The organism is Shewanella sp. 2_MG-2023, from assembly GCF_030548905.1.
GTDB lineage: Bacteria > Pseudomonadota > Gammaproteobacteria > Enterobacterales > Shewanellaceae > Shewanella > Shewanella electrodiphila.
The window spans coordinates 1-57,671 of record NZ_JAUOSO010000003.1 but is presented as its reverse complement, the minus strand read 5'-3'; the positions used below and the strand labels follow the sequence as shown (position 1 = coordinate 57,671).

General features: G+C 40.5%; 42 protein-coding genes and 2 tRNA genes (1 of these 44 running past the window's edge). 31 read left to right on the top strand and 13 right to left on the bottom strand.

The genetic code is table 11. The features are described from left to right. Positions 1-995, bottom strand: the 5' portion of a protein-coding gene (yegQ, locus tag Q4600_RS04190) for a tRNA 5-hydroxyuridine modification protein YegQ (protein WP_303513057.1). Its footprint begins 406 nt before the window's first position; 995 of the gene's 1,401 nt are visible here — the first part of the coding sequence; it begins with the start codon at positions 993-995; the stop codon falls past the left edge of the window. 231 nt (positions 996-1,226) lie between these two features. Here yegQ and Q4600_RS04185 point away from each other — a divergent pair, with 231 nt between their 5' ends. After that, complete coding sequence (locus Q4600_RS04185) at positions 1,227-2,069, top strand: HDOD domain-containing protein (RefSeq protein WP_102526929.1); 843 nt, start codon at positions 1,227-1,229, stop codon at positions 2,067-2,069. Positions 2,070-2,144: 75 nt separating this feature from the next. Then, positions 2,145-3,653: a bifunctional diguanylate cyclase/phosphodiesterase gene (locus Q4600_RS04180; protein WP_303513055.1), complete on the top strand. Its 1,509-nt coding sequence runs from the start codon at positions 2,145-2,147 to the stop codon at positions 3,651-3,653. A gap of 62 nt (positions 3,654-3,715) precedes the next feature. On the opposite strand, the gene Q4600_RS04175 is transcribed toward Q4600_RS04180, so the two are convergent. The 7 genes from Q4600_RS04175 to ettA form a co-directional block, all read right to left on the bottom strand. After that, positions 3,716-4,144 (bottom strand): thioesterase family protein, encoded by a 429-nt coding sequence (locus Q4600_RS04175; RefSeq protein WP_303513053.1) that lies wholly within the window; start codon positions 4,142-4,144, stop codon positions 3,716-3,718. Positions 4,145-4,282: 138 nt separating this feature from the next. Further along, positions 4,283-8,035 (bottom strand): EAL domain-containing protein, encoded by a 3,753-nt coding sequence (locus tag Q4600_RS04170; RefSeq protein WP_303513050.1) that lies wholly within the window; start codon positions 8,033-8,035, stop codon positions 4,283-4,285. 254 nt (positions 8,036-8,289) lie between these two features. Continuing rightward, positions 8,290-8,763 carry an NYN domain-containing protein gene (locus Q4600_RS04165; RefSeq protein WP_303513047.1) on the bottom strand — a complete coding sequence of 158 codons (474 nt, stop codon included), beginning with the start codon at positions 8,761-8,763 and terminating at the stop codon, positions 8,290-8,292. Positions 8,764-8,842: 79 nt separating this feature from the next. Next, entirely contained in the window at positions 8,843-11,947 is a 3,105-nt protein-coding gene (locus Q4600_RS04160; RefSeq protein ID WP_303513044.1) for a multidrug efflux RND transporter permease subunit, read from the bottom strand. After that, complete coding sequence (locus Q4600_RS04155) at positions 11,947-13,131, bottom strand: efflux RND transporter periplasmic adaptor subunit (RefSeq protein ID WP_303513041.1); 1,185 nt, start codon at positions 13,129-13,131, stop codon at positions 11,947-11,949. Before Q4600_RS04155 ends, Q4600_RS04160 begins: the two co-directional genes overlap by 1 nt. A gap of 306 nt (positions 13,132-13,437) precedes the next feature. After that, the gene (locus Q4600_RS04150; RefSeq protein ID WP_102526935.1) at positions 13,438-14,625 is read right to left on the bottom strand and encodes a hypothetical protein; all 1,188 of its coding nucleotides are present in this window, start codon (positions 14,623-14,625) and stop codon (positions 13,438-13,440) included. Between the two features lie 554 nt (positions 14,626-15,179). Next, a complete protein-coding gene (gene ettA / locus Q4600_RS04145) occupies positions 15,180-16,847 on the bottom strand; it encodes an energy-dependent translational throttle protein EttA (RefSeq protein WP_102526936.1) in 1,668 nt (555 codons plus the stop codon). A 262-nt stretch (positions 16,848-17,109) separates the two neighbouring features. On the opposite strand from ettA, the gene Q4600_RS04140 reads away from it, so the two are divergent. From Q4600_RS04140 to Q4600_RS04095, 10 genes are all read left to right on the top strand, one after another. Beyond that, a complete protein-coding gene (locus tag Q4600_RS04140) occupies positions 17,110-18,870 on the top strand; it encodes a DUF3943 domain-containing protein (protein WP_303524353.1) in 1,761 nt (586 codons plus the stop codon). 322 nt (positions 18,871-19,192) lie between these two features. Beyond that, positions 19,193-20,449, top strand: a complete 1,257-nt coding sequence (gene glyA / locus Q4600_RS04135; RefSeq protein ID WP_102526938.1) for a serine hydroxymethyltransferase — start codon at positions 19,193-19,195, stop codon at positions 20,447-20,449. Positions 20,450-20,689: 240 nt separating this feature from the next. Further along, positions 20,690-21,139, top strand: a complete 450-nt coding sequence (gene nrdR, locus Q4600_RS04130) for a transcriptional regulator NrdR (RefSeq protein WP_102526939.1) — start codon at positions 20,690-20,692, stop codon at positions 21,137-21,139. Between the two features lie 56 nt (positions 21,140-21,195). Beyond that, complete coding sequence (gene ribD, locus Q4600_RS04125; protein WP_248954941.1) at positions 21,196-22,341, top strand: bifunctional diaminohydroxyphosphoribosylaminopyrimidine deaminase/5-amino-6-(5-phosphoribosylamino)uracil reductase RibD; 1,146 nt, start codon at positions 21,196-21,198, stop codon at positions 22,339-22,341. Between the two features lie 96 nt (positions 22,342-22,437). Further along, entirely contained in the window at positions 22,438-23,094 is a 657-nt protein-coding gene (locus Q4600_RS04120; RefSeq protein WP_102526941.1) for a riboflavin synthase, read from the top strand. Between the two features lie 55 nt (positions 23,095-23,149). Further along, positions 23,150-24,253: a bifunctional 3,4-dihydroxy-2-butanone-4-phosphate synthase/GTP cyclohydrolase II gene (ribBA, locus tag Q4600_RS04115; protein ID WP_248954942.1), complete on the top strand. Its 1,104-nt coding sequence runs from the start codon at positions 23,150-23,152 to the stop codon at positions 24,251-24,253. Between the two features lie 121 nt (positions 24,254-24,374). Next, positions 24,375-24,854 (top strand): 6,7-dimethyl-8-ribityllumazine synthase, encoded by a 480-nt coding sequence (gene ribE, locus Q4600_RS04110; RefSeq protein WP_055023789.1) that lies wholly within the window; start codon positions 24,375-24,377, stop codon positions 24,852-24,854. A gap of 14 nt (positions 24,855-24,868) precedes the next feature. After that, a complete protein-coding gene (gene nusB, locus Q4600_RS04105) occupies positions 24,869-25,273 on the top strand; it encodes a transcription antitermination factor NusB (RefSeq protein WP_076543020.1) in 405 nt (134 codons plus the stop codon). 93 nt (positions 25,274-25,366) lie between these two features. After that, positions 25,367-26,323: a thiamine-phosphate kinase gene (gene thiL / locus Q4600_RS04100; RefSeq protein WP_303513027.1), complete on the top strand. Its 957-nt coding sequence runs from the start codon at positions 25,367-25,369 to the stop codon at positions 26,321-26,323. After that, positions 26,323-26,814 (top strand): phosphatidylglycerophosphatase A, encoded by a 492-nt coding sequence (locus Q4600_RS04095; protein ID WP_303513025.1) that lies wholly within the window; start codon positions 26,323-26,325, stop codon positions 26,812-26,814. Before thiL ends, Q4600_RS04095 begins: the two co-directional genes overlap by 1 nt. A gap of 152 nt (positions 26,815-26,966) precedes the next feature. Here Q4600_RS04095 and recN read toward each other — a convergent pair whose 3' ends face one another. The 4 genes from recN to barA form a co-directional block, all read right to left on the bottom strand. Next, the gene (recN, locus tag Q4600_RS04090; RefSeq protein WP_102526945.1) at positions 26,967-28,625 is read right to left on the bottom strand and encodes a DNA repair protein RecN; all 1,659 of its coding nucleotides are present in this window, start codon (positions 28,623-28,625) and stop codon (positions 26,967-26,969) included. A gap of 138 nt (positions 28,626-28,763) precedes the next feature. Continuing rightward, a complete protein-coding gene (locus tag Q4600_RS04085) occupies positions 28,764-29,729 on the bottom strand; it encodes an AEC family transporter (RefSeq protein WP_303513020.1) in 966 nt (321 codons plus the stop codon). Positions 29,730-30,074: 345 nt separating this feature from the next. Beyond that, entirely contained in the window at positions 30,075-30,686 is a 612-nt protein-coding gene (locus Q4600_RS04080; RefSeq protein WP_102526947.1) for a YjaG family protein, read from the bottom strand. Continuing rightward, positions 30,679-33,507: a two-component sensor histidine kinase BarA gene (barA, locus tag Q4600_RS04075; RefSeq protein WP_303513018.1), complete on the bottom strand. Its 2,829-nt coding sequence runs from the start codon at positions 33,505-33,507 to the stop codon at positions 30,679-30,681. The genes Q4600_RS04080 and barA overlap by 8 nt, the downstream gene beginning before the upstream one ends. A gap of 101 nt (positions 33,508-33,608) precedes the next feature. On the opposite strand from barA, the gene rlmD reads away from it, so the two are divergent. The 14 genes from rlmD (at position 33,609) to Q4600_RS04005 (ending at position 48,682) form a co-directional block, all read left to right on the top strand. After that, a complete protein-coding gene (gene rlmD, locus Q4600_RS04070; protein WP_229368921.1) occupies positions 33,609-34,991 on the top strand; it encodes a 23S rRNA (uracil(1939)-C(5))-methyltransferase RlmD in 1,383 nt (460 codons plus the stop codon). 302 nt (positions 34,992-35,293) lie between these two features. Further along, the gene (gene relA, locus Q4600_RS04065; RefSeq protein ID WP_229368920.1) at positions 35,294-37,501 is read left to right on the top strand and encodes a GTP diphosphokinase; all 2,208 of its coding nucleotides are present in this window, start codon (positions 35,294-35,296) and stop codon (positions 37,499-37,501) included. Positions 37,502-37,600: 99 nt separating this feature from the next. Next, positions 37,601-38,440, top strand: a complete 840-nt coding sequence (gene mazG / locus Q4600_RS04060; protein ID WP_303513014.1) for a nucleoside triphosphate pyrophosphohydrolase — start codon at positions 37,601-37,603, stop codon at positions 38,438-38,440. A gap of 251 nt (positions 38,441-38,691) precedes the next feature. Further along, a complete protein-coding gene (locus tag Q4600_RS04055) occupies positions 38,692-40,329 on the top strand; it encodes a CTP synthase (RefSeq protein ID WP_102526952.1) in 1,638 nt (545 codons plus the stop codon). Positions 40,330-40,562: 233 nt separating this feature from the next. Continuing rightward, on the top strand, positions 40,563-41,864 hold the full coding sequence (eno, locus tag Q4600_RS04050) for a phosphopyruvate hydratase (RefSeq protein ID WP_303513010.1): 1,302 nt from the start codon (positions 40,563-40,565) through the stop codon (positions 41,862-41,864). Between the two features lie 94 nt (positions 41,865-41,958). Continuing rightward, a complete protein-coding gene (gene ftsB / locus Q4600_RS04045) occupies positions 41,959-42,261 on the top strand; it encodes a cell division protein FtsB (RefSeq protein ID WP_102526954.1) in 303 nt (100 codons plus the stop codon). A gap of 5 nt (positions 42,262-42,266) precedes the next feature. Continuing rightward, positions 42,267-43,001 carry a 2-C-methyl-D-erythritol 4-phosphate cytidylyltransferase gene (gene ispD / locus Q4600_RS04040; protein ID WP_248954950.1) on the top strand — a complete coding sequence of 245 codons (735 nt, stop codon included), beginning with the start codon at positions 42,267-42,269 and terminating at the stop codon, positions 42,999-43,001. Between the two features lie 81 nt (positions 43,002-43,082). Next, positions 43,083-43,565, top strand: a complete 483-nt coding sequence (gene ispF, locus Q4600_RS04035; protein WP_102526956.1) for a 2-C-methyl-D-erythritol 2,4-cyclodiphosphate synthase — start codon at positions 43,083-43,085, stop codon at positions 43,563-43,565. Between the two features lie 108 nt (positions 43,566-43,673). Beyond that, positions 43,674-44,837, top strand: a complete 1,164-nt coding sequence (gene truD / locus Q4600_RS04030) for a tRNA pseudouridine(13) synthase TruD (RefSeq protein ID WP_102526957.1) — start codon at positions 43,674-43,676, stop codon at positions 44,835-44,837. Further along, positions 44,834-45,583, top strand: coding sequence for a 5'/3'-nucleotidase SurE (surE, locus tag Q4600_RS04025; RefSeq protein WP_229368915.1), 750 nt, complete (start codon positions 44,834-44,836; stop codon positions 45,581-45,583). Before truD ends, surE begins: the two co-directional genes overlap by 4 nt. Further along, the gene (locus Q4600_RS04020) at positions 45,580-46,215 is read left to right on the top strand and encodes a protein-L-isoaspartate(D-aspartate) O-methyltransferase (protein WP_102526959.1); all 636 of its coding nucleotides are present in this window, start codon (positions 45,580-45,582) and stop codon (positions 46,213-46,215) included. The genes surE and Q4600_RS04020 overlap by 4 nt, the downstream gene beginning before the upstream one ends. A 37-nt stretch (positions 46,216-46,252) precedes the next feature. After that, positions 46,253-47,143 (top strand): peptidoglycan DD-metalloendopeptidase family protein, encoded by an 891-nt coding sequence (locus Q4600_RS04015; protein ID WP_303513002.1) that lies wholly within the window; start codon positions 46,253-46,255, stop codon positions 47,141-47,143. Between the two features lie 77 nt (positions 47,144-47,220). After that, positions 47,221-48,198 (top strand): RNA polymerase sigma factor RpoS, encoded by a 978-nt coding sequence (rpoS, locus tag Q4600_RS04010; protein WP_102526961.1) that lies wholly within the window; start codon positions 47,221-47,223, stop codon positions 48,196-48,198. Between the two features lie 76 nt (positions 48,199-48,274). Continuing rightward, a complete protein-coding gene (locus tag Q4600_RS04005; RefSeq protein ID WP_248954954.1) occupies positions 48,275-48,682 on the top strand; it encodes a hypothetical protein in 408 nt (135 codons plus the stop codon). An 81-nt stretch (positions 48,683-48,763) separates the two neighbouring features. On the opposite strand, the gene mutS is transcribed toward Q4600_RS04005, so the two are convergent. Next, a complete protein-coding gene (gene mutS / locus Q4600_RS04000; protein ID WP_303512999.1) occupies positions 48,764-51,343 on the bottom strand; it encodes a DNA mismatch repair protein MutS in 2,580 nt (859 codons plus the stop codon). Positions 51,344-51,755: 412 nt separating this feature from the next. Here mutS and recA point away from each other — a divergent pair, with 412 nt between their 5' ends. The 5 genes from recA to Q4600_RS03975 all read left to right on the top strand — a co-directional run bounded on the left by recA (position 51,756) and on the right by Q4600_RS03975 (position 57,670). Further along, positions 51,756-52,814: a recombinase RecA gene (recA, locus tag Q4600_RS03995; protein WP_102526964.1), complete on the top strand. Its 1,059-nt coding sequence runs from the start codon at positions 51,756-51,758 to the stop codon at positions 52,812-52,814. A gap of 578 nt (positions 52,815-53,392) precedes the next feature. Continuing rightward, positions 53,393-56,017 (top strand): alanine--tRNA ligase, encoded by a 2,625-nt coding sequence (alaS, locus tag Q4600_RS03990; RefSeq protein WP_303512995.1) that lies wholly within the window; start codon positions 53,393-53,395, stop codon positions 56,015-56,017. 485 nt (positions 56,018-56,502) lie between these two features. Continuing rightward, positions 56,503-56,703 carry a carbon storage regulator CsrA gene (gene csrA / locus Q4600_RS03985; protein WP_102526966.1) on the top strand — a complete coding sequence of 67 codons (201 nt, stop codon included), beginning with the start codon at positions 56,503-56,505 and terminating at the stop codon, positions 56,701-56,703. Between the two features lie 778 nt (positions 56,704-57,481). Next, positions 57,482-57,573, top strand: a tRNA-Ser gene (locus Q4600_RS03980). A 23-nt stretch (positions 57,574-57,596) separates the two neighbouring features. Then, positions 57,597-57,670 (top strand) — tRNA-Arg (locus tag Q4600_RS03975). The last annotated feature ends 1 nt before the right edge of the window (position 57,671 follow it).

The window sequence follows — 57,671 nt, the reverse complement described above, 5'->3', positions numbered from 1 at the left end:
AGGTTATGCATTAGCGTGCGGTCAAAATCTTTACCTGCCACAGCATCCTCAATGGCTTGACGATATAACTGTGCGGTTCTCGCTACGTAATAAAAAGATTTAGTACGGCCTTCAATTTTTAATGAGTCGACACCCATTTTGGTTAAACGCTCAACGTGTTGAATGGCACGTAAATCTTTTGAGTTCATAATATAAGTACCATGCTCATCTTCATAAGCAGGCATATATTCGCCTGGGCGTCCTGGTTCTTGCAATAACACCACTTCACTTGATGGCTGACCTGCGCCCAATGTTGGCGGCGTCTCTAACTGCACACCATGTTGGTCAACAAGCCCTTGTGGGTTTACCGCAATAATGTCACCGGTTTCAGTTTGCTTGGCTTCATGGACATCGTACTTCCAACGACAAGCATTGGTGCAAGTGCCTTGGTTAGGGTCGCGCTTATTGATGTAACCAGAGAGTAAGCAACGGCCTGAGTAAGCCATACATAAGGCACCATGAACGAAGACTTCTAATTCAATATCAGGACATTGCTGACGAATCTCTTCAATTTCATCAAGAGAGAGTTCACGAGATAAAATAACGCGCTTAATACCTTGCTGCTGCCAGAATTTAACTGACGCCCAGTTAATCGCATTGGCTTGAACAGATAAATGCACGGTTTGATCTGGGAAGGCTTCACGAACCATCATGATAAGACCTGGGTCTGACATGATGACCGCATCGGGTTTCATATCTATCACTGGTGCCATATCGCGGATATAGGTTTTTAGCTTTGCATTATGTGGAGCAATGTTACTCACTACATATAGCTTTTTATTTAATGCATGCGCTTCTTGGATCCCCATCGCGAGGTTTTCCATTTTAAAGTCATTGTTTCTAACGCGTAAGCTATAGCGAGGTTGACCTGCATAAACCGCATCTGCACCATAGGCAAAGGCGTAACGCATGTTCTTTAATGTTCCTGCTGGAGACAATAGCTCTGGTCTAAACATAATCACTCTCAATTTGATGGAAATTCACGCATAGCGCGGGGGGCGGCATTTTACTTAAGTATGGTTGGTTAATGCAAATAATTCCTCTGTGATTGTGGGGTTTGTCTAAATTAAGGAAGGCTAAACAATTGACAAGCATTATAAAGATTAGTGCTTTTTCTTTATTCTAATAAATTACATAGCTGATATACTCCACACAAAGCAATAACAAAAAAACTACAGGCGGTATGCATGACAACGGAACACCAACTACTGGTCGGGCTATTAAAGAAGCTTAAAGATGACGCTCTTGTGCTTCCAACACTGCCTGAAGTGGCCATGCGGGTGCAGGAAGTTGTAGCGCAGCCAGACTCAAGTTTGAAGCAAGTTGGCGATATTATTGGCCAAGATGCTGCTATTTCAGCTCGTATTATTAAAGTAGCTAACAGCGCCTTATATAGCCGAGGTAACAAAGCTGAAAATATCAGTGCAGCCGTGAATAGAATTGGTTTGATACAAATTAAATCTATCGTGACTTCTGTGGCACTTGAGCAGTTATTTATCTCAACCAATGAAATGGTCTGGGAAGTGATGGATGAAGTATGGCAAACCTCTATCGAGGTGACCGCATCTTCAGGGGCAATGTTAGCGATTTATAATAAGCGCAATCCAACTAAGAAGTTAGATCCTGAAACGTTAACACTTGCTGGCCTTGTTCATAATATTGGTGCGTTACCTGTGTTGTCGGAAGCTGAATCCAAGCCTGATGCATTTACCAGTATTGAACAATTACGTGGGTTAGTGCGGAAAATGCAAGGACCTATAGGGCGTGCAATTTTAAAAACATGGGATTTTGCCCCTGAGGTCATGGAGGTCGTAGAGCGTTGGGCTGATTTACATTACATGCCAGAGAATGTGACTTACTTAGACTTTATTCGCTCAGCGGCATATTACACTGGTGAATTAAGAGCAGGGGTGGAACTTGAGCAGCGTTTAGATATTTTCGCAACTCGTGGGCTACCTGTGACGCCAGAAGATTTAGAGAGTGATGAGTTTTTAGAAGTTTATCATTCCATTAAGCAAAGCTATCAATAAAAAAGCGATTACGTGTGTTAGTTAAAAGCGATACACTCGACTATTAACAATAACTTATATAAGGAGCGGTAAATTGTGTTAAGCATTGAAATTATCATTGTGCTTTTTATTGCACTTATTCTGTTATTAGGAGTTGTGTTAGGCGGTTATTTTCAGCAAGGAAAGTTTATTGCTGAATTAACCCAAACCTTAGAATCTAATTCTGCTGACCATTCACCATTAAATTTCAAACATACCCCAAGAGCATTTAAACCTCTAGTACGTAACCTGAATCTGTTTCAGCAAAGTAATCCTATTACTCTTGAGCGAGACAAGCTGACGGGTCTATCGAATCGGGTTGGCTTTAAACGAAAAATGTTTGCCAAAATGCCAGCGACAGAAGGGATGTTAGTGCTGGTGGATATCCAGCAGTTTCGGTTTGTGAATGATTTATTCGGCTTTATTTTTGGTGACCAGTTACTGAAATCTTTTGCCAGAAGAATTAAGCAGTTACCTAACCCCCCTCTGTTTGTCTCGCGTATGAACGGTAATGAGTTTTTACTGTTTTATCCTAAAGCCATTTCCATTTCTGAATTAAACTACGTCAAACAGCATCTACAAAAGTCGTTTGAGATCGAGCAAACCCCCATTAGCATTAAAGTTCAGTTAGGCGTACTTGAGTTACATGAGCACCATGCGGATGTGAGCTTGATGCTTCGAAGATTAGATTTAGCACTAAAAAAAGCCAAAATTAGCCACCAAGACATTGCCTTTTATAATCAAGATGATGATAAAGCGCAGTATCGCGAATTAATGATCATTAATAGTCTCCCTAAAAGTTTAAAGCAGAACCAGCTCCATATGGTTTATCAGCCTAAACTCGACATTAGCACGGGAAATTGCTCGCAAGTTGAAGCGTTAATTCGTTGGGAACATGAAGGTTTAGGTAATATTTCACCAACGGAATTTATCCCACTAGCTGAGCATACAGGCGTGATCAACTTAATCAGTCAGTGGGCATTAGAGCAGGTACTTCAGCAACAAGTTAAGTGGCTGCAGCAAGGGATTAATATAAAAGTCGCTGTTAACCTATCGACCAAAGATTTAGAGAATCAACACTTACCCATCGATATAAGTAATTTGCTGATGCAGTATAAGGTGCCAGCAGAGAACTTGATGATTGAAATTACTGAAAGTGCCTTGATGCTTGATTTAGCTCGAACCATTGAGACGCTAAAAGAAATTAGAGAGTTAGGAGTTAAAATTGCTATTGATGACTTTGGTACTGGCCACTCTTCATTAGCCTACTTACGTCACTTACCCATCGATGAAGTTAAAATTGATAAAGCTTTCTTAGATGATTTTAATTGTGATTTACAAGCGAACAAAATCGTCAAAACAAGTATTGATTTAGCTAAAAGCCTTGGCTTTGATGTGACGGTAGAAGGGGTTGAAACCAAAGATGTTTTTGATACCTTGATTGAATTTGGTACTGATACCATTCAAGGTGAGTATGTGAGTAAACCTCTTATTGCCTCTGAATTAGAGCTGCGTTTCTCGCAGCTCATTCAAAAACCTTTTGTGACAGCTCCAATCACCCATTAATCGATTTATTGAGCTTATATCATCAAAGTTATTAACGTCATTTAGCGTAATTTATCTTAATTTTAGCTAAAATTTTCAGTGAGTTGTTCAATTAACTTGATTGGCATTGGTGCCATTTGACGCTGCTGATTCATGCAAACCATTTCAATGGTTGCTGTCACCGCAGGCTTCTTCGCATTAGGGCGCCAAATCTCTTGCTGCCACACAGTGCGGTATTTACTTTCAAAGTAATATTTAGTTCTGACATCGATAATATCCGCAAACTCAACCCCATCATGGCAAAGCATATCTGTTCGATAAACTGCAAACCCTAGTTGCTGCTCTTGCCATAAAATATTGAGCACATTAGCGCCAATGACATGTTCTCTGGCCCGTTCAAAATACTTTAAGAAGTTGGGATGATATACCACCCCTGAAAAGTCAGTATCTTCGTAATATATTTGCACAGGGAAATGGAAGGTAGGGCTGTATTCAATTGTTTTTTTAGTCATCATCATTGCAATGTCAGAATTTATTAATACTATTGTCGCTTATTTGAGTCGGTTTCTATAGCGCTAATTAATAAGGATTGTTGTCATTCAACCTCATCAGACCACAGCCGCGAGTTTTGGTGGCTTAGTTTAGATGACTTAGTTTAGGCTGCGTCTATTGACGAGGATTTCGCTAGCTGTTGGCTCGGTTACCGCAGGGCTAAATAAATATCCCTGACCAGTCAGGCAGCCTAATTCAATAAGCTTGGCTCTTTGCAAGTCAGCTTCAATACCTTCTGCGACAATATCCATATTAAGCTCAATACCTAATTGAATGATATTTTTTAATACTATTTCAGTCGCTTGGTTGTCTAATAAATTTTTGAGAAAACCCTGATCAATTTTTAAGGTATCTATCGGGAAATGGGTAAGGTAATTTAATGATGAAAACCCCGTGCCAAAGTCATCTAAAGCAATTCGTACGTTGAGTTTCTTGAGTTGCTTAAGCACGACTTCAGCGGTGTCGAAGTTTTCAATCAATAAGGACTCGGTTATTTCTAATTCGAGTTTTTCAGCTGGAAACCCCGTTTGAGCTAAAATTTCGGCGATATGCTCACAAATATCTGGTTGAGAGAGTTGTATTGGCGATATATTGACTGAAATATTATCTTTTAATAATCCTTGTTGATGCCATTTTTGCCCATCCGTGCACGCTTGTAAAAGTACCCAATAGCCAATTTCAATAATTTGGCCATTGCTTTCAGCTTCAGGGATAAACTTCACTGGTGATATGAGCCCTTCCGTTGGGTGATACCATCTTAATAATGCCTCAAACGAACAGACTTCACCATTAACCATATTGACCTTAGGTTGATAGTGAACTTGAAACTGCTTATTGATGAGAGCATTTTTCAATTGCTGCTTAATGGTGGTTTTTTCAAGTAGTGCTTGTGATAACGACTCATTGAAAAAATAAGCGCCATTGCGGCCAGCATGTTTAGCGGCGTACATGGCTGTGTCTGCATGTTTTAACAATGTTTTACAGTCAACGCCATCTTCAGGGAAGCAGGCGACCCCTATGCTTGCTGAGCTCGTTATCCAGTGTTCCTTTATTTGATAACCTGTATTAATGCTGGAGCGGATCTGCTCAATAATATTGATGAGTTTAGCTTGAGTGCCAGGATGTTGAATAATGATAGCAAATTCATCCCCGCCTAATCTTGCCAGTAAATCCTCTTCTTTAAGGGTGTTTGATAAACGTTTACTGACTTCAATAATCAACTCATCGCCAATATCATGGCCCATAGTATCATTCACTTCTTTAAAATAATCTAAGTCTATGAACACGACTGCCGCAGGTTTTTGTATATCATTGACTGTTAATTCGAGTTTGGCATTAAAACGGAAACGATTTGATAGGCCAGTTAAACTGTCAAAGTTGGCTCGATTACTGAGTTCGGTAATTTTTTGATAACGGGTATATAGATAAAGAATCGCGAGGAAAGCACAAATAATGATTAAGATAATAATGGCGTAGGACCACCAAGCTTGTTTGACCTTAAAATCAAACGAAGCGACATTTGGACTCCAGCGACCATCACTATTACTGCCTTGGGCAACAAAAGAATAGTGACCTGCATTAAGGTTGGTGTAAGTCGCTGAGGTATGACTGCCTGCATAGATCCATTCGTCATCAAAACCCAATAATCGATAACGATATTGATTCCTATACGGGGCGGTAAAGTCCATTGATGCAAAGGAGAATTGGACAATATTTTGTTCATAGTCTAATTGAACATCACCGATTTTTTGGTTGCTGTTAGGGCCTAAAAACTGTTCATTGGCAATCAGCGCAGAAGTGATATGGACTTTGGGTTTGAAGCGATTACTTTTGATGGCTTTAGTGTTAATTTTATACAGGCCATTATTAGAGCCTAGGTATAAATTATCGTTTTTCATCGCTATCGCAGAATCAGTAAATGAGCTGCCTTTTTCGTTAGTCGCACTTGGGTACTGTGTTACTTCAAAGGTATCAATATTCATTTTGGCGAATTTGGATTGCGAAGTAACCCAGACAAAACCATCTCGATTACCGGTAACTCCTCTTAAGGTGTTGCTGGTAAACCCTTGCTCTTTATTGAAGTATTTAATTTCAACAGGATCTTGCCACATTTCTCCCATTTCGATACGTGCGAGGCCCAATCCTTGGGTGGCAACCCAAATATGGTTATTTTCATCTTGATAAAGTTTAACGGTTCTTATGTTTTCTGTTTCTGAGCCAAGCGATAAATGCTTAACCTCGAAAGTCTCAGGATTCACTCTGTAAATGGCATTGGTTGTTGCTAACCATAGCTCGCCATTATGGATAAATTGCTTATCAAAAGTGAAGTTGCCTCCTGCGGCATAAGAAAAGTCATGTTCTGTCAGTAGTTGCTGTTTAATTCCTTCTTGAGGATTAAACAGGATCAGCCCCACATCTAAGTAACCCGTGATCCAAACATCGCCGTTATTATCAGGCAGCGCCAAATAGAAAGGACTATTAGGGAAGTCATGAGGATTATCTAGCGCGTTACTATAGTGGGTTAAGGTTTCATTAAGTGTGTTAAATACCGACAAACCATTTGCACTGGCAATCCAGAGGTTTTCTTCATCGTCTTTAATTGCACTGTATGGCGACGAAATTGATGCGTCTTCAATTGGGTTTAATTTTATCGCTTCTGTTTTATCGCTGATGAGATTTATTTTTTCTGATGTTGTTACCCAGACATCTTTGCTTTTATCGGTATTAATCCAATAAGTGAAAGGGCTAGATAATTCAGGTGAAAATGGGTGGGGTCTAAAAATTCGAGTGCCATGCTTAAACGGGGAGTAGTACGATGCCCCCATTGTTGTGGCGAACCAAATGCCGCCTGATTGATCAATCTGCAATTCACCGACAATATTATCTGCAATAGAACTAGGGTTGTAGGCTTGATGTTGTAGGTGGGTATAGCTCATTGTGTCTAATGTGACTTTTGTAGCGCCTTTGTCATGGGCTAGCCAAAGGGTATTGTCATTTTCAAGGGTGAGGTCATATATCGTATTTGATATAATTTGATCGATAGAAGGGTTATTTTCATCGATTACATAGGCAACTACTTCCATGGTTTTAGGGTTGAAATCGATTAAACCTTGTTGATAAGTTCCTAACCAAACTTGCTCGTCAGATATCACTTCAACGGCATTGATTGATCCTGTCATAATCTTATTGGTATCAGGATCTAAAGATGTGACTATATCTAACCGCTGGGTGTCCATGTTGACTGTCGTGAGTCCATAGTCTGTAGCAACCCATAGTGTATCTTTGTAATCACTAAAAATACTGTAAATGGAAGTATCGTATTGCTGACCATCTTCGTCAAAAAGTGAAAAACCCGTGAAGGTGTTTGTTTGCGAATTATATAGACTAATTCCTGCACCTGTACCTATCCAGATATTGTCATGCTTATCTTCATATATTCGCGTTACCCAACTAGAGCCAAGATTATTTTGACTGGTCTGCATATTGTGCAAAACCATTTCATTAGCAGGTGTTAGCTGATTGAGTCCATCTTCAGTACCGATCCAAATATTGCCGGCTTTATCTTCATAAATATCGGTGACATAGTTGTTTGAGATGTGATTCTTTTCATTAGGCGAAAACTGAAAATGAGTGAAGTTGATACCATCGTATCGGCTTGCACCACTGTCAGTGCCAAACCACATATAACCGCTTCGTTGTTGGTGAATAGTAGTAATACTAGAGGAAAGTAAGCCATCACTTACATTGAGGGTTTCAAGCTGGAATTGCTCAGCGTAGGCTAGTGAAAATATGCCGAAATTGACACAAATAGCAATGATAAAGCTATGTAGGTTGCTTGCCCGTAGAAACATCAACTTCTCTGCTATTTAGGGTGATTACTATTACGTAATTGTTACATAAAAAAATGCTCTATGGAATCCTGTATAGCAGATGACTTTGTTCGAACTGGCTTTGTTAACTTGATGTTAACATCTGATTTTAAAAGAAATATTTTATAGTTAAATTTTTAATGATGATTTAAATACTATTCAATAGCTTAAGCAATATATCTTCAATGTTTGGACTCATATCATGCAAATTAAACCTGAAATTAACTAACAGAAAACTAGAGCAATAAGTTTGATTCGATCGGGATATGACTGCCTATCACATCCAGCAATGATTTCGCTGTAAGAGCAGCGACACTGATCACCTGTGTATCGCAAGCATATTTCTGCGCTACCTTTGCCATCAATAAATCAAAGTCACCGTCACCTGAAAGCAGAATGACCTTATCAACGTGCTCAGCATAATCTAAAACGTCGATGGTTATCCCGACATCCCAATCGCCTTTTGCACTGCCGTCACTACGTTGAATATAAGGTTTAAGTTTAACCTCAAAACCAATGTGCCTCAGTGCATCTTGAAATTTGACTTGGCCATCATCTGCTGGGGCGATGGCATAAGCAAAAGCATACTCTACTCGAGCTTGTTGGCTCAGCATTTTAAAAAGCGCACGATAATTAAACGAGCGACCATAAGCCTGTTTACAGGTGTAATAGATGTTTTGTACATCAACAAATACCGCGATTTTTTCCATTATTACACCTGTTATTCCGTTATAAATGCTGACTAGTCAGGGATTGCTCGGATCTCGTCGTTAGCAAACCTAAAATTCACTACGCGCTTTTTTGCTTTTGAAGTTCAATAGCATCATTGAGTTGTTGTTCAACAAACCCTGGAGAGTGAGTCGCACCAGATATCAATCGATACATGGCAGGGATCACTAATAAGGTCACTAGAGTAGCAAATGCCATTCCAAAGAACACTACTGTACCGACTGCAATTCGACTTTCTGACCCTGCACCTGTTGACATAATCAATGGGATTGCACCAATAAGGGTGGTAAATGCGGTCATTAGAATAGGTCTTAAACGTCTAGCTGAAGCATCAATAATAGCTTGCTCTAATTCAAGACCTTTGTCTCTAAGCTGGTTGGCAAACTCAACAATCAAGATACCGTTCTTAGTCACCATACCAATCAACATAATCATGCCGATTTGGCTGTAAATATTAAGGCCTTGCCCAGTTAGGTATAAGCCTAAGAATCCACCAAATATTCCCATTGGTACGGTAAACATAACCACTAATGGGTTAATAAAGCTCTCAAATTGCGCAGCAAGAACTAAATAAGCGACTAACAAGGCTAAGCCGAATACAATAAAGATGCTGCTTTGGTTTTCTTTAAAGTCTTTTGATTCACCGGTATATGACACTGTGATATCACTTGGCAGCATTTCAATGGCTTTAGCGTCAAGAAAATCTAATGCTTCACCTAAAGTATGTCCAGCGCCTAAGTTTGCTTTTAGAGTGATCGATTTTTGCTTATTAAGATGACTTAATTTTTGTGCTGAAGCGACTTCGTCAATTTGAGTAATGGTATCTAAGGTGATCAGCTGGCCTGTTGCTGTGCGCATATATATCTGACTTAAATCAGCGACGCTGTTAAAACTGTTTTCATCACCGCGAAGATAAACATCATATTCTTCACCGCGCTCAATAAAAGTCGTTTCACTGCGGCCACCTAGCATGATTTCCAAGGTGTCAGATACCTCTGTAACACTGACGCCAAGCTCTGCTGCACGTTCACGATCAACGGTGACCAATAACTCAGGTGTTGTTTCTGCATAGTCAAGATCTGCACCTTCTAATATTGGGCTTAAGTCGGCCTCAAGTTGCAGTTTTTGTGCCCAGTCAAATAGTTCGTTGTAGTCAGAACCACCTAAAACAAATTGCACTGGCTCGCTAGATTTACCTCTAAAACCAGGCAGCATAGGGCGAACCATCACATCGGGAATGCCTTCAAGAGACTTAGCTACAATACCGAGTGCCTGTTGGGCATTGATAGAGCGATCTTTCCATTCTTCTAATTGAATAATGACAAAGCCGGTTTGGTCACCAGCACGACCACCAAAAGCGGGCGCCTGAGTACTGAATGACTTAATAAGACCATTACCCAGCATCGGCATTAATCTTTGCTCTACAATGTCCATATTGGCAGCCATGCGATTATAACTGGTGCCTTCTGCGCCTTTGATGAAGGCAAAAATCACTCCACGGTCTTCTTGTGGGGCAAGTTGAGCTGGAACTTGATTCAATAACCAGCCACTACCTACAAGACAGGCAATAATCACAACAGGCGCCGCGAAACGGTATTGAACTGCCTTTGAGACGATAGCGCGGTATTGCTGCTCAAGCTTATCAAATACTCCATCAACCCAAAGGTTAAAACGGTTAGGTTTAACATTGGCTTTAAGTAATTTACTGCCAAGTACAGGGGTTAAGGTGAGGGCGATAAGCGAGGAAAATAGCACTGATACGGCCAGCATTACCGAAAACTCAGTAAATAGTAACCCGACCATGCCCTCCATAAAGGAAATAGGTAGAAATACCATTACTAGTACAGCAGTGGTTGCCATGACTGCAAACCCAACTTCGCGCGCGCCTTTGTAGGCCGCTAAAATTGGCGGTTCGCCTTTTTCAATATGATGGAAAATATTCTCGACGACGACAATGGCGTCATCTACGACTAAACCAATGGATAATATTAAGGCCATTAAGGTTAATAGGTTAATAGAAAAACCGAAGGTATTTGCTGCGATAAAGGCTGAAATAAGTGACACTGGCACTGTTACAGCTGGGATTAAGGTCGCACGTACTTGGCCAATGAAAATATATAACACTAAAATTACTAAAATGGCGGTGATAATAAGCGTGTTATAAACTTCATCAATTGAGCGAGAGATAAAAATGGTGGAGTCGTAATCGACCACTAAAGCTGTGCCATCAGGTAAAAAGTCTTGGATTCTATCCACTTCTTTATGGACTAATTTGGCTACATCAAGCGGGTTAGCATCAGACTGAGCAATAATGCCTAAACTGATGTTAGTGACACCATCACTTTTAAACGTTGAGTTTTCGTTCTCTGCACCAATAAATACATCTGCAACATCTTTTAAGTAAATAGGCGTACCGTCATCGGCAGTGCGAACCACTAAATATTCAAAATCGTCGGGGCTGTTATAAAGCCTTGCCGTTCTTACTGTCATTACAGTGGTGTCGTTACGTACTTCTCCACCTGGGGTTTCTACGTTTTCAGTATTAAGTGCTGAGACGATATCATTGGCCGAAACATTACGACCCGCCATTAGCTCAGGTTTTAGCTGTACGTACATTACCTTGTATAAGCCACCTGATAATGAAATTGAGCTCACACCTGTAATTAAATTAAAGCGATCTTCTAGTACTCGCTGAGAGTAATCCGTCAGCTGAGTTCTATCCATGGTGGATGAACTCAAGTTGACGTAAATAGACGGCTCCCCTGAGCCATTATCTTTTGATACGACAGGATCGTCTGCTTCATCAGGTAATCGGCGTTGAGCGCGCGCAACAGCGTCACGTACATCACTGACGCCTTCAGTTAAATCCCAGCCTAATAAAAAGGTCACTGTAATACGTGACATACCGTTGCGGGTGACAGATTCAATTTCATCAACGCCACTGATACCTGTAAGTTCATCCTCAATGGTAGTGGTGATCTGGCTTTCCATAATCGTTGCCGAAGCACCGCTATATGTGGTCATGACTGTAACGACAGGGCTTTCGACATCTGGCATTTCTCTCACTGATAATTTTGACAGTGAAACAAGGCCAAATACCCCTAATAGCAAACTCAGAACAATCGCAACAACAGGGCGTTTAACTGATACATCAGAAAGCCACATTAACTTTTCTCCTGTTTAACTTCAGCTGTTGGGTTACTCAAAGATCCTAAGATTGATCCATTTTCTGAATGCATGTCTGAATCAACAATTGAATCATCTTCTTCATGGGCTAGCTTTTCCGCAGTACCTTGTTGCTCTAATACGTCTACTGAGACGCCATCACGCATATTAACTAAACCTTGAACGACAACAATATCACCAACGCTTAACCCTTCAGAGATCAGGACTTCATTATCAATACGGGCGCCGAGATTGACTTCAGTGCGCTTAGCAATGTTTTGGCTATCAACAAGATACACAAATCTTTTGGTGCCAGAGTATTCAATGGCTTGAACTGGGATGACAGGTTCAGAAACCGCAGGGAAGCTAAGCGTGGCCGCCATCATCATGCCAGGTTTTAACTTGTTATCTGGATTAGCAAATTCTACTCGCACACGTAAGTTTAAGGTGTCTTGATTAATACGCGAATCAATTGCGACTATTTCACCGTTAAACTCATGAGATGGCCATGCACGGCTTTGTGCTGACACTTTCATACCATTAGATAATAATGATAAGTAATGCTCAGGAACTTGTAAGTCGAGTCTCATGGTTGAAAGGTTGTCAAAAGACAGTAATTCGGTACCGACAGAAATCATCTTGCCAACGCTAAAATCGATTAAGCCTGCAGAGCCTGAAAATGGGGCATTAAGTGAGTGGTAATCTAAATCAGCTTGGGCTGCAGCCAATCTTGCCGCAGCAATATCAACACTGGCACGTTGAGCATCAATTTCGGTTTGAGTAATGGCATTGCTTGAAATGAGTTTAAGGAATTCCTTTAACTTTCTTTTTTCATCAGCAAGATAAGCGGCTGCTTCAGCTGTTGCTGCTTTGGCTTTTGAATCGTCTAGCTGAACCATGACTTGTCCAGCTTGAATGTCTTGATCGGGTTTTATCAAAATGTCACTAATTTTTCCGGCAACTTGAGAAGAAATAAAAACAGATTGTTCAGCATCAAGTTTGCCAATTAACGACAGTGATTGTGATAGTTCATGTTGATCGACAATACCAGTCACAACAGGAATAGTTTTTTGGGCTTTTCCCTTTGCATGAGGCTTGGCTTTATCTGCTTGAGATAAACCACTAAAAGACACAACAGCAGCGATAAGACTGCTTACTATGATAAGAAATGCCAGTTTTTTCATTTTTTGACTCTAAGAAAGATCAACAGACCGATTGCTGAATTAGGGTCTATTTTAATGAAAAAAAGTCATATAAGGGTAAAGGAATGTAAAGCTAAACATATAAGATTGTAAGGAAACATGCTGATAACATAAGTGTTTATCAAAATGATCTTAAATGTTGTTTGCCGATCTTACTTGTTACCAAATATATACAGTTGAATCTTTTTTTTAGTCAATAAGTCGTGTTTGAAAGGTAATGAGTAATTTATTTTTTCCAATAAAAAAGCCACCTTTTAGATAAGGTGGCTCGATGCTAGTAACTGGTTTTTACAGTTTCTCAGAAGGCGTTGAATCAAAGCTTTTATTTTGCTCTGTCGTTGTTGGTTCAATTCCCATGAAGTACTCATACCCTTTGTCTTGTAGGGTCTTCTTAGGTTTATTTACAGTAGCGTTAGCTTGATTGTTAACTAAGCTAGGCTGCTTTGGCTTCATCTTCATGGTTTGCTTTTTATGCTCGTTATCAGGCAAAGTAACCATGTCACTATTATGAGAATTGCTATTAAAGTTATAGCTAAACACACCGTTGCCCTGAATAAACTCAACACTGGATTTATCTTCAGAATGATAAGAAGCTAAAATGCCATGTTGGCCTAATGGCACTTCATGAAACAGTTCACGACCAGTACCAATTTTAACCCCATCTATAAACCAATCGGCAGCAACATTACTGACCAAGGTTATCATCGCAGATTTGAGCCCAAGTTGTTCATTGATTAATGAGTCGATTTTACTGTTATAAGATGGTTTGAATGCCATTTTAATTTTGTAATTTAAATTGCCACTCATATTCATGCTGGCATCAACAACATCGTAGGACAACAGCACACTTCGTTCATTTAAAAACGGGTCGGTTTTAATTGTATTGGTCACAATGTAATTTTCTGAGTCTTTTAAACAATCGTTAATAGACTGAAACTTAGAACATAAAGTTGAACCATCTAAATCGACAGATTGCACAGTATCTGGCTTAGATACATCTGCAATAACACGTTTGGTTATTTCACTTTTGAGTGCGGCTAGCTGTTCGTCTTTATTAGTACGAGTACTGTTGATGATATCGTACTCAGCCATGATTGATTTGTACTCTCGTTTTAGAGACTTGCCATCAATATCATACTTAGTTTCAAGTTGATCGACTTTAAGGACTAAAGTTTCGAGCTCTTTATAAAAGGAATCGAGATTAGCGCGAGATAAAATTCTTGTTGGCAGTTTAGAAACTAAATGCTCATATTCTGTTTGCTTACTCTTAATTTCAACGCTCAATGCATGATAATCAGATTCTTTCTTCTTATGAGTCGATAATTTATCGTTCGCAGAAATAAGTAAACTATCAATATTATACTTTTGCTCAATTTCTTGAAGTTTTTGCGTCTCACTACTAGAAATGATCTCTAAACCAAATGAGCTACTTGCATAAAAACATAATAAAATAAAAGTAATTTGACTATATCTCACTGATTCCTCCATTTTTAATTGATTTTTTGGTGTATAGCTTACGCTATAACAATTGGTCAACAGTTAGGTGATCCGTCAATAATTTTATAGTACTTAAGTTAATTTGTCTTTACAAATAGATTGTGGATTTTTGACGCTTTTTTACAACCCCCTCAAACTGTTTTGCAAGATGAATCAGTTACGGCACTCGCTTGATGCTGGTCGTTACCTTTAAATGTTACTTAAGTAACTATTAATGTTGAGTATATTTTATTTTTATCATACAAGGTGAGAATAGTTTATAGCTTGAGCATGATAGGAGTGAGTTCAAGGTCTAAAACATGAGGTTAATGAGTGATTGCAGCAAAAATGTTAACTTAACGCCAAAAGTCATTTTTATGACATTGCCTTATTTGAACTTATATTTTTAGCCGCTACAGCCTGATTTTTGTGCTAAACATAGAAAAGCCCCTGTTTAACAATACCTCGAGCGAGAGAGCATTATTACATGGGGCTTTAATATCGTATGAACAACTCAATTTACAACAATTAAATTGCGCACTTTTTGTGATGCCTTATTTAGCGATGCGCTTGTACTTCAGGCGATGAGGCTCAATGGCTTCGGTACCTAAGTGTTCTTTTAACCAAGCTGTATATTCAGTGTAGTTACCTTCATAGAAGTTAACTTGTCCTTCATCGCGGTAATCAAGAATATGGGTTGCGATTCTGTCTAAGAACCAACGGTCATGTGAAATAACCATGGCACAACCAGGGAACTCTAAAAGAGCTTCTTCTAATGCACGCAGTGTTTCAACGTCCAAGTCATTGGTTGGTTCATCGAGTAATAATACGTTGCCGCCAGCTTGCAATAATTTAGCAAGATGGACTCGGTTACGCTCACCGCCTGATAAAGTGCCAATGATTTTTTGTTGATCGCCACCGCGGAAATTAAAGCGGCCTACGTATGCACGACTCGGGATCTCAGTATTGTTGATACGCATGATATCTTGACCGTCTGAAATCTCTTGCCAAACTGTGTTCTTATCATTCATTGAATCACGGAACTGTTCAACTGAGGCTATTTGCACTGATTCGCCGACTTCAATGCTGCCGCTATCCGGTTGCTCTGCACCTGAAATCATCTTGAATAGTGTCGATTTACCTGCACCGTTGGCACCGATGATACCGACAATTGCGCCTTTTGGAACTGCGAAAGTTAAGTCATCAATCAATACTCGGTCACCATATGATTTGGTCAGGTTATTTACTTCAATAACCTTATCACCTAAGCGTGGCCCAGGAGGAATGAATAACTCATTGGTTTCATTTCGTTTTTGGTAATCATTGGTGTTCAACTCTTCAAAGCGAGCCATACGGGCCTTGCCTTTTGATTGACGACCTTTTGAACCTTGTCGTACCCATTCTAATTCTTTTTGAATGGTTTTCTGGCGCGCACTTTCTGTGGAAGATTCTTGTTGTAGACGAGCATCTTTTTGCTCTAACCAAGATGAGTAGTTACCTTCCCAAGGAATACCTTCACCACGGTCGAGTTCTAAAATCCAACCTGCAGCATTATCCAAGAAATATCTATCATGGGTAATAGCCACAACGGTGCCAGTATAGTCTTGTAAGAAACGTTCAAGCCAAGCGACTGATTCAGCATCCAAGTGGTTGGTTGGTTCATCGAGAAGCAACATGTCTGGCTTTTCAAGTAGTAAGCGACAAATCGCGACACGGCGACGTTCACCACCCGAAAGTACTTCGATTTTTTCATCCCAATCAGGCAGACGCAGTGCATTGGCTGCTCTATCTAATACCACATCAAGGTTATGAGCATCTTGAGATTGAATAATTGCTTCAAGCTGCCCTTGCTCTTTTGCAAGCGCATCAAAATCGGCATCTGGTTCAGCATAAAGTGCATACACTTCATCTAAACGTGTAAGCGCATTTTTAGCTTCGCTTACGGCTTCTTCGATAGCCTCACGGACGGTTTGAGATTCATCCAGCTTAGGTTCTTGAGGAAGGTAGCCGATTTTTAAATCTTGCATCGGGCGAGCTTCACCTTCGATTTCAGTATCTAACCCTGCCATGATTCTAAGCAGAGTAGATTTACCTGAACCGTTTAAACCCAGAACACCAATCTTGGCGCCAGGAAAAAAACTAAGGGAAATATCTTTAAGGATTTGTTTTTTAGGTGGAACAATCTTGCCCACTCTAAGCATGCTATATACAAACTGAGCCATATTTATATCTCTTTGACTAAGATTCGGACTAGGAAATTTAATTAATTCTACTTCAATCTCGCCGTAACTGAAAATCGAACTTTTGTCATTGAAGGTTTATTCCACACCGATAGGTCAAAAAACTACTTAACAAAAACAACCGAATAAAGTAATAATCGTCTACAACATAGTTGTAACAACCCGATTTATGGATAGAAAGAGGGACAATCACTGATTGTTGGTGATATCAGGTTAATTTTTCAAAATATGTTAAGGGATTAAAGTGAGCACGATACAAAGGAAGGCTTTAAAGAGAATATTACTATGTAATTCGTTGTTTTCTGTTTCAATATTCTGCTTGTGTAGTCAAGTTAATGCCCAAGAACTCCAAGCAAAAGAATACAGGTCTTTATTCATTGAAAAAGACCAACCAACCGCTGTTTTCGCCATTAACAGCAAAGATGAAAGTTCAGATAAATCCTTTTATTCAGCAGTTAATCAATCATATTCAAATGAAGTTAATCAACTTAATTATGAGCCATCAGGTTTAGTCATAAGCTCTATCACTGCAGGAAAAGACATTAGAAGTATTAGTGGGCCTGATTTACAAAAAGGTGAAACTCTTATCACAGATACTGAGCTAATAGATAAAGACTGGTGGGGAGCATTAATTGAAATTTCTACGGTATTAGTCATTGGCGAGGTACTTTACCTGACCAGTGAAGAAAGTATGGAAGGAGATTTTGATTACGAAATTGAAGGCAATGCAGGGCAATATTTTGCAGATAGAATTGTGACAACTGATGCTTGGAAACTTGATGACAACAAGGTAGGCATGAATTGGGGGCATACCTATGCTGGCGCACTGTATTATCAAGCGTTTCGTAATTATAACTTTAATTATTATGAATCTATGGCGGGTAATTTTATCGCATCGGCAGTCTGGGAAGTCTTTGCTGAATATAAAGAAGTGGTAAGTGTGAATGATCAAATCGTTACAACATTTGGTGGTGCAGTATTGGGTGAAAGCTTATTTCAAATATCTGAAATGTTAGATTCAAAACAAGGTTGGGTTCCAACGGCTTTTAGTAGTGTTTTTAATCCGGCTAAAACCATTAAAGGTTGGTTTGGTTATGATAACCCACAACGGTTTAATCGAACATACGCCAAGGATACGTTCAACATCTATACAGGTGCAATGTACTCCAGCAAAAAGCAGGCTGATATTTCTACGACTTCTTTAATATTGGGATTAGAGGCGAGTGTTGATAGCGTTCAAGGAAAATATGATGCTTTATCTGCGACACCTAGCCAGGTCGATTTAAACATGGAACTGGGGGTTTCTAACGAAGGGATTGAAGATTGGCAAATGGATTCTTCGATTTTTTTAGGTGGCTGGACGAGCGATGTTAATACCATATTAGATTCTGAAAATAGACGCCAGACTTGGTTTATTGGCCCATCCATGGGGCTGGAATATAGCAGTCTGGGTCAAGATGAAGAGGAAGATTTTTACGCTGCAATCAATGTGATTGGTGTATCTGCTGGAACGCAATGGTTTGTTGATGATGTTTCGATAAGTATCAGAGGCGACCTGTTTGGTGATTTTAGTATGGTGAAACCCTTTGCAACAAAAGATTATCGCCAAAATGGAGGCCATTTTTGGGGGACAAAATCGGTGCTTTGGGAAGGTGGCTATGGATATGCTTTAGGCCATACTGCCAAATTAGCACTAGAGGCGAATTATAAACAATTGTTGCTCGGGGTTAAGTTTCAAAGTCAACGCTGGGACTCTATAGATGATAATGAGTTTAATCGAAGCAGTGATTGGAATCCAAACGTCAGTGACCTAGATTTTAAAGATGCACGTGATAGGTATGAAGTTTATCTCGATGTTCCTTTAACGAATACTATGAGTATCAGTATTCACCATGAACGTATCGATCGAAGTGGCACATTAACCGGAATTGAAAACTTGGCCATTGCCAATCGAAATGATGAAACAGAAAGTCGCAGTAGTATTCACTTTACTTATCAATATTAGCCGATAAATCATTGCCTGTATCATAGATTAGACTATCTAGTTTTTGTGATAAATTGAGCTGTAGAGCTTAAATATTTTGCTGATTAATATTTTAGAAAAGAGTTTTCTTAAAATTGTCACAAGGTTATGAAACTAAGAGTTAATTTGGATTTTTCTATGAAATACAATTACTGAAAGCTGCTGCAGCTGAAAATTTATAGATGGCAAATGGTACTCATAATGAATTGCAAGTAATTTCATGTTTCAAATGCTGGGATTGTGATCAATTGCGCTGTATCATACCGCGCAACCCTACTATAAGAATTAACAGCTGGAGTGAGCAATGCTAAAGAAAGCTATGAATATCGCAGATTATGATCCACAACTATTTGCAGCAATTGAAGATGAGACTCGTCGCCAAGAAGAGCACATTGAATTAATCGCATCAGAAAACTATACCAGCCCACGTGTTCTTGAAGCTCAAGGTTCACAGCTAACTAACAAGTATGCAGAAGGTTACCCTGGTAAGCGTTATTACGGTGGTTGTGAGCATGTGGATATTGCAGAAGAGTTAGCTATTTCTCGTGCAAAAGAATTATTCGGCGCTACATACGCTAACGTACAACCACATTCTGGTTCTCAAGCAAACTCAGCTGTTTTCATGGCACTGCTTCAAGGTGGTGATACTGTTTTAGGTATGAGTTTAGCCCATGGTGGTCACTTGACTCATGGTTCTCACGTTAGCTTTTCTGGCAAGTTATATAATGCTGTTCAGTACGGTATCGATGAAACCACAGGTAAGATTGATTACGCTGAAGTTGAACGTTTAGCCGTTGAACATAAACCAAAAATGATCATTGCTGGTTTTTCTGCTTATTCAGGTATTATCGATTGGGGTAAATTCCGCGAAATCGCTGACAAAGTAGGTGCTTACTTATTTGTCGATATGGCGCACGTTGCTGGTCTTGTTGCTGCAGGTATCTACCCGAATCCACTGCCACACGCTCACGTCGTTACAACGACAACTCATAAAACGCTTGCTGGTCCTCGTGGTGGTTTGATCCTTTCAGCTGTGAATGATGAAGACATTTACAAAAAGTTAAATTCGGCAGTATTCCCTGGTGGCCAAGGTGGTCCTTTAATGCACGTTATTGCTGCTAAAGCGGTTGCATTTAAAGAGGCACTAGATCCTGAGTTCACCACTTACCAAGAGCAAGTTGTTGCGAATGCTAAAGTGATGGCAAAAACCTTCATTGAGCGTGGTTATGATGTGGTTTCTGGTGGTACAGACAACCACTTATTCTTGCTAGATCTAATCAGCAAAGATATGACAGGTAAAGATGCCGATGCTGCGCTAGGTAAAGCTAACATCACTGTTAACAAAAACTCAGTACCAAATGACCCACGTTCACCATTTGTTACTTCTGGTTTACGTATTGGTTCTCCAGCAATCACCCGTCGTGGTTTTACTGAAACTGAATCTGTTGAGCTGACTAACTGGATGTGTGATGTGTTAGATGATATCACTAATGAAGGTACAATCGAGCGCGTTAAAAACCAAGTGCTTGAGTTATGTGCTAAGTATCCTGTTTACGGGTAATACTGTTTACAGGCAGTGCTGTTAACAGGAGTACTGCTGCATTTTTGTCTAGCAAAGATGCTTGTATGTTGTTTAATAATATTAGCAAGCATTTCAACATCAGCTTAGACATATCATCCATATGAACTAAGTAGGATAATCTTAATGATAAGGTTAACCTTATAAAGTAAATAGGATAAACTTTAATGGCTGTAAGTACTTTGTGCTTACGGCCATTTTATTTTTATTTCAGGAGCGAATATGCATTGCCCATTTTGTAGCGCGACAGATACCAAAGTGATTGATTCTCGTCTTGTGGCTGATGGCCATCAAGTCCGTCGTCGTCGGGAATGTACATTGTGCCATGAACGCTTTACCACCTTTGAAGGTGCAGAATTAGTCATGCCACGGGTCATTAAACAAGATGGCACCCGTCAACCGTTTGATGAAGATAAGCTACGTGGCGGTATGCTGCGTGCGGTTGAAAAACGTCCGGTATCGATTGATCAAATTGAACAAGCACTATCTAAGATTAAATCTACCTTACGTGGTACAGGTGAGCGCGAGATTGACTCTGCAATGATTGGCAACCTGATGATGGAACAATTGATGGTATTAGATAAAGTAGCGTACATACGTTTTGCGTCTGTTTATCGCGCCTTTGAAGACGTTTCACAGTTTGGCGAAGCCATCGCTAAATTACAAAAGTAATTCCTGTTTCCATTTTTTATACCGCAGAGGCCATTTGCTGCGGCTATTTCAAGTAGGTGTCTATGTCTCAGTGGTCAGTAGTTGATGTTGAAATGATGAGCCTTGCCATTTCATTGGCAGAGAAAGGGCGCTATACCACGCGTCCAAATCCAAATGTTGGCTGTGTCATTGCTGTAAACGATCACATTATTGGTCAGGGGTACCATATTAAAGCGGGTGGCCCACATGCTGAAATTCATGCGCTTCAAGATGTACAGACGAAGCAAAATCAAACAAAACTATCATCGGCTACTGCTTATGTCACCCTTGAACCGTGCAGTCATTATGGCCGAACGCCGCCCTGTGCTTTAGCCTTAATCGAGGCAGGGGTTAAACGGGTTGTGATTGCTGAAGTGGATGCGAACCCACAAGTGGCTGGCAATGGAATCCGTTTATTAAAAGAAGCGGGCATTCAAGTCGACATAGGTTTGCTAACTGAGCAAGCTAAGCTATTAAACTTAGGCTTCACCAAGAAAATGACCACGGGCCTGCCTAGAGTTACGATTAAACTGGCAGCCAGTATTGATGGCAAAACAGCGCTTTCAAATGGTGTTTCCAAATGGATCACTGGACCTGATGCGCGCGCTGATGTTCAAAAGCTTCGCGCTCGTCATTGTGCCTTAGTGACAGGCGTTGAAACGGTATTGGCTGATGACCCATCATTGAATGTGCGTTATGAACAACTTGGCAGCTTGAAAAACTCAGTTTCGGCCGCAGATCTACAACAACCTCTAAGGGTGATTTTAGATAGCCGCGCAAGGCTAACAAGTGAATTCAAATTATTTGATATCCCATCGCCTATCCTGTTGGTTTCTTGTGTCGACTACGCCGCAGAAGTAAGAGAAAAATTTAACAATCATGTTAGTTGTATCACTATTGCCGCAAATGAAGATGGACGCGTTGATTTACATGCGTTATTTACTTACTTAGGTAAACAATGCAACTCAGTTTTGATTGAATCAGGCGCATCCCTTGCGGGTAGCGTGTTAGATGCAAAGCTTGCTGATGAACTCTACCTTTATCAAGCAATGAAAATTTTAGGTAGTCACGGGCGTAATTTATTACAACTGAATGACTATCAAAGTATGGAACAAATTCCTGAGCTACAATTAGTCGATTCGCGCCGCATAGGTGCAGATCAACGTATGATATTTAGTCTCTAGCAGAATCAACTTGCTTAAATAGGCTGTAATTGCTGGCATAAGCAAGCACTGGCCAAGTTGATTAAATTGAACCGAAATTAATACAAGTGAGTCATTATGTTTACCGGCATTATTGAAGCCTTAGGCACATTAAGAAAAATCGAGCGTAAAGGTGATGATATACGCCTAAACGTAGCAAGTGGTCATCTGGATTTATCTGATGTGAAATTAGGCGATAGTATTGCCACTAACGGTGTGTGTTTAACCGTGGTCCAATGCCTTGCTGACGGATACGTTGCTGACATTTCGGCAGAAACCGTGGCACTGACAGGCTTTGCTAATTATCACGTTGGTCAAAAAGTTAATTTAGAAAAAGCGGTATTGCCGACAACTCGCCTTGGCGGTCACATGGTCAGTGGTCATGTAGATGGCATAGCCGCTGTTGAGCAAAGAAGTGTCCGCGGAAAAGCGATTGAATTTTGGTTAGCGGCGCCAGCTGAGCTTGCTCATTACATTGCTCATAAAGGTTCAATTACCATCGATGGCGTTAGTCTGACAGTGAATGAAATAGATGGGCACCGCTTTCGATTAACGATTGTGCCGCATACAGCATCTGAAACAACACTTACAGCATTACAAGCGGGTGATAAGGTCAACATTGAAGTTGATTTGATTGCTCGTTATTTAGAGCGCTTAATGAATCCTGAAAAGCCAACAACTTCAGGTGGTGGGGTCACTATGGAAATGCTCGCCAACGCTGGATTTATGCGATAACCCTATTTTTACCCTTTATTGCAAATATCGGGAATAACAACACAAAGGTCTTAACATGGCACTACATAGTATAGAAGAGATCATCGAAGACATTCGCCAAGGTAAAATGGTTATCTTGATGGACGATGAAGACAGAGAAAATGAAGGCGATTTGATTATGGCTGCCGAAAAGGTAACGCCAGAAGCAATTAACTTTATGGCGACTTACGGCCGTGGTCTAATCTGTCAAACTATGACTAAAGAGCGTTGCCTGCAACTAAACTTGCCATTAATGGTGACCAATAATAACGCTCAGTTCTCGACAAACTTTACCGTGTCAATTGAAGCGGCAACCGGTGTAACAACAGGTATTTCAGCTCACGATCGTGCAGTGACAGTTCAAGCGGCAGTGGCTAAAGAGGCTAAAGCGGCTGACTTAGTTCAACCTGGACATATTTTTCCATTGATGGCACAAGATGGCGGCGTGTTAACTCGCGCAGGTCATACAGAAGCTGGCTGTGACTTATCACGTTTGGCCGGACTTGAGCCGTCTGGAGTGATTGTTGAAATCCTCAATGATGATGGCACTATGGCGCGCTGTCCTGATTTAGAAGTATTCAGTGAAAAGCATGGTATCAAAATGGGTACTATCGCTGATTTGATTGAATATCGTAATACCAAAGAAACCACAGTAGTGCGCGAAGCAGAATGTAAATTGCCGACACGCTTTGGTGAATTTAACATGGTGACTTTCAGAGATACCATCGATAACCAGTTACATTATGCGTTAGTTAAAGGTGATGTTGAAAAGAACTGTTTAGTACGCGTTCATTTACAGAATACGTTTAACGATTTATTACATTCAGAACGAGATCAAAAGCGCAGTTGGCCACTTGATAAGGCCATGGAACGTATAGCTTCAGAAGGCGGCGTTTTAGTCTTGTTAGGCCATGAAGAACATTCAAGTGAAATGCTAGCCAAAGTCAAAGCCTTTGAAGCTGAAGATAATGGTCAAGCACCCACAGCGGCTAAATGGGAAGGAACCTCTCGTAAAGTCGGTATCGGCTCACAAATTCTATCTAGTCTTGGTGTTAGCACAATGCGTCTATTGAGCTCGCCGAAACATTACCATTCGTTATCAGGCTTTGGTTTAGAAGTTACTGATTACATTGCAGAATAATTCACTAATTTAGTGAAGTTAACATTTATCATTAATTGCACAGGACTCAGGGCATTTTGCTGTGGTATTATAGCGCCACTTTTGCCCAGAGCTGGGTGCTTTAGCTAATTTAGGTAAGATAATGAACGTAGTTCAAGGTAATATCGAAGCAAAAAATGCCAAAGTGGCGATCGTTGTGTCGCGTTTCAACAGTTTTTTAGTTGAAAGTCTGCTTGATGGCGCAATAGATACACTAAAACGTTTTGGTCAGGTTGAAGATGACAACATTACTGTTGTTCGTGTTCCTGGCGCTGTTGAATTACCACTTGCTGCACGTCGTGTTGCTGCTTGTGGAAAGTTTGACGGTATCATTGCACTAGGTGCAGTGATTCGTGGTGGTACTCCGCATTTTGATTTAGTTGCAGGTGAATGTAACAAGGGTCTAGCTCAAGTTGCTTTAGAGTTTGATATCCCAGTTTCATTTGGCGTGTTAACCACAGATACTATTGAGCAAGCAATTGAGCGCTCTGGTACTAAAGCAGGTAATAAAGGCACAGAAGCTGCCCTTGGCCTACTTGAAATGGTTAACGTTCTGCAAGAATTAGAACAACAGTTGGTATAGTAGTAGGAAAAGTAATGAAGCCTTCAGAGCGCCGTAAGGCACGCCGTTTAGCTGTTCAAGCTATTTATTCGTGGCAATTAAGCAAGAATAACGTTGCTGATGTTGAACATGAATTTTTAACTGAGCAAAACATTAACGGTGTTGATGTAGCTTATTTTCGTGAATTGCTATCAGGTGTAGCCACGAAAGCAACTCAACTTGATGATCTTCTAAAACCTCACTTAGATCGTGATATTGAAGATGTATCTCCAGTTGAAAAAGCCATTGTGCGCTTAGCTGCATATGAATTAACTTATCGTAAAGATGTGCCATATAAAGTGGCTATCAACGAAGGTATTGAGTTAGCGAAAGCGTTTGGTGCCGACGACAGCCATAAGTTTGTCAATGGTATGCTAGATAAGCTTGTTACTCGCAAGTAATAAATGAAAACGGTATCTTCGGATACCGTTTTTGTATCACTCAGATACTTCTATAAAACATATAGGTGGGCGGGCAACCGTACCAGATTTATCGTGAAAGAATTCCAAATTATTGAACAATTTTTCCGTGATAAAGGCCAACAGCGCCGTGATGTTCATCTCGGTATTGGCGATGATTGCGCCATAGTGCAACCAGCAGAAAATAAATCCATCGCGATCTCTTGCGATACTCTCGTCGAAAATATTCACTTTTTGCCAACCATGCCAGCTCACGAGTTAGGCTATAAATCTGTGGCTGTTAATTTGTCAGATTTAGCCGCAATGGGCGCAGACCCTGCATGGATGACATTAGCGCTCACTCTACCTGATGTTGATAACCAATGGTTACAAGAATTCAGTGAGGGCTTATTTGAAGCTGCAGAATATTATAGCGTCAGCTTAATTGGTGGAGATACCACTCGTGGCCCTCGATGTATTAACATCACTATTCACGGTCAAGTACCTACCGGTAAAGCATTAACCCGTAGTGGCGCAAAAATCGGTGATTGGATTTATGTGACAGGCACGTTAGGCGATTCAGCCTTAGGTTTAGATGTATTGCTGGGCAACAAAGAAGTTGATCTGCAATATAAAGAATTTTTGATAAACCGACATTATCATCCAACGCCTAGAATTATTGCCGGTCAAGCTCTGCGTTCATTGGCTACCAGTGCCATTGATTTATCTGATGGATTAAATTCAGATATAAAGCATGTTTTAAAAGCCTCCAATGTCGGTGCGATTATTGATGTCAATGAATTGCCTTTATCCAAATCACTTATTGAGTCTGTAGGTAAACATGAAGCAATTAATTACGCACTCACAGGCGGTGAAGATTATGAGCTATTATTTACAGTACCAGAAGCCCAGCGAGGCGCATTAGATACAGCCTTACTCCACGCCGGGGTTAAGTTTGTCAAAATAGGCCAAATTTGTGCCGGTGATAAATTACGACTTGTATCTGATGGACAACCTTTTGAGTTAGACGCGAAAAACTTTGAGCATTTTTAATGAAATTTTTATCTACTGATCCGGCAGTATTAAAGCTGTCTTTAAAAAATCCAGTACACTTCTTAGCGCTGGGTTTTGGTAGTGGTCTTGCTGCGAAAGCACCGGGTACATTTGGCACCCTTGCCGCTGTGCCATTGGTTTATTTAATGAGCCACTTAAGTCTGACAGCTTTTATTATTATAACTCTCGTCAGCACGCTGGTGGGCTTTTATATTTGTGATAAAGCTGCAAAAGATATGGGCGTACATGATCATGGCGCCATTGTTTGGGATGAAGTTGCAGGCTTAATGATTACCATGATAGCTGCGCCTGCTGGGCTTATATGGCTTGTCATCGGTTTTGCATTGTTTCGTTTTTTCGATATCCTTAAACCTTGGCCTATCCGTTGGTTAGACGCAAAAGTTCATGGCGGATTTGGGATTATGATTGATGATGTCTTAGCTGGTATCTTTGCTCTAGTTTGTTTGCAGGCGATTTATTATTTCGTATAGAGCCATCTAAACAGCTATTGAAAGCAACGTTACTTTCAGTAAATTAAAATTTCGTTTCAATAAGTAAAACTAGAAAAGCCCACATGAAGTGGGCTTTTTTGTTTGATAAATAAGTGCCGATTGCGGCTTGTTATCGAGCAAGATTGGCTTAATCAGTGTAAAAGCTCTCGCGCATTTGCGAGTGCATTTTCAGTGATAACATCACCCGCCAGTAACCTTGCTAACTCACTGATGCGCTGCTCTTTATCAAGCGGTTTCATTTGAGTCTCAGTGCCACCACTTTTGGTAAACTTGTTCACTAACATATGTTGATGACCATTACCGGCAACTTGCGGTAAATGAGTCACACAGATAACTTGGGTCGATTCCCCCAAACTACGAAGCATTCGACCGACAACCGCTGCTGTCGGGCCAGAAATACCCACATCAACTTCATCGAATATTAATGTTGGGGTTGAAACTTTTCTAGCCGTGATGACCTGAATACCTAAGCCTATTCGAGATAACTCACCACCTGATGCCACTTTAGCAATAGGTTGTAAGGGCTGGCCTGGGTTGGTGGTTACTTGAAATTCTATTTGATCGCTGCCCATTAATGACTGTGACTCAGGATTAAAGTTAACCGCAATATTGAACTTGCCTTTAGGCATATTTAGCTCGTGTATTGACTGAGTTACCAGTTTATTGAGCTCTTTGGCATAACGTTGGCGGCTTTGGCTGAGTTTCTGTGCGTTTTTAATATAAGCGAGTTTACTGTCATCTAATTGTTGCTGAATCTCATCTAGACGGCTTGCATCGCTACTGAGCTCTGATAGTTCAGCTTTTAACTGCCCGTGGTGCTCAGCTAGATATTCGGTCTGCACATGATGCTTGCGAGCCAGTTGCATTGCTTTAGATATTCGCTGCTCAAGAAAGGCAAAATGTTCAGGGTCTAACTCAATTCTACTGAGATAATCCTGCACTTCACTAGTGCTTTCTTGGACTTGTATCAAAGCTTCATTGAGCATTTCTGCAATGTTTTTAAGTGTAGGGTCAAAGCTCTGTAAGCTGTCAGCGACTGTCACAGCGCGGTTAAGCAAAGATTCAATATTATGTTCGTCATCTTCACTGAGCAATTGGAGTGCGCTTTGACAACTTTCAATTAAGTCGGTGCCGTTTGCTAAGCGTTTATGTTCTTGCTCTATTTGTTCAAACTCGCCAGGTATTAAAGCAAACTCATCTAATTCTTCAACTTGATATTGCACCAGTTGTTTTCGAGCAATACGCTCTTGTTGATTCTGTTGTAATTGTTTGAGTTCATTTTCAACATTTTTACAGCGCTGATAACTTTTAGTCACGCTATCAAGCAATAACTTATGATTGGCGTAGCTATCGAGCAGTGTTAGTTGATGTTCACTTTTTAGCATTGCGTGGTGTGCATGTTGCCCATGGATCCCAACAAATAATTGCCCAAGTGTTTTTAACTGCGAAAGTGGTACAGGGTTACCATTAATGTAAGCGCGAGAACGCCCATCGGCACTGATGGTTCGACGTAATATACATTCATCTTCGACATCAAGATCGTTATCTTCAAGCCAGCGTTTGGCAAATGGCACATCATCTATTGTAAAGCGTGCGCTCACTTCAGCTTTGTTGGCACCTGGTCTCACTGTATTGGCATCAGCGCGATTACCTAAACATAAACCTAAGGCGTCTATTGCAATCGATTTACCCGCACCTGTTTCACCTGTAATGCTGGTCATGCCGGCTTTAAAGTCGAGTTCAAGAAAACGTACAATCGCGAAATTATTAATGCTTAATTGGCAAAGCATAATCAATCCTTGTGTGAATAATCATCAAACCACTGTATTTATAAACAGTTTACACTGTTTTTTTATACAGTAAAGTACTGGTTGTTGATTTTTGTTATAAGGATTTTAATCTCCATGTAAACAATAATATAAGCTGGCTCAGTTTATGTTGTGGAGTAACTTCTCAATAATAGGCAGTGTAATAAATGTGGCGATAGTACTGATTAAAATGCATTTAGCACTGGCTAAACCATAGGTTTGATAGCGTTGGGCAAGTAAGTAAACACTCGCTGCAGTAGGAAGCGCCGCCAAAATAACGCCCATGATAAGCAACTCAGTATCAACATTAAAATACCGTAACAAGGCGTATGCGATAATGGGCTGAAATACCAGCTTTAACATATTTAGCACGGTCATTTCGATAGCAATGTGGTGTCTAGTTTCTGAAGACTCTTCGCCGCCATGCATGGCTTTGGCTAACACCATACCGATTGCAAACAGCGCACACGGGCTAGATGTATTACCGATAAGTCGCATCATCACGCTTAGACTATCAGGTATGGGAAGCTTAACAGCGGAGGCTGCAACCCCCAGGGCGCAACCAATAACAATTGGGTTACTGCTGAGCGCATTGAGCATGATAATAATGGGATGACGTTTTTGCTGCTTATTAATGGCCAGCTCCATGCTTACCATCACAAAGGCAAACATGACAATTGATAATAAACTGGCAATCGCAGCTAATGTAATTGCATGGTTGTTTCCTGGATAGAGCATCATCATCAGAGGAATACCGATAAAGGCTGTGTTACCAAAACTGGTATTAAGCCCCCTGATAGCAGCTAATGCAGGTTGCTTCTTATCAGCTGATAACGAGATGACAGCAGTGACAAAATAGGTAACGAGCATTGTAATGCCAAATGATGCAATAAACCCCCATTGCAAAATTTCATCAATGTCTGTTTCGGCTAAGGCAATAAACAGTATTGCAGGGAAGGCAACATAGTAAACATATTCATTAAGGGTAAAGTCAGTATCATGTGGCAAGACTTTAAGCTTTTGTATAATAAAGCCTAAAAGCATGATTCCGAAAACGGCAATAAGAGGGGTAAGAATACTGGGCATCCCTCAATCCTTGTTAATGAGTAAAGTGATAATGATAGGCGCTAGTCGTGAGTGTTTTGCGATTCAAGCATAAAATACTCAATCATAATGTTGTAAATATTAAGGTGAAACTAATCGAGCGCAACCTTCAATAGCTTGTAGGTAATACAAGAAGTTTTGGCTGTAAGTTGAATGAGTCATAGCCTTTAATTTCGATTCTATTAAATGAGTCTACTTGAAATAACGTAAAAGAAAATGCGATTAAGGTCTTACTTTAGATGATAAAAACCTTCAAAGAAGTAAAGGGAGTGTTGCTGGCATCACTCCCACTATTAACTCTGATTAAACAGCGTCACTTTTAGCTATTTACTGAGCGCTAATGCCAATATTTGATACACCAGCATCGACAATTTCTTTGCGTAACTCTTTAATAAATTCAGCAGATATTTTTGGATTAGCTTCAACAATATCCAACAACATCCCTTGAAGCTCTTTCTCTTCTTTCATAACAGGATGATTGAAAACAAACTCTTCGACTACTTCTTCGTTTAGCTCGTCTTGAAGTTCTTCAACACTGATTGCTTCGATATAATTGGCTACAGTGCTTGAAGACAGCTTACTGATGTTAGTAATATCTTCTTCTATTTTACCTTGAATGCCGCCTAGAAGCGTTGTTAATGCCACAGCTGCGTCCATTGCTGGATAGACACCATATGCTTCAAAATCACTTGGCTCAGGCGTGTTGTCTTCAAGACGTTGTAAATGGATATCGTAGTTAAATTTAAACTTTTTATCGTACTGAGATTGCCAAAGCAAATCTAATACAGTGCTGAGCATTTTTGGCTCACCAAACTCACATACTTCAGAAAAAAGTTGGTAGTTTGGCAGCATACGCTGACAAAGTGCGGTCGCAAATAATTGCTTTTGAGGTAAAGATAACGCTTTTAAACGTTTAAAAAAGCCGGGTTGATTACTCATTGGGAACATCCGCTGATAACTGTGATATCACTTGATTTGCTGCTGATTCTACCTTAGTTAGCTCGTCAAGTAACTCTAGTATTTCCGGTTCTAGATCATCAAGGCTGATTTTTTTCTTCAGTGATGATTCTATCTCTTGGCAAAGCTTTTGGGTATTGGGCACGCCGCAGTAACAACTGGCGCCATGTAACTTGTGTACCGTTTGTATCATGAGTTGATGATCCGCATTTTTGATGGCGGTTTCGATGTCTATGATAGTGCTAGGTAATGAGTCCACAAGCATTTGCAGCATTTCAATTGCCAAGTCTGGTTTTTGATTGGTTTGAGCTAAGCATAGTTCCCAATTCAAGGTGTGCATATCAAAGTGGGTAAACTTAGGTTTATTGATCCAGCGATTAATCACGCCCTTTAGCGCTGCTTCATCAATCGGTTTTGGCAAATAACCATCCATACCACTACCTAAAATCAATTCACGTTCTTCCGCAATGGCGTGAGCTGTGACCGCAATAATTGGCGTATTTCTATTTTGTGACTCTTGGCGAATATATTTGGTTGCAGTAATGCCATCGGTGCCAGGCATTTGAATGTCCATAAAGATGACATCAAAGGATTGTTGTTTAGCGTATTTGACCGCATCATCACCGTTATTGACAGAAATGACATTAACGACAATTTCTTTTAGCAATGTGTCGATGAGTTTTAGGTTGGCAATGTTGTCATCAACAGCGAGCACGCTTAAATTCTTGCGCTCGAAAACAACCTCTTGGCTAACTTCTGTTAATAATGCCGTTTGGGTTGGCGGATGGATAAGCTGATTGGCTAAATCATAGTCACTGATTGGCATGCTCATCAAAATATCAGTATTAGGGCGTAATGCCTGATTGAGTATTTCTTGTTGTTCTATGCAGTCATGGAGCAAAACTAAGCAAGCCGTTTTTTCTCTCGCAATTTTTAAGAACTCGAGTAATTGTTCGTTATCATTAAAGCCATGACAACTAATCAAAATATAGTCGTAATGAATTTTGCTTGACGAAAGTGTTGACGCTAAATGGTTAACTTGACCTACAGAAGTTAAATGTAAGCCCCATGCCTCAAAGCGACGATTGAACGTATCTCGGGTCAATTCACGAGCTTCAAACAACAATAGCGTTTTATCACGAAGGGAGTCTAAATGAAGTACTTCTCCAATATGGAATTGGCTAAGTTCTAGCGGCAGCATAAACCAGAACGTGGACCCTTTGTTCGGCGTGGATGTAAACCCAATTTGACCGCCCATTTGGTTTATTAAGCGCTTGGTAATGACGAGCCCAAGCCCAGTTCCGCCAAAGCGTCGCGAGATTGAAGAGTCAGCTTGACCAAATGCCTGGAATAAATATTCTTGCTGGCTTTCATCAATACCGATGCCGGTATCTATGATTTCACAACGTAAGGTAATGTTTTCATCTTTTTGGCCAACAAGATGAATCTTTAACACCACACTACCTTGGTCGGTAAATTTAATCGCGTTGCCGATTAAGTTTGTCATGATTTGGCCAACACGCATGGCATCACCACTGACACTTTCTGGTACGTTATCATCTATATCAATGACTAATTCGATTTTTTTCTCTTGAGCGCTACCCGATACAATACTGACCGTCTCAGAAATGGTTTCTCTTAATGCAAATGGCATTTTCTCAAGCACCATTTTACCCGCTTCAAGTTTAGAGAAATCAAGAATGTCGTTAATGATACCGAGTAAGTTACTGGCACTGCGCTCAATGGTTTTGATGTAGTCAAGCTGACTTGAATGCAAAGGGGTTTTGATTAACTGCCTAGAGAAACCAATCACACCATTAAGCGGTGTGCGTAGTTCGTGAGACATGTTAGCTAAGAACTCTGATTTTATTCGGCTGGCTTCTAATGCGCGTTTTTTAGCTAAGTCTAATTCAACGTTTTGAATTTCAATTTGTTCTAAGGTTTCACGTAAATCAGAAGTTGCTTGATCGATATTTTGCTGCATTTCATCGTGGTATTCAGATAAGGAGCTCGCCATGGCATTGATACCACGTTTCAATAAATCAAGCTCGCCAATAAGCTGGCCATCTAATCGAGTATCCAGTTTGCCTTCGCGAATTTTAGCCACCACTCGTACCATTTCAGTAATAGGGTAGTTAACGTGTTTTACTAATCTAAACGTGAAAAATAAGTTCAACTGCACACCAATCAAAACGATGACAAATGCCGCTATCGCAGCGCGGTGCTGCTCGAGTAAGGCGTTTTCCTTATTCAACAATATCGAGATATAACCCAAGATCTGCTGACCTTCAGCATTGGTTATCGTAGGGGGGACGTTTTTTGCTGGAGAAGCAGTAGCGAGATAATTGGTATTTTGTTGATTGATGCCAGTATGGGAAATAATGGGTACACGGATCACCATAGTGTCATCAATGGTTTCGTACTGACTAGCAATCAGTGACTCAAGCGCTCTGGTATAGCGCATACTTTCAAAATCTTTGTGATAATGGGAGGTGACGAATAATTGGTTATCATTGTCAAAAATCGCAATTGAATGAATTAAAGATGAGTTACTCAGCTGCGATGCTGCCAGTAATCGTTTGCTGGCTTCTCTGTCTTCAGTCGCTAAGCCAAACTCACTGGCAATGGCCAAAGGTTCGACAATACTTCGACCTTGGGCTATTAAGGTTTCTTCAAGTTCATAAAAACGGTTTATGGTGAAGTAACTTCCAAGTAGAATACCCACCATAACAGTAGGCGCTAACGCAAGTACGAGCACCCAAGAACGGAGGCTGTATTTGGTCATGTTGTTAGCAGTATTCATCGTGAAGTTATTATTCCTAAAGACTTTTATTCATTATGTTGTCTAGATTGCCAGAAATACAGCACTCTTGACTAGTGATTTATTCAAAACCAGAGGCCAAAATGGCGCAATTTTTTAAAGCAAAACCAAACAAGACTAAGCAGTTATCAGCAAAGTTGAGTTTAACGGTAACACAACTCGATCACCTCGGTGCAGGTATTGCACAACATAACGGGAAAGTCGTGTTTGTACCGGGTGCGCTTCCTGGTGAAACAGTGACAGCTCAATTGACTGAGCAAAAGAAAAAATATGCCAAGGCCAAATTATTTAAGGTTGATAAACCAGCACCTCATCGCGTAAACGCTCAATGCCCACATTATCAGCAATGTGGAGGCTGTGATTTACAGCATATGGACATAGAAGCACAGCGTGACCATAAACAATTAGCGTTAACCAATTTAATGAGTAAATTGGCCATTAATGTCGATTCAACGATGGTAGCTGACGCTGTCATCGGTGAAGAGTGGCATTATCGACGTCGTGCTCGTTTAGCGACATTATTTGATAAAAAAACCAAGAAATTACAACTAGGGTTTCGGGCTGCTAATAGCAGTGACATTGTTCAAATTAAGCAGTGTGACGTACTTGCTAAGCCTCTATCAGCATTAATTACGCCGTTTACAAAACTGCTCAATCAATTACAGGCTAAAACGACCTTAGGCCATTTAGAACTCACAGAAGCTGAGAACGGTTTGTTTGCTGTATTGCGAATAACTAAAGCATTAAAACCCGCTGATGAGCAATTACTGATTGATTTCGCTGCATCGCATAACATTAACTTGCTTGTGCAAGATAATGATAGTCAAGTTCATGGGTTATATTCAGTGCCGTCAAATACAGTTTCAGATGATACAGCATCAGACCAAGCAGGAATTGAATTGCCGCAATACAGTTTAGCTGATGGGCAAGTGGATTGCCGCTTTAGCCCAGGTAATTTTGTTCAGGTTAATGCCGATATTAATCAACGAATGGTTGCGCAAGCTATTGAATGGCTAGCCCCCCAAGCGAATGAGCGTATTTTAGATTTATTTTGTGGTGTTGGTAACTTTAGTTTGCCACTGGCTACCAAAGCTGCAGATGTTATTGGTGTTGAAGGCGTACCTGAAATGGTGGCTCAAGCAAAACAAAATGCACTGGATAATAATTTAACCAATTTAAGTTTCTTTCATGCCGATTTGAGCGCTGATTTATCAGAAGCATCGTGGCTTGGACGTATCGATAAGTTACTGCTTGATCCTGCCAGAGCAGGGGCATATGAAAGTTTACAATGGCTTTCTAAAATGAAGCCTAAGAAGGTCGTTTATGTGTCGTGTAATCCAGCAAGTTTAGCCAGAGACAGTCAAGTATTGATAGATCAAGGCTATAAACTAAAACAATTGATGATGCTCGATATGTTTCCTCAAACACATCATATTGAAGCCATGGCTTTGTTCGAAATAAAGTGAATCATCGCTTAGGTGTACTATGTGTTGCCTGTAGAACATTCGTTAGTAACTTGATGCTTTATTATTGATATCAGATATACGCTAATCTTGTTTTAACTAGAAAACGATGAAACATTGTACTGATATCGGTTTTTTAAGTAAGAATTTGTAAAATGATTAATAATAATTTGACATAGATTACTGAACATTCAAGATGATTCTTTTGTAATAATGTAGAGCGCATCTGCAATAACCAGTTTATTGAACTTTTAAGCTGGTTTGTTAGTACTGGTAGCAATTAGGTACCAATAAGGAAGTTAATTATGGTCTCAGTTCGAGAAGCACATTTTAATTCAGCCGATTTCAATATCGACGAATGGGTGACGCGTTATATTGATAATGCCGAGGAAGCCCAAATGTTGCTGGATCTTATTAAACAGTTAGATGCGCTGCCAACTCCTTCACCTGATGTACATCGCGGTTTATTAGATCGTGCTCGCGAAATGGTCGAAATCCTTGCGCCTTTAAACATGGACATCGAAACGCTCCAAGCCTCTTTGTTATTCATCGTGCATGATGAAGGCATTTTGTCGATTGAAGATATTGAAGAAAAATTCGGTAAAAATTTAAGTAAGCTGGTCGCCAGTGTGGTGACAATGGAAGCGATTGGGGCATTAAAAGTCAGCCAAGATTCTCGTACTGCTGAGCCGCAAATAGACAATATCCGAAAAATGCTTTTGGCAATGGTAGAGGATGTTCGTGCTGTAGTGATAAAACTTGCTGAGCGTTTGCGTTTACTTCGAGAAATTAAAAATGTCGATGAAGAAACGCGTGTGCTTGTAGCCCGTGAAGTCGCAGATATTTATGCGCCATTGGCAAACCGATTGGGTATAGGTCAACTTAAATGGGAGTTAGAAGATATCTCATTTCGCTATCTTCACCCCGTTGTCTATAAAGATATTGCGAAACAACTCGACGGTAAGCGTGTCGACAGAGAAGTATTTGTCGATAAATTTGTGACCCAGTTACAAGAGCGATTAGATGCTGATCAGATCCGCGCTAAGGTCTATGGTCGTCCAAAGCATATCTACAGTATCTGGCGCAAAATGAAAGGCAAAGATCTTAAGTTCGATGAACTGTTTGATGTACGTGCAGTGCGTATTGTCACAGACCGACTTCAGGATTGTTATGGCGCATTAGGTGTCGTTCATACGCTTTGGCATCATATCCCACGTGAATTTGATGACTATGTGGCTAATCCTAAACCCAATGGTTACCAGTCAATTCATACCGTCGTCGTAGGCCCTGAAGGTAAAACGGTCGAAATCCAAATCCGTACAGAAGCCATGCACCAAGATGCTGAGCTTGGCGTTGCAGCGCACTGGAAGTATAAAGAAGGCACTGCTGGTGGTAAGCAAAGTGGCTATGAAGAGAAAATTAACTGGTTACGTAAAATTTTACTCTGGCAAGAAGATGTTGCTGAAACCGGTAATTTAGTTGAAGAAGTACGTAGTCAGGTTTTTGAGGACCGAGCATATGTTTTTACCCCTAATGGCGAAGTGGTTGATTTACCGCTAGGGTCAACGGTGCTTGATTTTGCTTATTATATTCACTCGCATGTGGGACATAAGTGCATTGGCGCTAAAGTGGATGGTCGTATCGTGCCGTTTACTTATCAAGTCGAAACGGGTGAACGCATTGAAATTATTACCTCAAAGCACCCTAACCCAAAACGTGATTGGTTAAACCCTAATTTAGGCTACATTAAGTCGTCGCGTTCTCGCTCTAAAATCCAACATTGGTTCAAGCAACAAGATCGCGATAAAAATATGGTTGCAGGTAAAGAATTACTTGAAGCTGAATTGACGCGAGTATCGTTAAAAATTAAAGATGCTCAAGTCGCGGTAGAACGATTTAACATGAACAGTATGGATGACATGTTAGCAGCGATTGGCGGTGGCGATTTACGTCTTAATCAAGTGGTTAACTTTATTGAAACCAGCTTGCGTAAAGAGCCAAATTCAGAGCAAGAAATTGTTGAAGAAATCATTAAACGCTCGCATACCAGAGCGCCTCGTAAAGGTAAGGGGCAAGTTGAAGTGAATGGTGTGGGTAATCTACTCAGCCATATTGCCAGTTGTTGTAAACCAGTTCCTGGTGATGAAATCTTCGGCTATATAACAATGGGACGCGGCGTGTCGGTTCACCGCAGTGATTGCGCACAAGTGAAAGAGTTAATGCGCGCTCATCCAGAAAGAAGTGTTGAAGTGGTGTGGGGCGAGAATTATTCTGGTGGTTATCGGATTAAAGTTCAAGTCAGTGCCCATGACAGAAGCGGTTTATTACGTGATGTGACTACCGTGTTGGCAGCAGAAAAGTCGAATGTGATGGCGATGAGCTCTACATCAGATGAAAAGAATCAAACTGCAGCGGTAGATCTGGAGCTTGAACTTTATAATCTCGATGGCTTGTCCCGTATATTAGTTAAGCTTGGCCAAATTGAAGGCGTAATAGAAGCAAGACGTCTATAAAGATTAAAGCTTGTAATAAGCTCGTTGTTAATTGAGGTGGTAAATCATTAGGTTTACCACCTTTTTGTTTAATCCCGCTCATTAATTGGATATTTCCCCATGCCAAAAGGCCAATCGAAAACTGACAATATTATCCAACCGCTTTTAACCATCATGGAAAGGCTGCGAGATCCTGAAACTGGTTGCCCATGGGACAAGCAGCAAAACTTTAAGACGATAGTGCCTTTTACCCTCGAAGAAGCATATGAAGTTACAGATGCAATCGAACAAGCTGACTTTGACTCCTTACCTGATGAATTAGGTGACTTGTTATTTCAAGTGGTGTTTTATTGTCAGTTAGCGAAAGAGCAGGGCATGTTTGACTTTTCAACCGTGGTCGAGAAGATTTGTGACAAGCTGACGAGGCGACACCCTCATGTGTTTCCTACTGATAATACTGATTCTGCTCTTGTAAGTGCTGAAAAGGTTAAACAATCTTGGGATGCGATAAAGCAGTCTGAGCGAGAGCAAAAACAGCAGTTTTCATTATTGGCTGATATTCCTGTCACTCTACCCGCAATGAACCGCGCAATTAAGATTCAAAAAAGGGTCGCCAAGGTCGGGTTTGATTGGCCTGATTTAGCGCCTGTGGTGGCGAAAGTGCACGAAGAAATAGATGAGGTGATGGAAGAAGCAAAGCACCTTAATACTGAGCCAGAAAAGTACCACGAGCGAGTGGTTGATGAAATGGGCGACTTGTTATTTGCCGTTGCAAACATGGCAAGGCATTTAGGCGTAGAGCCAGAACAAGCCTTAAGACAAGCTAATCAAAAATTTGAACGACGTTTTCGAGGCGTAGAAGCGTCTGCCGAGCAAAGTGGTAAATCAATCGATGAACATTCTTTAGAAGAGCTAGATGCATACTGGGAGAAGGTTAAACAGCAGGAAAAAGCAAAATAACTTTTGCAAAGTAAAGCTGATGCTAATGGTGACTTCATTGTTAGTTGGTTTAATCGCATTGTAGCGATAACTGCGGTTATGTTATTAATCTAAAAATCGCATTGAATGAAGCTGTTGGCTAATTAAACGTTATTAACGCAATTTTATGAGTTTATTGTTTGTTGTTATCGGGCTAATTTGGTAGAATGTCGCCCCGTCCTAGTGCTTTCTTACAAGCACGTATTTTTCAAACTCACATTCTCAGGTTCAGCATGACTACAAGGTATATCTTCGTAACTGGTGGCGTTGTTTCATCACTAGGTAAAGGCATTGCAGCAGCATCTCTAGCAGCAATTTTAGAGGCGCGTGGCCTCAATGTAACCATTATGAAACTGGACCCATACATTAACGTTGATCCAGGAACCATGAGTCCAACTCAGCATGGTGAAGTTTTCGTTACTGAAGACGGTGCTGAAACTGATTTAGATTTAGGTCATTACGAACGTTTTATTCGCACCAAAATGAATCGTCGTAATAACTTCACTACAGGCCGTATTTATGAGCAAGTGCTTCGTAAAGAGCGTCGTGGTGACTATTTAGGCGCAACTATTCAGGTCATCCCGCATATTACTAATGCGATTAAAGAAAAAGTGCTTGAAGGTGGTGAAGGCCATGATGTTGCTATCGTAGAAATCGGTGGCACAGTGGGTGATATTGAATCACTACCTTTCTTAGAGTCTATTCGTCAATTAAGTGCTGAGCTAGGACGTGATCGCACTTTATTCATGCATTTAACCTTAGTGCCATTCTTGGGCGCTGCGGGTGAAATTAAAACCAAGCCAACACAGCACTCTGTAAAAGAGTTACGCTCAATTGGTATCGCGCCAGACGTTTTAGTTTGTCGTGGTGACCGCGCAATTCCTGCAAACGAAAAAGCGAAAATCTCGTTATTCTGTAATGTAGAAGAAAAAGCGGTTATTTCATTAAAAGATGTAGACAGTATCTACAAGATCCCAGCTTTACTTCGCTCACAAGGCCTTGATGAATTAGTGATCAAGCGTTTTGGCATTGATTGTAAAGAAGCTGATTTATCAGAGTGGGAAAATGTTATTTACCAAGAAGCTAACCCAACTGGTGAAATCACCATTGGTATGGTGGGTAAATACATTGAATTACCTGATGCATATAAGTCAGTTAATGAAGCATTAAAGCATGCGGGTCTAAAAAACCGCGTTACAGTAAACATTCAATATGTAGACTCACAAACTGTTGAAGCCAAAGGTGCAGAAGTCTTAACTGGCTTAGACGGCATTTTGGTTCCTGGTGGTTTCGGTGAACGTGGCGTTGAAGGTAAGATTTTTGCAGCTCAGTACGCACGTGAAAACAACATTCCTTACTTCGGTATTTGTTTAGGTATGCAAGTTGCGCTTATCGAGTTTGCTCGTCATGTTGCTAAACTTGAAGATGCCCATTCAACTGAGTTTAACTCTAAAACTGAGCACCCAGTGATTGGTTTGATCACTGAGTGGATCAATGAAGAAGGTAATGTTGAAACTCGCCATGAAGAATCTGACTTAGGCGGCACAATGCGTTTAGGTGCCCAGCTATGTCATTTAGCTGAAGGCACAAAAGCTGCTGCAGCTTATAACTCGAATACTTGTGTTGAACGTCATCGTCACCGTTTTGAAGTGAACAACAACTACGTTGAGCGTTTAGAGAAAGCGGGACTGATATTCAGTGGTTTATCATCTGATCGCAAGCTAGTCGAAATGATTGAGTTACCAAACCACCCTTGGTTTGTTGCAGGTCAATTCCACCCAGAGTTCACCTCAACACCACGTGATGGTCATCCTTTATTTGAAGGCTTTGTAGCAGCAGCTGCAGCGCATCAAAAAGGTGAAGCAAGCTAAATAACGAAAGCCATTGATGACTCCATCAATGGCTTTTTTTTCATGGCAGATTCCAACTTGGTACTTTGATAGTTGAAGCATCAAGATAATAGGTCTATGCTATGCATCGAATTGACAGTTAATTACCAAACTGAAAGTGAAATACCAATAATCAATCTTCAATACTAAGAATGTTGCTGATTAATGGTATTGATTTTCTATTTTAATTTTATCTTACATTTATCGAGGAAGTTATGGCTAACATTATTAATGTCATTGGTCGCGAAATCATGGATTCACGCGGTAACCCAACGGTTGAAGCTGAAGTGCATCTTGCAGATGGTTCTATCGGTATGGCTGCAGCACCATCAGGTGCATCTACTGGTTCTCGTGAAGCGTTAGAATTACGTGATGGCGATAAAGCGCGTTACTTAGGTAAAGGTGTATTAAAAGCGGTTGAAGCCGTTAATGGCCCAATCGCAGAAGCGCTAAAAGGTAAAGATGCATTGGCTCAAGCTGAACTTGACCAAATCATGATTGACCTAGATGGCACTGAAAACAAAGCTAAGTTTGGCGCAAACGCTATCTTAGCAGTATCTTTAGCTGCAGCTAAAGCAGCAGCAATTTCAAAGAAAGTTCCTTTATACGCACATATTGCTGACTTAAACGACACTCCAGGTGTTTACTCTATGCCATTACCTATGATGAATATCATCAATGGTGGTGAGCATGCTGATAACAGCGTAGATATCCAAGAATTTATGATTCAACCTGTTGGCGCAGCTAACTTCCGCGAAGGTTTACGTATGGGTGCAGAAGTATTCCATAGTTTAGCGAAAGTACTTAAAGCTGATGGTCACTCTACAGCTGTGGGTGATGAAGGTGGTTTCGCACCAAACCTTCCATCAAATGCATCTGCTTTAGCTGCAATTAAAGTGGCTGTTGCTAATGCTGGCTACGAGCTAGGCAAAGACATCACCTTAGCGATGGATTGTGCTGCATCAGAGTTCTTTGATAAAGAAGCCAATATCTACGATCTTAAAGGTGAAGGTAAGAAATTCACTTCAGAAGAGTTTAACTACTTCTTACAAGATTTGACGAAAGAATACCCAATCGTTTCTATTGAAGACGGTCTAGATGAGTCAGATTGGGAAGGTTTTGCACATCAAACTAAATTGATGGGTGACAAAATCCAATTGGTTGGTGACGATTTATTCGTAACGAACACTAAGATTTTAAAACGTGGTATCGATAACGGTATTGCTAACTCAATCTTAATTAAATTCAACCAAATCGGTTCACTGACTGAAACTTTAGCAGCAATCAAAATGGCTAAAGATGCAGGTTTCACTGTTGTTATTTCTCACCGTAGTGGTGAAACTGAAGACGCAACCATTGCTGATTTAGCTGTTGGTACTGCTGCAGGTCAAATCAAAACGGGTTCTTTAAGCCGTAGTGACCGTGTTGCTAAGTACAACCAATTACTTCGTATCGAAGAAGCATTAGGTGAAAAAGCACCTTACAACGGTCTTAAAGAAGTGAAAGGCCAAGCTTAATCTTTACTAAATCTTAAAAAGGCCACCACTAGGTGGCCTTTTTTGTTGTACTATAGCGTTACTATTACTAATAATTATCGCTGATAACCGATTTATGAAACGACTTTTACTATTACTGATTATCTTAGTAGGCTTGTTGCAGTATCGACTTTGGTTAGGCGAGAACAATCTTTCCCAGTATATGAATCTGCAAAAGCAGATTGCCAGTCAGCAAGAAAGCAACGATAAACTCATCGCCCGTAACCAAGTGCTTAAAGCCGAAATTATCGATCTAAAAAGTGGCACCGAAGCCATTGAAGAGCGTGCTCGTAACGAGCTGGGTATGGTCAAAGAAGGTGAGACTTTTTATCGCGTTGTTGGAAATAACCCTCGTAATAATTCAACTTTCGGTCAGTAATTTATATGAATTCTGCAAAGCAATCAGTTGTAGCAATTGTACCTGCTGCAGGTATTGGCGCCAGAATGGGCGCATCTATTCCCAAACAATATTTAATGCTCGGTGAACAAACTATTTTAGCCCACACGTTAGACAGTTTAATTTCGCATCCAAATATCAGTAAAGTCATTGTAGCACTGCATCCCGAAGACGAGTTTTTTGCCAACCTTAGCCAAGCTAATCATGCGAAAGTCATGACCGTGATTGGTGGTAATGAACGTGCTGATTCTGTTCTTGCAGCCTTAAACGAACTAAGCGTTAATCAAGTAAATGCAACGGGTGATACATGGGCGTTAGTGCATGACGCAGCAAGACCTTGCCTGACTCAAACTGATATCGATAAGCTTCTACAGTCTCGCGATCATCACCCTCAAGGTGCAATATTGGCCATGCCAGTTCGAGATACGATGAAAAGAAGTATCGTTGCTAAAGAGGCCAACTCAGCTCAAGTTGCAGAAACTGTGTGTCGAGACAACCTATGGCATGCCTTAACACCACAGTTATTTCCTTGTCAGCAACTTAAGAACAACCTAGCTGCAGCACTTGAGCAAGGTGTACAAATCACTGATGAAGCCAGTGCTATGGAGTGGGCGGGTGTAAATCCTGGGTTAGTATCAGGTAGAGCTGATAATATAAAGGTTACACATCCTGACGATTTACAATTGGCAAAGTTGTTTTTAGCCAACATTCAGTCGGTTTGAATAGGCTGAGTTAATTAATAATAGTTAATTCATAAAAATATTGTGCAATAACAGTCATATAATAAACGGTAATCTAAGATAATGAATATTCGAATTGGCCATGGGTTTGACGTACATAAGTTTGGTGGTGATAAGCCACTGATTCTTGGCGGCGTTACAGTTCCGTATGAGACAGGCTTAATAGCCCACTCTGATGGTGATGTTGTTTTGCACGCTATTTCAGATGCGATTCTCGGTGCCATGGCAATGGGGGATATTGGTAAGCATTTCCCTGATACCGATGCGGAATTTGCAGGAGCTGATAGCCGTGTATTACTAAGGCATTGTTTTAATCTAGCCAAACAGAAACAGTTTGTTATTGGTAATCTCGACGTCACTATTATTGCCCAAGCACCGAAAATGTTACCGCATATTCAAGCGATAAGAATGTGTTTAGCAGAAGATTTAGAAACCGATATTGAAAATATTAACGTTAAAGCCACGACTACAGAAAAGTTAGGATTTACAGGCCGTAAAGAAGGCATAGCGGTTGAGTCTGTCGTCTTAATGAATAAACTGGTATAAACCTGCCCGTTAAGATTTACCTTTTAAACTTTTATCTGTGTAAGTTAGCCATTTGCTTGATGAGTTAGCCGCTTACTATAAATTGATTTCATACTTTGAGAATAAAACATGAGTTCCTTACATTACCTTTTTGATAAACCCACCTGCACTGCAGATTTACGCACTTTTAATAGTGATTTTATCGTGAAGGAAATGCTGCCTTTTAGCCCAACAGGCGAAGGTGAGCATCATATGATCCATGTTCGCAAAGAAGGCCTGAATACAAATCAGGTCGCTGAAATTCTAGCAAAGTTTGCCAAAGTGCATCAAAAAGAAGTGACTTATGCAGGTCAAAAAGACAGAAATGCAGTGACTGAGCAGTGGTTTGGTGTGCGCATACCAGGTAAAGAAACCCCAGATTGGCAATCATTATCAACGCCTGTTGATGAAGTTTCTGTTGGGAATGTCAATGATGAAACTCATCAGAATCAAACTCGATTGACGATTCTGTCTAGTCAGCGACACAGTAAAAAATTACGCATCGGTGCATTATTAGGTAATCGCTTTGAGCTGACATTACGTAATGTGTCAGATAAAGATGCCCTTGAAAAGCGCATTCAACAAGTCATGGAAACTGGCGTTCCTAATTACTTTGGTGAACAACGTTTTGGCCATCAAGGTAAAAACTTAATCTTTGGTCAACAAATGCTGGCTGGTAAAAAAGTGAAGGATCGCAAAAAGCGTAGTATCTATTTATCGGCTGTAAGATCGAATGTATTTAATCAGGTAGTTTCTTATCGATTACACCATCACAGTGTTGCGCCCCTTACGGGAGATTGCGTTATGCTTGCAGGTAGTAAAAGCTTTTTTGTGGCTGAAAAGTGGGATCCAGCAACGTTAAAGCGTTTGTCTGATAATGATATTCAATTATCTGCGCCATTGTGGGGACGAGGCTCGGTACTTCCTCAAGCTGATGCAGCGTTAGTAGAACAAACTGCATTAGCAGAGCTAACCCAAGATTTAACCGGTCTTGAACAAGCAGGTCTAGAACAGGAACGCCGCCCATTATTGCTTAAGCCACAAGCAATGAAGTATCGATTTGAACAGGACAGTTTAGTTATCGAATTTATTTTACCTGCAGGAAGTTACGCGACATCCGTTCTTCGCGAGTTACTGGATTATCAAGATGTGCAAGAAGTGCAACGTCAACAGATGGTTGCTGAGCAAAATGCACTGATACAGCAACAAAAACTTGCCGAAGCTACAGCAACGAACCAAGAGTCTAACTCGTGATTAATATACTTGTCAGTAATGATGACGGTGTAACAGCACCAGGGATTAAAGCGTTAGCTGAAGAATTAGCCCAAATTGCGAATATTACGGTTGTCGCACCTGATCGTAATTGTTCAGCCGCAAGTAATTCTTTGACCTTGACTAATCCATTAAGAATTAATAACTTAGAGAATGGTTATATTGCAGTTAATGGAACGCCATCTGATTGTGTTCATTTAGCGATTAGAGAGCTGTGCGAAATTGAGCCTGATATTGTTGTTTCAGGTATTAATGCTGGCGCTAACATGGGTGATGATACCCTTTATTCTGGCACTGTTGCCGCAGCAACTGAAGGTCGTTTCTTGGGGTTACCTGCTATTGCAGTCTCCCTTGTGGGTAAAGAACTTATCCATTATCGAAGCGCCGCAATATATGCCGCTAAAATTGTCCAAGGACTACTTGAACACCCGATTGATAGCGATCAGATTTTGAATGTGAATGTTCCTGACTTACCTTTAGAGCAAATAAAGGGCATGAAAGTCACTCGTTTAGGTTCAAGACATAAAGCTGAAGGAATGATCAAAGCCCAAGATCCTGCAGGGCGTGATATCTATTGGCTTGGCCCGCCAGGAAAAGAACAAGATGCAAGCGCAGATACTGACTTTGGTACAGTTGAACAAGGTTACGTGTCCATTACGCCGCTAACCGTCGATTTAACTGCATATAACCAGCTTGCTGGTTTAGAGAACTGGATAAACAAATTATGAGTCAGGTAGCCTCAACTGTAGCTATCAATTTAGCGAGAAAACTGCATGAAGCAGGCATCAGCAATAGCGCTGTATTAGAAGCTGTATCTAATACACCAAGAGAGTTGTTTTTAGATGGTGCTCTTGCCCATAAAGCTTATGAGAATACAGCACTTCCAATTGGCCAAGGGCAAACGATATCTCAGCCATATATAGTCGCGCGAATGACCGAATTACTCCTGCAACATAATCCCGTTAAAGTGTTGGAAATTGGTACGGGTTCTGGTTATCAAGCGGCTATCTTAGCCCAACTTGTACCGCAGCTATGTACAATTGAACGGATCAAAGCACTGCAAATCCAGGCGAGGCAAAGATTAAAGCGCTTAGACTTACATAACGTATCGTTTAAATACGGTGATGGTTGGAAGGGCTGGCAAAATAAAGCGCCATTTGACGCGATTATGGTTACTGCTGCGGCGGCATCAGTACCTGAGGCTTTATTAACCCAGTTATCTGAAGGCGGTGTGTTAGTGATACCAGTAGGTGAGGATTCACAGCAGCTATTAAAAATAACCCGTCAAAATAATGAGTTTAACTCGCAAATCATTGAAGCTGTTAAATTTGTGCCATTAATTAATGGTGAACTTGCTTAATTAGGGTGATATTTCCCATCTTAGCTGGAGAGAGTGATTGAAGTATCACAATTGGTTGTATGTCTTTTTATTCGTGAGTTTTTTATCAGGCTGTAGCTTTCAAGCTCATACACCTGCGCCTGTGCAAAGCATTTCCTCCTCAGCAGGCCCTAAATATAATAAAGGCTCAATTACTTCTGGAAGCTATAAAGTCAAACGAGGTGATACTCTTTACTCTATCTCATGGGGAGCGGGTAAAGATTTTAGTGATATTGCGGCTTATAATAAGCTCAAAGCGCCATATACCATCTACCCTGGTCAGACCTTAAAACTCTACAAGCCTACAACAGTTAAATCCACATCTAAATCGGTTGCTGTAGCGAACGCCAAACCCAAGCCAGTAAAGAAAACTGTGCCAAAACAAACCACAGTAACAAAACAAGCTAATGCCACAGCTAATAAAAACAGCACAAAAAAAGAGCTTGATCACAAAGCGAAGCCTGCGTATTCTGTAAAAACTACCCCAGAAAAGACGGTTCAAGTAGCGAAAAATCCTGTTTCAGGCTTACCTGATAAAGTAAGTGAGTGGAACTGGCCGAATAAAGGCAAGATAATAGGGTATTTCTCTACAACGCAGCAGGGCAACCAAGGTATTAAGGTTGCAGGTACACGTGGCGATATCATTAAAGCCGCTGCTGATGGAAGAGTTGTTTATGCTGGTAATGCGCTTCGTGGTTATGGCAATTTGGTGATTATCAAACATAACGATGATTTTTTAAGTGCATATGCTCATGCAGATTCAATATTGGTCAAAGAAAAGCAATATGTAAATGCCGGACAGACAGTTGCGAAAATGGGTAGTACAGGGGCCAACCAGGTGATGCTTCATTTTGAGATACGTCTCCATGGTAAGTCAGTAAACCCATTAAACTATTTACCTAAACGTTAACTGTTTAGTTCACATTAAAACGGAGGATAGGCAAGTGCACTAGTTACTTAAATTTACCAGGTTTGGGAGAGCACCATATGAGCCAAAAAAACAACGCTGCAGTCGCAGTAGAGCTTATGGATTTAGCCACACAACCACAAGAGGTTGCGCCGAAGGCAGGAAAAGCCAAAGAAGGGCAGCAATCCGATATTGATCAACAAGTTCAAGATGATTTGCAAAAGAATCTTGACGCCACTCAGCTATATCTAGGTGAGATCGGTTTTTCCCCTTTGCTTAGTGCAGAAGAAGAAGTCTTCTTTTCACGTAAAGCACTCAAAGGCTGCGAGAAGTCTCGTAACCGCATGATAGAAAGTAATTTACGCTTGGTTGTCAAAATTGCCAGAAGGTATAACAACCGAGGCTTAGCGTTACTTGATCTTATTGAAGAAGGTAATCTTGGGCTTATTCGCGCGGTCGAAAAATTTGACCCAGAGCGAGGATTCCGTTTTTCAACTTATGCGACTTGGTGGATTAGACAAACCATCGAAAGAGCTATCATGAATCAAACCCGCACCATTCGTTTACCTATTCATGTCGTTAAAGAGCTTAATGTGTACTTACGTACCGCAAGACAGCTAGCTCAAAAACTTGATCATGAGCCAACGGCAGAAGAAATTGCTGACACTTTAGATGTCTCTACCAGCGATGTAAGCCGCATGTTAAAGCTGAACGAAAAAATTACCTCAGTAGATACACCGTTAGGTGGCGATAATGACAAAGCCTTACTTGATGTTATTGCTGATGATGATTCAGTTGGGCCAGATTATAAAGTACAAGATGAAGATTTATCTCATTCAATTGTAGGATGGTTAAACGAGCTAAATACTAAACAAAGAGAAGTATTAGCGAGACGTTTTGGATTACTGGGTTATGAACCTTCTACGCTAGAAAATGTGGGTGCTGAAATTGGCTTAACGCGTGAGCGTGTGCGTCAAATTCAAGTTGAAGCATTAAAAAGATTGAAAGACGTATTAGGGGCTCAAGGCTTGTCAGTAGAAGCATTATTTAGAAGCTAGTGCTCTGAAATATAGAGAAATAAGGGCATTAATGCCCTTTTTTATTGCCTGAATGTTCAGAAATTGGAGGTTTAAGATGAAAAGTAAAATTATTCTATTATTAATTCCATTGAGCTTATTAATTATTACAGCTTGTCAAAGTACTCGCGATAGTATGGTCGAGCAAGGTTACCCTTTAGCTTATGCCGATGGTTTTCAGGATGGTTGTGATAGCGGAAATAAAGCTGGGGGAAGTTTATTTGATCAATTTAAAAAGGATGTAACCCGTTTTAATAGTGAAACAGATTATGCTCAAGGTTGGTCTGATGGATTTCGTCAATGTGAAACTGAGCAAGAATCGATACAGCGTCAGGTAAGAATGAGCATTGAGCAACAAAATTTACAGCAGCAGAAAAAGACTAATGAGCTAGCTGAGCAACACGCGTTAGAGAGAGAAGTTATGAAAGGTGTTGATACGAGTGGATTAAAATCACTTGAAAACTAATATTTAAAGCAAATCTTCAGATTAAAAAGCCGCGTCATTTTACTGTTGCGGCTTATCATCAAAGAGTTAACCAATAGCGTCTTACAGATTAGTTAATCGCTTTAGTTCATACAGCATATCTAAAGCTTGTTTAGGACTGTAATCATCAGGATTAATCTGAGCGAGCTTTTCTGTCGCAGCTGATGATAGCGGCTCAGGCATGGTAAGATTAAGTGCCTCTTGGATAGGGACATTCTGTGTATTCGCTAAATCGCGACTTTCAAGCATATGCAGTTTTTGTTTGGCAGCTTTTATGACATGAGCTGGAACGCCTGCAAGTGATGCGACTTGTAATCCATAACTTTTACTTGCAGCACCTTCTTGCACAGCATGCATAAAGGCGATGGTGTCATCATGTTCTACGGCATCTAAATGCACATTGGCAGCGCCTGATATTTGTTCAGGTAGTTGAGTCAACTCAAAATAGTGAGTTGCAAATAAGGTTAGCGCTGCCACTTTTTCAGCTAAGTATTCAGCTGCAGACCACGCAAGCGATAGTCCATCATAGGTTGATGTTCCTCGGCCAATTTCATCCATTAATACTAAGCTTTTCGCTGTCGCATTGTGAAGGATGTTTGCTGTCTCAGTCATTTCAACCATAAAAGTTGAACGCCCAGATGCCAGATCGTCAGATGCGCCAATACGGGTGAATATGCGATCAATGGGGCCAATCACAGCTTTTTGCGCAGGCACAAAACTGCCTATATGTGCCATAAGCGTGATTAGCGCGACTTGGCGCATATAGGTTGATTTACCGCCCATATTAGGCCCAGTGACAATCAGCATACGTCGCTCTGGTGCCAGTGCAACTGGGTTGGCGATAAATGGACTTTGGCTGACTAGTTCAACGACTGGATGACGACCCGCTTCTATATGAATACCAATTTCATTACTAATTTGTGGGCAGTTATACCCTAATGTTTCCGCACGCTCAGCAAAATTACTGAGTACATCTAACTCCGATGCTGCTTGAGCAAATTGCTGTAATTCATGTAATTTGGGTAAAAGTAAATCGAACAACTCTTCCCAAAGTTGCTTTTCAATTGCCAAAGCTTTGCCTTGGCTTGAAAGTACTTTCTCTTCGTATTCCTTAAGCTCAGGGGTGATATATCGCTCAGTATTTTTAAGAGTCTGGCGACGTTGATAGCTTAATGGTACTTGATCAGATTGTAAGCGGCTGACTTCAATGTAATAGCCGTGCACTCGGTTATAGCCAACTTTTAGCGTATTAATGCCAGTTTGTTCTTTTTCACGGGCTTCCATTTGTACTAAATAATCATTGGCACCTTCGCTAAGGCCACGCCATTCATCTAAGTGTGCATTATATCCTGAACGGATAACGCCACCGTCACGGATTAGCATTGGCGGGTTATCAACAATGGCTGATTGCAACAATTGTTGTTGCTCAGGAAACTCACCTAATAAAGCTGCTAAGCGTTGCATTTCAGCTTGTTTGCAGTGACTGAGTGTTTGTTGGATTTCAGGCAATAAATCTAAGGCTTGGCGCAAGCGTGCAAAATCCCTAGGACGAGCACTACGAATAGCAAGGCGAGCCATGATACGTTCGATATCGCCTAAGGCTTTTAATTGTTGGTGTAAGTCGGCATATAGCCCAGTTTCGATAAGTTCAGAAACAGCTTGCTGACGTTGACTAATGTGCTGCTGATCTCTAAGAGGCTGATGGATCCAGCGCTGTAACATTCGGCTGCCCATTGGCGTAGCCGTTTTATCTAATACCCAAGCAAGAGTGTTATCACGAGAACCCGAAAGATTAACGGTCAACTCAAGATTACGCCTAGTTGCGGCATCTAAAATTATCGTATCAGCTTGGTTAAACATGGTAATGCTGCTGATATGGGGTAGAGCTGTTTTTTGAGTGTCTTTTACGTATTGCATAAGACAGCCAGCGGCTTGTAAAGATAAACGCGCATGGCTAACACCAAAGCCATGAAGGTCTTTTGTGCCAAACTGTTCCAGCAATAACTGGATACTAGTGTCGTAATCAAATTCCCATTCAGGGCGACGTCTAATACCCTTAAGGTTCTCGATAAGATGCCTATCAGCTAAATCTTCACTGTATAAAAGCTCTGCAGGGCTAGTACGCTGCAACTCAGCTTCTAATGTTTCTGAATTCTCAAGTTCAACAATGACAAATCGACCTGATGACACGTCCAAGGTTGCGTAGCCATAGCCATTTTTACCTTGGTAAACCGCAGCGAGTAAGTTGTCTTGTCTTTCTTGTAATAAGGCTTCGTCAGTTAAGGTGCCAGGGGTAACAATACGAACGACTTTACGTTCTACTGGACCTTTACTGGTAGCGGGATCGCCAATCTGCTCACAAATAGCGACTGATTGGCCAATCTGTACTAGCTTGGCGAGATAACCTTCAACGGCGTGATAGGGTAAACCTGCCATAGGTATTGCATTGCCGCCACTCTTGCCTCTAGCAGTAAGTGAAATCCCTAATAGTTCAGAAGCCAGTTTGGCGTCTTCATAAAATAATTCATAAAAGTCTCCCATACGATAAAACAAAAGCATCTCTGGGTGCTGTGCTTTTAGCGTCAAATATTGACGCATCATTGGGGTATGCTTTTCTAAACTTGGGTCTTCATTTACGGTCATTAAGTAGTTGCTCTTAATCTGGCTTTAATACGGGATAATAAACGGGGCTCATCTTAACAATATTTAGTTTGATTCCCAATAAGCGATGTTCATACAGTGACTTTTAGAAAGACAAGTACTGTCATTTATTACGAATTAAATCTTTGAAAAATCGATAATTTACATTCGCTCATACTAGTGTATACAGTAGTTTGTTTAATGAGGTCTTTGAGGTTTTAAAACTTATTTTGGTTATTAGGTATTGATTAATAAGATAAAAATATTATACGAATGAAATAATGTCAAAAAAGTATACAGTAACTATTGATACTGTATGATTATACAGTATACTGAGCTCATATTGTTAGACAGACAAATTTATTCGTTACCAAGTTCGCATGTCGAATTGAGTCACCTTAAAGGGATAAAGAGAATGAAAGCAGATCCAAATAAAGAGAAAGCGTTAAATGCCGTACTAGGCCAAATTGAAAAGCAATTTGGTAAAGGTTCAATCATGAAGTTGGGCGCAGATCGCACAATGGATGTTGAAACAATTTCTACTGGCTCACTTTCATTGGATGTTGCACTAGGTGCTGGTGGTTTACCAATGGGACGTATCGTAGAAATCTACGGTCCTGAATCTTCTGGTAAAACAACCTTAACACTTGAAGTGATTGCTGCTGCACAGCGCCAAGGTAAAACTTGTGCCTTTATTGATGCTGAACACGCACTTGACCCTATTTATGCGAAAAACTTAGGCGTAGATATTGATAACCTTTTATGTTCTCAGCCTGATACGGGTGAGCAAGCGCTTGAGATTTGTGATGCATTAACACGCTCTGGCGCTGTTGATGTGATTATTGTCGATTCGGTTGCTGCATTAACACCTAAAGCAGAAATCGAAGGTGAGATTGGTGATTCGCACATGGGCTTAGCGGCACGTATGATGAGCCAAGCAATGCGTAAACTTGCTGGTAACCTTAAGCAATCAAACACACTGCTTATCTTTATTAACCAAATCCGCATGAAAATTGGTGTTATGTTTGGTAACCCAGAAACCACAACGGGTGGTAATGCACTTAAGTTCTACGCTTCAGTTCGTCTTGATATTCGCCGTACAGGTGCGATTAAAGATGGTGATGCTGTTGTGGGTAATGAAACACGCGTGAAAGTGGTTAAGAACAAAATTGCTGCGCCATTTAGACAAGCTGAATTCCAAATCCTCTATGGTAAAGGGATTAACCGTACTGGCGAGTTAGTTGATTTAGGTGTAGCGCATAAGCTTGTTGAAAAAGCAGGTGCATGGTACAGCTATCAAGGCAATAAAATCGGTCAAGGCCGTGCTAATGCTGGTAAATACTTAGTTGAAAACCCAGCAATAGCTGAAGAAATTGAAACTAATTTACGTCAAATGCTATTAAGCAAAGAAAAAGAAGCCGCTCCTGCAGAGTCTGATGAAAATATTGATTTAGAAACAGGTGAAGTTTTTTAAATCGAGTTTAACTCCAAGGTAGCAGGAAGCTAACTCGAACAGCTATAAACTAAGTTATCTTTAAACGAGTTTCTCTACAGCTTGCTTGAAATTAATAAATCGCGATTGGTTTTGCCAATCGCGATTTTTTTATATTTTGAAATAGTTTGTAATGCGAGTAAGTCATTAGTAAAAATGCTTTAAAACTAGAACAGAGTTTTGCCTTTTCGAACTGCTAGGAATTTTCAGAATATAACCCTAAGATCTTGCCATCACCATCAAATCGCTAGGGTAATTAGTGAATTACAGATGATTCCCTAGTCAAGCTTGATGAAGGCTAGTTATCATGTGGTTCGTGAAATATAGACTATTTAAGTTATCGCAATATTGTCATAACGCTCCTTTCAATTTTGATTTGGACTATTTAGGCCATAAAATTGAATTGTCGATTAACATAATCGCTCCCAAATGTAAGAAAATCGCTAATCTAAGCCGCTAGATTCTCGCACCTTCAGTTTGTTTAAGTATATAATGTTGCCAATATTCGAGCTGTTATACAGCTTCAAGATAAATAGAATTTATCCATTTAGGGCGATTTCATGTTTCAGACCACCACAGAATTAAGAAGCGCATTTTTAGCGTATTTTGGTAACAACGGACACCAAGTTGTCGACAGTAGCTCATTAGTGCCGCATAACGACCCAACGTTATTGTTTACTAATGCGGGTATGAACCAGTTTAAAGAAGCTTTTCTTGGCTTGGAAAACCGTGGTTATACTCGAGCGACAACATCACAGCGTTGTGTTCGTGCTGGTGGTAAACACAATGATTTAGACAATGTCGGTTATACCGCTCGTCATCATACGTTTTTTGAAATGTTAGGTAACTTCAGCTTTGGCGATTACTTTAAAGAAGAAGCGATTTCATTTGCATGGAACTTCTTAACTCAAACATTGAAATTACCGACAGAAAAATTATGCGTCACTATCTACGATACTGATGATGAAGCATTTGAAATTTGGAATAAGAAAATCGGCGTTGCAGCTGAAAATATTATTCGCATTGGTGACAACAAAGGCGCAGCTTACGCTTCAGATAACTTCTGGCAAATGGGTGACACTGGCCCTTGTGGTCCATGTTCTGAAATTTTCTATGATCACGGTGAGCACATTTGGGGCGGCCGCCCTGGCACACCTGAAGAAGATGGCGATCGTTTCATTGAAATCTGGAATATCGTATTCATGCAGTATAACCGTCAAGCTGATGGTGAAATGCAGCCGTTACCAAAACCTTCAGTTGATACTGGTATGGGCATTGAGCGTATTGCAGCAATTATGCAAGGTGTACACTCAAACTACGAAATCGATATATTCCAAGCCTTAATCAAAAAAGCCGCTGAAATTATCAATGTACAAGATTTAGAAAATAAATCATTGCGCGTTATTGCCGACCATATTCGCTCTTGTTCATTCTTGATTGCTGATGGTGTTATGCCATCAAATGAAGGCCGTGGTTACGTACTACGCCGAATCATACGCCGCGCAGTTCGTCACGGTAATAAGCTAGGGGCGACTGAGACATTCTTTTACAAGTTATTACCTACACTTATCGAAGTGATGGGCGATGCGGGTAAAGGCCTTGTTGAAGCGAAAGCGATTATTGAAAAGTCGTTGAAAGCGGAAGAAGAACAATTTGCTAGAACTCTAGAGCGTGGTTTAGGCATTCTAGATGCTGCATTAAACGAGTTAAGCACTAATGTGTTAGACGGTGAAACCGCATTCAAACTTTACGATACTTATGGTTTCCCTGTTGATTTAACGGCAGATGTTTGTCGTGAGCGTGATATTACTGTTGATGAAGCAGGTTTCGAAGCAGCAATGGCAGAGCAAAGAAGCCGTGCACAAGCAGCTGGTAACTTTGGTACTGATTATAATAGCGGCCTGAAAATCGAAGGTGAGACTGAATTCTGTGGTTATACCGAATTAAATGGTCAAGGCGTTGTAACAGCAATCTACGTTGAAGGTGTTGCAGTAGAGTCACTTGCCGCAGGACAAGACGCTGTCATCGTATTAGATAACACGCCGTTTTATGCTGAGTCTGGTGGACAGGTTGGTGATAAAGGTCAACTGTCTGTTGATGAGACGGTATTTACTGTCGCTGACACTCAAATTTTCGGTCAGGCTTTTGGTCATGAAGGTAAGTTAACTGCTGGAACCTTAACCCTTGGTCAAACCGTTAACGCTGAAGTGGATAAAAAACTACGTCATCGTACTCAATTAAACCATTCAGTGACGCATTTATTACATTCTGCATTACGTAATGTATTGGGCACGCATGTTAACCAGAAAGGGTCATTAGTAAACCCTGAACGTTTACGTTTTGACTTTGCACATTTTGAAGCTGTTACTGCAGCAGAACTTAAGCAAGTTGAAGAAATGGTTAACACTCAAATTCGTCGTAATCATCAACTGAAAACCGCAGTAATGGGGATTGATGAAGCCAAAGAGCAAGGCGCTATGGCGTTATTTGGTGAGAAGTACGACAACGAAGTACGTGTCGTTACCATGGGCGATTTCTCTATCGAGCTTTGTGGTGGTACTCATGTGGGCCGCACTGGTGATATTGGTTTATTCAAAATCACATCAGAAGGTGGTATTGCTGCGGGTATTCGTCGTATTGAAGCAGTAACTGGTGCAGCAGCAATGGCTTATGTAGCAGAGCAACAAGCTCAGCTTGATAAAGCGGCTTCATTACTTAAGTCTGATTCAGCTTCTGTGGTTGTAAAACTAAAAGCACAGCTTGATAAAGTGAAGCAACTTGAAAAAGAAATGTCTCAGCTTAAAGACAAGTTGGCGGCAGCAGCGAGCGCAGATATTGCTGGCGAAGCCATTGATCTTAACGGTGTTAAAGTATTAGTTAAAAAACTTGAAGGTGCAGATCCTAAATCACTTCGTGGTTTGCAAGATGAATTAAAGCAAAAGCTTAATTCAGCGATTATCGTATTAGGTATTGCAAACGAAGGCAAAGTGAACTTAATTGCCGGTGTGAGCAAAGATCTTGTAGGTAAAGTGAAAGCGGGTGAGTTAGTTGCTATGGTTGCTCAGCAAGTTGGCGGTAAAGGCGGTGGACGTCCTGATATGGCGCAAGCTGGTGGTACTCAGCCTGAGAAACTTGATGAAGCGTTAGCGTTAGTACAACCATGGTTAACAGAACGTTTAAGCTAGTAATGAACCAAAACAGTTCTAACGGATAGTTTAGGTGATGATTTAAGAGATTAAACTGTTTTATTTCATCATCTTTTGATCTCAGTCGCTTTATGGCTTGAGTGATTGTTTAAGGTTTGGCATAGTAGATTTATTGATGTTGGTTAATAAGTTAACCAACATCAATATTTTGTATAATCTGGTTCAAAGCACTACAAATTAATTGGTTATAGATTTTTATGCTAATTTGATGATGAAAGCAGCAACTTGATGCGAAAGTTCTGTTTTAGCTTTGTCTAAAGAATGGTCTGCAAATGTTAACAGCTTGATACGAGCAGACTTTTAAAATGCCAAAATTCTTTGATTTTCGATTTTTTACGCTAAAAAGCTTAAAAATTTTATTGATTTAGTGTCGTCACTAATGATTTGTATTAAGCTAACACTATTAAACGCGCATATTACGGATAGAAGCTGGTGTATGCTGATTGGACTAAAGGAGCAATCGAATGCTGATTTTGACTCGCCGTGTAGGCGAAACATTAATGATAGGTGATGAAGTGACTGTTACTGTACTGGGTGTTAAAGGTAACCAAGTACGTATCGGTGTGAATGCACCTAAAGAAGTATCAGTTCATCGTGAAGAAATTTATCAACGTATCCAGTCTGAAAAATCTGGAAATAGCACCCCTGAGGGTGGCAATTTCTGATAAATCAGAATTGTTAAGCGTTATACCATTTAAGCCAGTGAAAGCTGGCTTTTTTGTGTCTGACACAAAAATGAACCAACCTTTGATTATGAGCTTTGAATATAACCGGACCAGCTATTATTGAATGAGTTCGTCGTGTTTCGGTTTGTGTTATTTCTGTATGCCATGAACAATCTTTTAATGATTCGATTATTCTGTATAGCACTTTAGGTCCCCCCAAAGCTTACTCAGGTTTTGCTGATTCTCTCATCGTTGTACTCGTTTTATATTCCTTCTTCTATCCACTCTACTATTCCTTCTTCTATCCACTCTGCTATTCCTTCTTCTATCCACTCTGCTATTCCTTCTTCTATCCACTCTGCTATTCCTTCTTTTATCCACTCTGCTATTCCTTCTTTTATCCACTCCGCTATTCCTCCTTCTATCCATTCTACTATTCCTTCTTCTATCCATTCTGCAATTCACTCTTCAATTCATGGTTATTCTCACGTTGCATGCTTTGGTGCTGTTATATAAAGAAGGCTTAATATCATGATGTGGTCATGTGTACTTTTAAGGGTAATAAAATCATTGTCGATTGCAGAAGTGGATAAACTGAAACGTTTCGACCTTAAATAGTGATATTGTTTTAAAGCAAAAAAACAAAAATCGGTACGGTGAATTGAAAATATTTGTGGCTTAAGTCGGCAATATGATTAAAAACAGTTCAAATGAATATATGTTTCTGAAAAAGGGTTTGACTTATTTTCTTCAAACAGTAATATACCGCCCAAGAAACGGAGAGGTGGCCGAGTGGCCGAAGGCGCTCCCCTGCTAAGGGAGTATGGGCTTTAAATCCCATCGAGGGTTCGAATCCCTCCCTCTCCGCCATTTCTTAAAAAATAGTAAACGATGCGGATGTAGCTCAGCTGGATAGAGTACCTGGCTACGAACCAGGCGGTCGGAGGTTCGAATCCTCCCATCCGCAC

Coding starts and splice junctions, on each gene's coding strand:
- Q4600_RS04185 (WP_102526929.1), top strand. CDS start 1,227: ATGACAACGGAACACCAACTACTGGTCGGGCTATTAAAGAAGCTTAAA.
- Q4600_RS04175 (WP_303513053.1), bottom strand. CDS start 4,144: ATGACTAAAAAAACAATTGAATACAGCCCTACCTTCCATTTCCCTGTG.
- Q4600_RS04170 (WP_303513050.1), bottom strand. CDS start 8,035: ATGTTTCTACGGGCAAGCAACCTACATAGCTTTATCATTGCTATTTGT.
- Q4600_RS04165 (WP_303513047.1), bottom strand. CDS start 8,763: ATGGAAAAAATCGCGGTATTTGTTGATGTACAAAACATCTATTACACC.
- Q4600_RS04160 (WP_303513044.1), bottom strand. CDS start 11,947: ATGTGGCTTTCTGATGTATCAGTTAAACGCCCTGTTGTTGCGATTGTT.
- Q4600_RS04155 (WP_303513041.1), bottom strand. CDS start 13,131: ATGAAAAAACTGGCATTTCTTATCATAGTAAGCAGTCTTATCGCTGCT.
- ettA (WP_102526936.1), bottom strand. CDS start 16,847: ATGGCTCAGTTTGTATATAGCATGCTTAGAGTGGGCAAGATTGTTCCA.
- glyA (WP_102526938.1), top strand. CDS start 19,193: ATGCTAAAGAAAGCTATGAATATCGCAGATTATGATCCACAACTATTT.
- nrdR (WP_102526939.1), top strand. CDS start 20,690: ATGCATTGCCCATTTTGTAGCGCGACAGATACCAAAGTGATTGATTCT.
- Q4600_RS04120 (WP_102526941.1), top strand. CDS start 22,438: ATGTTTACCGGCATTATTGAAGCCTTAGGCACATTAAGAAAAATCGAG.
- ribBA (WP_248954942.1), top strand. CDS start 23,150: ATGGCACTACATAGTATAGAAGAGATCATCGAAGACATTCGCCAAGGT.
- ribE (WP_055023789.1), top strand. CDS start 24,375: ATGAACGTAGTTCAAGGTAATATCGAAGCAAAAAATGCCAAAGTGGCG.
- nusB (WP_076543020.1), top strand. CDS start 24,869: ATGAAGCCTTCAGAGCGCCGTAAGGCACGCCGTTTAGCTGTTCAAGCT.
- Q4600_RS04095 (WP_303513025.1), top strand. CDS start 26,323: ATGAAATTTTTATCTACTGATCCGGCAGTATTAAAGCTGTCTTTAAAA.
- recN (WP_102526945.1), bottom strand. CDS start 28,625: ATGCTTTGCCAATTAAGCATTAATAATTTCGCGATTGTACGTTTTCTT.
- Q4600_RS04085 (WP_303513020.1), bottom strand. CDS start 29,729: ATGCCCAGTATTCTTACCCCTCTTATTGCCGTTTTCGGAATCATGCTT.
- Q4600_RS04080 (WP_102526947.1), bottom strand. CDS start 30,686: ATGAGTAATCAACCCGGCTTTTTTAAACGTTTAAAAGCGTTATCTTTA.
- barA (WP_303513018.1), bottom strand. CDS start 33,507: ATGAATACTGCTAACAACATGACCAAATACAGCCTCCGTTCTTGGGTG.
- rlmD (WP_229368921.1), top strand. CDS start 33,609: ATGGCGCAATTTTTTAAAGCAAAACCAAACAAGACTAAGCAGTTATCA.
- relA (WP_229368920.1), top strand. CDS start 35,294: ATGGTCTCAGTTCGAGAAGCACATTTTAATTCAGCCGATTTCAATATC.
- mazG (WP_303513014.1), top strand. CDS start 37,601: ATGCCAAAAGGCCAATCGAAAACTGACAATATTATCCAACCGCTTTTA.
- Q4600_RS04055 (WP_102526952.1), top strand. CDS start 38,692: ATGACTACAAGGTATATCTTCGTAACTGGTGGCGTTGTTTCATCACTA.
- eno (WP_303513010.1), top strand. CDS start 40,563: ATGGCTAACATTATTAATGTCATTGGTCGCGAAATCATGGATTCACGC.
- ftsB (WP_102526954.1), top strand. CDS start 41,959: ATGAAACGACTTTTACTATTACTGATTATCTTAGTAGGCTTGTTGCAG.
- ispD (WP_248954950.1), top strand. CDS start 42,267: ATGAATTCTGCAAAGCAATCAGTTGTAGCAATTGTACCTGCTGCAGGT.
- ispF (WP_102526956.1), top strand. CDS start 43,083: ATGAATATTCGAATTGGCCATGGGTTTGACGTACATAAGTTTGGTGGT.
- truD (WP_102526957.1), top strand. CDS start 43,674: ATGAGTTCCTTACATTACCTTTTTGATAAACCCACCTGCACTGCAGAT.
- Q4600_RS04020 (WP_102526959.1), top strand. CDS start 45,580: ATGAGTCAGGTAGCCTCAACTGTAGCTATCAATTTAGCGAGAAAACTG.
- rpoS (WP_102526961.1), top strand. CDS start 47,221: ATGAGCCAAAAAAACAACGCTGCAGTCGCAGTAGAGCTTATGGATTTA.
- Q4600_RS04005 (WP_248954954.1), top strand. CDS start 48,275: ATGAAAAGTAAAATTATTCTATTATTAATTCCATTGAGCTTATTAATT.
- mutS (WP_303512999.1), bottom strand. CDS start 51,343: ATGACCGTAAATGAAGACCCAAGTTTAGAAAAGCATACCCCAATGATG.
- recA (WP_102526964.1), top strand. CDS start 51,756: ATGAAAGCAGATCCAAATAAAGAGAAAGCGTTAAATGCCGTACTAGGC.
- alaS (WP_303512995.1), top strand. CDS start 53,393: ATGTTTCAGACCACCACAGAATTAAGAAGCGCATTTTTAGCGTATTTT.
- csrA (WP_102526966.1), top strand. CDS start 56,503: ATGCTGATTTTGACTCGCCGTGTAGGCGAAACATTAATGATAGGTGAT.